At 67.4% G+C, this 48,124-nt stretch carries 41 protein-coding genes, 2 tRNA genes and 1 pseudogene; 27 read left to right on the top strand and 17 right to left on the bottom strand.

Features of this window, described 5'->3' with window-relative positions; all coding sequences use genetic code 11:
* On the top strand, positions 1-816 hold an 816-nt coding region (locus AC3IFE_RS05325), incomplete at its 5' end, for an aldehyde dehydrogenase family protein (RefSeq protein ID WP_489189806.1).
* A pseudogene (locus AC3IFE_RS05320) lies at positions 817-1,122 on the top strand (ATP-binding cassette domain-containing protein); the annotation flags it as partial.
* A gap of 30 nt (positions 1,123-1,152) precedes the next feature.
* Here the strand turns inward: AC3IFE_RS05320 and AC3IFE_RS05315 are convergent.
* Entirely contained in the window at positions 1,153-1,968 is an 816-nt protein-coding gene (locus tag AC3IFE_RS05315; RefSeq protein WP_489189805.1) for an alpha/beta fold hydrolase, read from the bottom strand.
* 82 nt (positions 1,969-2,050) lie between these two features.
* Here AC3IFE_RS05315 and AC3IFE_RS05310 point away from each other — a divergent pair, with 82 nt between their 5' ends.
* A complete protein-coding gene (locus AC3IFE_RS05310) occupies positions 2,051-2,665 on the top strand; it encodes a CGNR zinc finger domain-containing protein (RefSeq protein WP_489189804.1) in 615 nt (204 codons plus the stop codon).
* A 36-nt stretch (positions 2,666-2,701) separates the two neighbouring features.
* On the opposite strand, the gene AC3IFE_RS05305 is transcribed toward AC3IFE_RS05310, so the two are convergent.
* A complete protein-coding gene (locus tag AC3IFE_RS05305; protein WP_489189803.1) occupies positions 2,702-3,601 on the bottom strand; it encodes a DUF3592 domain-containing protein in 900 nt (299 codons plus the stop codon).
* A 331-nt stretch (positions 3,602-3,932) separates the two neighbouring features.
* Positions 3,933-4,008, bottom strand: a tRNA-Lys gene (locus AC3IFE_RS05300).
* A gap of 190 nt (positions 4,009-4,198) precedes the next feature.
* Between AC3IFE_RS05300 and AC3IFE_RS05295 the strand changes: the two genes are divergently transcribed.
* Together AC3IFE_RS05295 and AC3IFE_RS05290 are read left to right on the top strand one after the other, a co-directional pair.
* Complete coding sequence (locus AC3IFE_RS05295; protein WP_031399646.1) at positions 4,199-4,603, top strand: PaaI family thioesterase; 405 nt, start codon at positions 4,199-4,201, stop codon at positions 4,601-4,603.
* A gap of 8 nt (positions 4,604-4,611) precedes the next feature.
* Complete coding sequence (locus AC3IFE_RS05290; RefSeq protein ID WP_489189802.1) at positions 4,612-5,478, top strand: patatin-like phospholipase family protein; 867 nt, start codon at positions 4,612-4,614, stop codon at positions 5,476-5,478.
* Positions 5,479-5,528: 50 nt separating this feature from the next.
* Here the strand turns inward: AC3IFE_RS05290 and AC3IFE_RS05285 are convergent, their stop codons facing one another.
* Positions 5,529-6,542, bottom strand: a complete 1,014-nt coding sequence (locus AC3IFE_RS05285) for a D-2-hydroxyacid dehydrogenase family protein (RefSeq protein ID WP_489189801.1) — start codon at positions 6,540-6,542, stop codon at positions 5,529-5,531.
* Positions 6,543-6,967: 425 nt separating this feature from the next.
* On the opposite strand from AC3IFE_RS05285, the gene AC3IFE_RS05280 reads away from it, so the two are divergent.
* Positions 6,968-8,017 (top strand): LysR family transcriptional regulator, encoded by a 1,050-nt coding sequence (locus AC3IFE_RS05280; protein WP_089468754.1) that lies wholly within the window; start codon positions 6,968-6,970, stop codon positions 8,015-8,017.
* A gap of 123 nt (positions 8,018-8,140) precedes the next feature.
* Here AC3IFE_RS05280 and AC3IFE_RS05275 read toward each other — a convergent pair whose 3' ends face one another.
* The 3 genes from AC3IFE_RS05275 to dprA all read right to left on the bottom strand — a co-directional run bounded on the left by AC3IFE_RS05275 (position 8,141) and on the right by dprA (position 12,661).
* Complete coding sequence (locus AC3IFE_RS05275) at positions 8,141-10,738, bottom strand: DNA topoisomerase III (RefSeq protein WP_089468753.1); 2,598 nt, start codon at positions 10,736-10,738, stop codon at positions 8,141-8,143.
* Between the two features lie 192 nt (positions 10,739-10,930).
* Positions 10,931-11,311, bottom strand: a complete 381-nt coding sequence (locus tag AC3IFE_RS05270) for a thioredoxin family protein (RefSeq protein ID WP_050011119.1) — start codon at positions 11,309-11,311, stop codon at positions 10,931-10,933.
* 36 nt (positions 11,312-11,347) lie between these two features.
* Entirely contained in the window at positions 11,348-12,661 is a 1,314-nt protein-coding gene (gene dprA, locus AC3IFE_RS05265; RefSeq protein ID WP_489189800.1) for a DNA-processing protein DprA, read from the bottom strand.
* 185 nt (positions 12,662-12,846) lie between these two features.
* Between dprA and def the strand changes: the two genes are divergently transcribed.
* From def to AC3IFE_RS05195, 14 genes are all read left to right on the top strand, one after another.
* On the top strand, positions 12,847-13,350 hold the full coding sequence (def, locus tag AC3IFE_RS05260) for a peptide deformylase (protein WP_006485794.1): 504 nt from the start codon (positions 12,847-12,849) through the stop codon (positions 13,348-13,350).
* A 34-nt stretch (positions 13,351-13,384) separates the two neighbouring features.
* The gene (fmt, locus tag AC3IFE_RS05255; protein WP_489189799.1) at positions 13,385-14,377 is read left to right on the top strand and encodes a methionyl-tRNA formyltransferase; all 993 of its coding nucleotides are present in this window, start codon (positions 13,385-13,387) and stop codon (positions 14,375-14,377) included.
* Between the two features lie 120 nt (positions 14,378-14,497).
* Complete coding sequence (locus AC3IFE_RS05250; protein WP_089468750.1) at positions 14,498-15,139, top strand: LysE family translocator; 642 nt, start codon at positions 14,498-14,500, stop codon at positions 15,137-15,139.
* A 100-nt stretch (positions 15,140-15,239) separates the two neighbouring features.
* Positions 15,240-16,097 (top strand): zinc metalloprotease HtpX, encoded by an 858-nt coding sequence (gene htpX / locus AC3IFE_RS05245; RefSeq protein WP_011546484.1) that lies wholly within the window; start codon positions 15,240-15,242, stop codon positions 16,095-16,097.
* A gap of 244 nt (positions 16,098-16,341) precedes the next feature.
* Positions 16,342-17,733 carry a 16S rRNA (cytosine(967)-C(5))-methyltransferase RsmB gene (gene rsmB, locus AC3IFE_RS05240; protein WP_489189798.1) on the top strand — a complete coding sequence of 464 codons (1,392 nt, stop codon included), beginning with the start codon at positions 16,342-16,344 and terminating at the stop codon, positions 17,731-17,733.
* Positions 17,730-18,320: a DUF4390 domain-containing protein gene (locus tag AC3IFE_RS05235; protein ID WP_089468749.1), complete on the top strand. Its 591-nt coding sequence runs from the start codon at positions 17,730-17,732 to the stop codon at positions 18,318-18,320. The genes rsmB and AC3IFE_RS05235 overlap by 4 nt, the downstream gene beginning before the upstream one ends.
* Positions 18,310-20,724, top strand: a complete 2,415-nt coding sequence (gene esaS, locus AC3IFE_RS05230; protein WP_301740181.1) for a sensor histidine kinase EsaS — start codon at positions 18,310-18,312, stop codon at positions 20,722-20,724. The genes AC3IFE_RS05235 and esaS overlap by 11 nt, the downstream gene beginning before the upstream one ends.
* Positions 20,725-21,426 (top strand): response regulator transcription factor EsaR, encoded by a 702-nt coding sequence (gene esaR, locus AC3IFE_RS05225; protein WP_489189797.1) that lies wholly within the window; start codon positions 20,725-20,727, stop codon positions 21,424-21,426. It begins immediately after the preceding gene.
* A gap of 60 nt (positions 21,427-21,486) precedes the next feature.
* Positions 21,487-21,562 (top strand) — tRNA-Phe (locus AC3IFE_RS05220).
* Positions 21,563-21,909: 347 nt separating this feature from the next.
* On the top strand, positions 21,910-22,644 hold the full coding sequence (queC, locus tag AC3IFE_RS05215) for a 7-cyano-7-deazaguanine synthase QueC (RefSeq protein WP_069618229.1): 735 nt from the start codon (positions 21,910-21,912) through the stop codon (positions 22,642-22,644).
* Positions 22,645-22,715: 71 nt separating this feature from the next.
* On the top strand, positions 22,716-23,348 hold the full coding sequence (gene queE, locus AC3IFE_RS05210; RefSeq protein ID WP_050011126.1) for a 7-carboxy-7-deazaguanine synthase: 633 nt from the start codon (positions 22,716-22,718) through the stop codon (positions 23,346-23,348).
* 18 nt (positions 23,349-23,366) lie between these two features.
* Complete coding sequence (gene queD / locus AC3IFE_RS05205; RefSeq protein ID WP_006482561.1) at positions 23,367-23,819, top strand: 6-carboxytetrahydropterin synthase QueD; 453 nt, start codon at positions 23,367-23,369, stop codon at positions 23,817-23,819.
* Positions 23,820-24,147: 328 nt separating this feature from the next.
* Positions 24,148-24,933: an HpcH/HpaI aldolase family protein gene (locus AC3IFE_RS05200; RefSeq protein WP_489189796.1), complete on the top strand. Its 786-nt coding sequence runs from the start codon at positions 24,148-24,150 to the stop codon at positions 24,931-24,933.
* On the top strand, positions 24,930-25,682 hold the full coding sequence (locus tag AC3IFE_RS05195; protein ID WP_089468745.1) for a tetratricopeptide repeat protein: 753 nt from the start codon (positions 24,930-24,932) through the stop codon (positions 25,680-25,682). Before AC3IFE_RS05200 ends, AC3IFE_RS05195 begins: the two co-directional genes overlap by 4 nt.
* 68 nt (positions 25,683-25,750) lie before the next feature.
* Here AC3IFE_RS05195 and rodA read toward each other — a convergent pair whose 3' ends face one another.
* The 5 genes from rodA to AC3IFE_RS05170 all read right to left on the bottom strand — a co-directional run bounded on the left by rodA (position 25,751) and on the right by AC3IFE_RS05170 (position 32,058).
* Positions 25,751-26,899, bottom strand: a complete 1,149-nt coding sequence (gene rodA, locus AC3IFE_RS05190) for a rod shape-determining protein RodA (protein WP_089468744.1) — start codon at positions 26,897-26,899, stop codon at positions 25,751-25,753.
* Between the two features lie 11 nt (positions 26,900-26,910).
* Positions 26,911-29,190 (bottom strand): penicillin-binding protein 2, encoded by a 2,280-nt coding sequence (gene mrdA / locus AC3IFE_RS05185; RefSeq protein ID WP_089468743.1) that lies wholly within the window; start codon positions 29,188-29,190, stop codon positions 26,911-26,913.
* A gap of 101 nt (positions 29,191-29,291) precedes the next feature.
* Entirely contained in the window at positions 29,292-29,804 is a 513-nt protein-coding gene (gene mreD, locus AC3IFE_RS05180) for a rod shape-determining protein MreD (RefSeq protein ID WP_006477476.1), read from the bottom strand.
* Positions 29,801-30,877 carry a rod shape-determining protein MreC gene (gene mreC, locus AC3IFE_RS05175; RefSeq protein WP_489189795.1) on the bottom strand — a complete coding sequence of 359 codons (1,077 nt, stop codon included), beginning with the start codon at positions 30,875-30,877 and terminating at the stop codon, positions 29,801-29,803. Before mreC ends, mreD begins: the two co-directional genes overlap by 4 nt.
* A gap of 137 nt (positions 30,878-31,014) precedes the next feature.
* Entirely contained in the window at positions 31,015-32,058 is a 1,044-nt protein-coding gene (locus AC3IFE_RS05170; RefSeq protein ID WP_004189550.1) for a rod shape-determining protein, read from the bottom strand.
* A 366-nt stretch (positions 32,059-32,424) separates the two neighbouring features.
* Between AC3IFE_RS05170 and gatC the strand changes: the two genes are divergently transcribed.
* The 5 genes from gatC to AC3IFE_RS05145 all read left to right on the top strand — a co-directional run bounded on the left by gatC (position 32,425) and on the right by AC3IFE_RS05145 (position 37,532).
* Entirely contained in the window at positions 32,425-32,724 is a 300-nt protein-coding gene (gene gatC, locus AC3IFE_RS05165) for an Asp-tRNA(Asn)/Glu-tRNA(Gln) amidotransferase subunit GatC (protein ID WP_006485929.1), read from the top strand.
* Positions 32,725-32,793: 69 nt separating this feature from the next.
* A complete protein-coding gene (gatA, locus tag AC3IFE_RS05160) occupies positions 32,794-34,284 on the top strand; it encodes an Asp-tRNA(Asn)/Glu-tRNA(Gln) amidotransferase subunit GatA (protein WP_489189794.1) in 1,491 nt (496 codons plus the stop codon).
* Between the two features lie 2 nt (positions 34,285-34,286).
* The gene (gene gatB / locus AC3IFE_RS05155) at positions 34,287-35,759 is read left to right on the top strand and encodes an Asp-tRNA(Asn)/Glu-tRNA(Gln) amidotransferase subunit GatB (protein ID WP_489189793.1); all 1,473 of its coding nucleotides are present in this window, start codon (positions 34,287-34,289) and stop codon (positions 35,757-35,759) included.
* A gap of 118 nt (positions 35,760-35,877) precedes the next feature.
* Positions 35,878-36,717 carry a polyphosphate kinase 2 family protein gene (locus tag AC3IFE_RS05150; protein WP_089468738.1) on the top strand — a complete coding sequence of 280 codons (840 nt, stop codon included), beginning with the start codon at positions 35,878-35,880 and terminating at the stop codon, positions 36,715-36,717.
* A 41-nt stretch (positions 36,718-36,758) separates the two neighbouring features.
* Complete coding sequence (locus AC3IFE_RS05145; RefSeq protein WP_089468737.1) at positions 36,759-37,532, top strand: exodeoxyribonuclease III; 774 nt, start codon at positions 36,759-36,761, stop codon at positions 37,530-37,532.
* Positions 37,533-37,626: 94 nt separating this feature from the next.
* Here the strand turns inward: AC3IFE_RS05145 and AC3IFE_RS05140 are convergent, their stop codons facing one another.
* Positions 37,627-38,679 carry an NAD(P)-dependent alcohol dehydrogenase gene (locus AC3IFE_RS05140; protein WP_089468736.1) on the bottom strand — a complete coding sequence of 351 codons (1,053 nt, stop codon included), beginning with the start codon at positions 38,677-38,679 and terminating at the stop codon, positions 37,627-37,629.
* Positions 38,680-38,906: 227 nt separating this feature from the next.
* On the opposite strand from AC3IFE_RS05140, the gene AC3IFE_RS05135 reads away from it, so the two are divergent.
* Positions 38,907-39,851 carry an AraC family transcriptional regulator gene (locus AC3IFE_RS05135; RefSeq protein ID WP_089468735.1) on the top strand — a complete coding sequence of 315 codons (945 nt, stop codon included), beginning with the start codon at positions 38,907-38,909 and terminating at the stop codon, positions 39,849-39,851.
* Between the two features lie 21 nt (positions 39,852-39,872).
* Here the strand turns inward: AC3IFE_RS05135 and AC3IFE_RS05130 are convergent, their stop codons facing one another.
* The 4 genes from AC3IFE_RS05130 to metX form a co-directional block, all read right to left on the bottom strand.
* Positions 39,873-40,925: a M48 family metallopeptidase gene (locus AC3IFE_RS05130; RefSeq protein WP_489189792.1), complete on the bottom strand. Its 1,053-nt coding sequence runs from the start codon at positions 40,923-40,925 to the stop codon at positions 39,873-39,875.
* Positions 40,915-42,336, bottom strand: a complete 1,422-nt coding sequence (locus AC3IFE_RS05125; RefSeq protein ID WP_489189791.1) for an AmpG family muropeptide MFS transporter — start codon at positions 42,334-42,336, stop codon at positions 40,915-40,917. Before AC3IFE_RS05125 ends, AC3IFE_RS05130 begins: the two co-directional genes overlap by 11 nt.
* A gap of 116 nt (positions 42,337-42,452) precedes the next feature.
* Positions 42,453-43,061: a methionine biosynthesis protein MetW gene (gene metW / locus AC3IFE_RS05120; protein WP_006755281.1), complete on the bottom strand. Its 609-nt coding sequence runs from the start codon at positions 43,059-43,061 to the stop codon at positions 42,453-42,455.
* On the bottom strand, positions 43,058-44,203 hold the full coding sequence (gene metX / locus AC3IFE_RS05115; protein WP_089468732.1) for a homoserine O-succinyltransferase MetX: 1,146 nt from the start codon (positions 44,201-44,203) through the stop codon (positions 43,058-43,060). The genes metW and metX overlap by 4 nt, the downstream gene beginning before the upstream one ends.
* A gap of 718 nt (positions 44,204-44,921) precedes the next feature.
* Between metX and AC3IFE_RS05110 the strand changes: the two genes are divergently transcribed.
* The coding region (locus tag AC3IFE_RS05110; protein WP_489189790.1) for an ESPR-type extended signal peptide-containing protein at positions 44,922-48,124 on the top strand (3,203 nt) is incomplete at its 3' end.

Raw genomic sequence — 48,124 nt, 5'->3', positions numbered from 1 at the left:
ATCACCGGCGACCCGAAGGAAATTGCCGACGAGCTGATCACGAACGCGGCGATCGACATGATCACGTTCACCGGCGGCGTGTCGATCGGCAAGTCGATCGCCGCGCGAATGGGCTACCGGCGCGCGGTGCTCGAACTCGGCGGCAACGATCCGATCATCGTGATGGAAGATGCCGATCTCGACGAAGCGAGCACGCTCGCGGTGTCGGGCTCGTACAGGAATTCGGGGCAGCGCTGCACGGCGATCAAGCGGATGCTCGTGCACGAGGCGGTGGCCGATCGCTTCACGGAACTCGTCGTCGAGAAGACGCGCGCGTGGTCGTACGGCAATCCGTCCGATCCGTCGGTCGACATGGGCACGGTGATCGACGAAGCGGCCGCGAAGTTCTGCGAGCGGCAGGTGAACGACGCGATCGCGCGCGGGGCGCGGCTGCTGGTCGGCAACGTGCGCGACGGCGCGCTGTATTCGCCGACCGTCGTCGATCGCGTGACGCCCGACATGCCGCTGGTGAAGCATGAAACCTTCGGCCCGGTGTCGCCGATCATGCGCTTTCGCGACATCGACGAAGCGATCCGGATGTCGAACAGCACCGACTACGCGCTGTCGTCGTCGGTGTGCACGAACCGCTTCGACCACATCACGCGCTTCATCACCGAGCTGGAAGTCGGCAGCGTGAACGTACGCGAGGTGCCCGGCTATCGGCTCGAACTGACGCCGTTCGGCGGCGTGAAGGATTCGGGGCTCGGATACAAGGAAGGCGTGCAGGAAGCGATGAAGAGCTTCACGAATACGAAGACGTATTCGCTGCCGTGGTAAGCGATGTGCAGGACGTTTGCGCCGTCTTCGCAGGTGCGGCTGAGCGACGAGCCGACGTCGGCGCCTGATCCGGCGTTGTCCGTCGAAGTGGTCGAGGTGTTGCGCCAGCTCGCGCGCGAAGGCACGACGATGCTGATGGCCACGCGCGACCTGCGTCTGGCCGCGTCGATCGCGCACGATGCGGGGTTCCTTGCCGACGGCCGCATCGTCGAGGCCGGCGCATCGCGCGACGTGTTCTGCCGACCGCGCGACCCGCGCACCGCGAAGTTCGTCGCGACGCTCGCGCAACGCGTGCCGGGGTTCTGACGCGGCACGCGTTGCGCGATACGGTCATGCTCAGCCGGGCATGTACCCATCGAGCACGGCGGCGACGATCGCTTCCGGCGCATCCTCCTGAACCAGATGGCCCGCGTTCGGGACCCGGATCAACTGGCCGTTCGCGATGCGGTCGGCGAGCGCCTGCCCTTGCTCCAGCGGAATCCACACGTCGTCCTCGCCCCAGACGATGCGTACCGGAAAATCCGGCGGCGCGTAGCGGGCCTCCGCTTCCTCGATGTAGCGCTGGCGCATCTGCGCGATCTGGCGATAGAACGCGGCCTGCCCGGCCGGCGGGAGCCACGGTTCACGGTAGACCGACAGCGCGTCGTCGCTCAACGGTCGCGCGACGGCCTGGCTGATATAAGCCGACAGGAGCGCATGGTGCGCATACGCGGGCAAGCCCGTGAACGCGGCTTCGTGCTGCGCGACGTGGCGCACGAACGGCGAGCCTTGCGGCGCGATCGCGACCGGATTCACGAGCGTGAGATCCGCATACGCGATGCCGTCGAGAAAGTGCGCGCGCAGCACGGTGGCGCCGCCGTAGTCGTGCGCGAGCACGCGCGGCCGCGCGAGTTTCCATTCGTTCAGCAGTGCGCCGAACAGCGCGTTCTGGCGGCCCAGCGATACGTCGGCGTCCGGCATGTCGGACTGCCCGTAGCCGAGCAGGTCGTAGAAATACACGCGGTGGCGCCGCGCGAGCCACGGCGCGATCCGGCGCCATACCTGCGACGAAAACGGCGTGCCGTGCACGAGCACGAGCGGCGGGCCTTCGCCGAGCGTGCCCCATGCAATCCGGTGGCCTTCGAAAGTGAAGCGGTTCGGGAGTTCGAGCATCGGCTTCTCCGTGATAACCTGTTTTGGTTGTTAACAGGTTACGCCGGATTGTCCGGATATGAAACTGAATAGGTGAGAATAAATGGTTACTCGATCCGACCCGGCACGACAAGGGCATGACTGGCGCGCGGCCGATTTCGTCGGCGGCCATCCGGCGCTCGACTTTCTCAACACGGTGGCCGACACGGGCAAGACACGCGATGAAGACAAGCTCGTCGACTGGCCAGCCGTGCGTGCATGGGCCGGGAAGGCGGGGTTGCTGGCGCCGGACGATCTGGCGCGGCTGCTGCGCCATCCTCGGCAGGACGGCTCCGAGGAACTGGCGGCGCTGCACCGCTTTCGCGACGACGCGTACGCGGCGATCGCGTATCTGACGGCCGAAGGCGGCGGCAGCGCGGGCGCGCGCGCGGCGGACCGGCTCGCGGTGGCGATCCGCGACGCGATCGGGCGCAGCGCGTTCGACGCCATCGGCGGCCGCTTCGCGTGGCGGCCCGATGCGCGTGCCGCGTCGCGCTGGATCGATGCGGTCGCGCTCGGCTTCGAGGATCTGATGCGCAGCGACGATTTCGCGCGCGTGCGGCAGTGTGGCCGGTGTACGTGGTTCTTCGTCGATCGCGGCCGCGGTGTCGGGCGGCGCTGGTGCGACATGCGCACGTGCGGAAATCGCGCGAAGGTGGAGGCGTTCAGGGAGCGCTGACGCGCACGTCGTGCCGCGTGCCGCGCCGCGCGTGCGTCATTGAGCGGCTTCGTGCGGACGGTGGTGGTCGGGCCATAACGTCGCGGCGATGAACAACCCCGCTGCAAGGAACGGCGCACCGATCGCGAACAGGATGGCCGTGAGGCCCCAGCGATCCCAGAAGCGGTCGACGAGCGCACGCTCGGGGGTGACGGGATCGTACAGCACGTTGACCGCATCGCCTTCGTGCAGGCCCGGGTGCGACGACGCCGGGCCCTGGGCGAACGTGATCAGCTGCCCGCTGTCGGTGGTGAACGCGACGACGGCCGAATATAGCGTCGTGCGTGACCGCCCGTTTTTCGCGCTCTCGACCACGTGGCCGGTCGAGCGCGCATAGTGGTGGACGATCTGCCACTGATGCAGGCCGGCCGCGCCGGCGCCGGCGAGGAAGCCCGTGCCGATCGCGATCGGAATCAGCACGATCGCGACATCCCAGCGGCGTCGTGCCCGCTTGCGTGCGGCGCGCGGCGGCGCCGGGTCCGATTGCCGGCGACGACGCTCGCCGGCAATCAGCAGGCCGCCGATCGCGAACGACGCGACGGCGAGCAGCGCCGGCACGGCCACCGGAAACCAGCGTTGCGTGAAATCGTCGATCAGCGCGGGGCGCTCGGGGTGGTCGGGGTCGAGCAGGACGTCGACGTTCTCGCCGATGTCGTAGGCGGGGACCGTCGACGCGGTATTGCCGGCGACTTCGCGGCGCTGGCCGTCGTTCGCGAGGTACGCGACGATCGGCCGATATGCGCGCATCGCATCGCTGTCCTGGACGATGCGCACGACCGTGCCCGGCGCGCGGACCAGGTGGCCGGGTTCCCGGCTGGCGGTGATGGCCAGTACGCCGGCCAGCACGAACAGGACGACACCGATCGTCAGCGCGACCAGCGCGTCCTTACCCGGCATGACGCGATCCGGTTCGTGCATCGCACGGATTCGGGTGTGCCCGGGTGCGCGGCCCATCGCGACGGACGGACCGATATTGGCGCAACCATGCCCTCTGAATGGTCGCGCGTCGTTCACATGCTTCCATGTCTGACGTCCCATGCTCTCTCAGTGCCGGCGGGCCAACGACGATGCGTGGCGCCGGTCGTGTGATATTTGTCGGACGATTCTAGCGGAAACGATGCGCAACGGGCGTGCGCTCGCGTACCGGCGCGGAAGATATGCGTCGCGAGTGGGGCCGCCAAAACGGAAAAAGGCCGGTCAGCTTTCGCTGACCGGCCTTTGGAATTCCTGGTGGGGCGTGAGTGACTCGAACACTCGACCTACGGATTAAGAGTCCGCTGCTCTACCAACTGAGCTAACGCCCCCAACAGAAGAAAGATTATGCCGGGGTTTTCAGGGCATGGCAAGCCCTTTCTGCGAATTTCCCGAAAATATTTCGTCGAGGCAACGACGGCTGTCGGCGCGGTAACGAGCGGTCGCAGTTCGCGCGCTCCCGGTATGATGACGCCACACGCGTTGCGCGGCGGTCGCGCAACGCTTTCTGGACACTCGAAGATGGACGAAAACGCAGTCCGCGAATTGCTGGATCGCCTGCTGGCCCCGTGGGTCCGCTCGCTGGGTCTGGTCCCCGTGTCGATCGGCGACGACAGCGTCACGCTGCGCCTGCCGTTTTCCGGCGAGTTCCGTCATTCGGGCGGCGTGATCTGCGGCCAGGTGTTCACGGCGGCGGCCGACACCGCGATGGTGGTCGCGATTTCGGCCGCGCTCGGCGAATTCCGCCCGATGACGACCGTGTCGCTGAACACGAACTTCATGCGTCCCGTGCGCAAGGGCGACGTGCTGGTCACCGCGCGCGTGCTGCGGATGGGCCGCAATCTCGTGTTCGGCGAAGTCGAGCTGTTCGACGAGGACGGCAAGATGGCCGTCCACGCGACGTCGACCTACGCGCTCGTCGGCTGAGCGGCGCGATGTTCGACCAGATCGTCTTTGCGGGCGGCGGCAATCGCTGCTGGTGGCAGGCCGGCTTCTGGGACGTCGCGCAGCCGGCCCTCGGCCTGCGCCCGCGCGTGATCACCGGCATCTCGGCCGGCGCGGCCACCGCCTGCATGCTGTATACGCGCGATGCCGCGTGGGTGATGCGCTATTACGAAGAGGCGCTGCGCCACAACCGGAAGAACGCGTACTGGGGCAACCTGTTCGGGCGGGAGCCCGTATTTCCGCATTACCGGATCTACCGCCAGGCGCTGCTCGACATCTACGGCGAGCCGTTCGCGAAGCTCGCCGCGGCGCCGGAGATCCGCATCGGCGTGTCGCACGTGCCGCGCTGGCTCGGCGCGCGCAGCGCGGTCGCGGCCGGCCTCGTCGCATACAACATCGAAAAGTACGTGCGCAAGACGCTGCACCCGACGCTCGGGCGCACGCTCGGCTTTCGGCCGGAATTCGTGCGCGCGCAGGCCTGCGCACACGTCGACGAACTCGCCGACCTGATCCTGCAGTCGTCCTGCACGCCGCCGTTCACGCCGGTGCTGCGGCGCGGCGGCCGGCCGGTGCTCGACGGCGGGATGGTCGACAACGTGCCGGTCGATGCGCTCGATCCGTCGCCGGGCGACGTGCTGGTGCTCGTCACCCGGCTGTATCCGCGTCCGCGGATGTTCACGGTCGCGCATGGCGACCAGCGGCGGCTGTATGTGCAGCCGTCGAGCAAGGTGCCGATTTCGAGCTGGGATTACACGAGCCCGTCGCAGATGCGGCATGCGTACGATCTCGGGCGGCGCGACGGCGAGCACTTCCTCACGCGCGTCGGCGCGATGACGGGCGGCCGCGTGGCCGCCTGACGATCACTCGGGAGAGCCACGGGCCGCGCGACGCGCGCAGCCCGTGGCGATCAGCGCTTGCGGATCGGCGTCAGCGCTTCCGGGTTGGCGACGCTCGACATGTCGCCGTCGTCGAACGCGAGAATGTTGCGGAATGCGGCACTGAAATACAGCTCGTAGCTTTCGCGTTCGACGTAGCCGATGTGCGGCGTGCAGATCACGTTTTCCATCCGCAGCAGGCTGTAGCCCTGCAGGATCGGCTCGCTTTCGAACACGTCGATCGCGACCATTCCCGGACGGTTGTGCGACAGCGCGTTGACGAGTGCGTTTTCCTCGAGCAGCTCGGCGCGGCTCGTATTGACGAGCAGCGACGTCGGCTTCATCCGCATCAGGTCTTCCTGCTTCACGATCCCGTGCGTGTCGTCGTGCAGGCGCAGGTGCAGCGACAGCACGTCGCTCTGCTCGAACAGCGCCTCGCGGCTCCCGGCGGCCGTATAGCCGTCGGCGCGCGCGGCTTCGAGCGAATGCTCGCGGCCCCAGATCAGCACGTTCATCCCGAACGCCTTGCCGTAACCGGCGACGAGCCGGCCGATCTTGCCGTAGCCCCAGATGCCGAGCGTCTGGCCGCGCAGCACCTGGCCGAGGCCGAAGTTCGGCGGCAGCGCCGACGTCTTCAGGCCCGACTGCTGCCAAGCACCCTGTTTCAGGTTCGCGACGTATTGCGGAATGCGGCGCTGGGCGGCCATCACGAGCGCCCAGGTCAGCTCGGCCGGCGCGACCGGCGAACCGGTGCCTTCGAGCACCGCGATGCCGCGGTCGGTACACGCGTCGAGATCGATGTGGCTCGACACGCGGCCGGTCTGGCTGATCATGCGCAGATTCGGCAGCTTGGCGAGCAACTGCGACGTAATCGGGGTTCGTTCACGAATCAGCACGAGCGCCTCGACTTCCGCCAGACGGCTGGCGAGCTGTCCGAGGCCGCGCACCGTATTGTTGAAGACCTTTACGTCGTGGCCGGCGAGCATCTCGAAGCAGTTCAGCTTGCGGACGGCGTCCTGGTAGTCGTCGAGGATGGCAATTTTCATGGTGAACGGGGTGTCGCGCGTTGAAAGCGGCAGGGCGGCGGCGCAGCTTGCGCGCCCGTCTCGCCCGGCCGGGGCCGACATGATGCAACGTCGGCCGCCTTCATGGTGTCTTTTTAACAGGTTGTTACGCTCCGCCGCAATCGGCTTCCGCCGCCCCGGGCGCCGCTCCCGCGCCGTGCAAAGGGGTGCGCTGTTGTGTCGCATCGAACACGTCCTTCCTGATTCGGCCGCTTACTCGACGAGGTTCACCCAATTGTTGCTTCAAGCAGAATAATTGGATCAAGTATCCGCAGAAGGCGAGGATTTTTGACTATTTTTATCGTCAACCGGCCCCTTGTTGAGCAACTCTGCATCATTTCCGCTGTCGTAGGAGAATTACGCATTTGCATCATCTTTTTGAAGTTGTAACAGCGGCAGGAGTCGTTATGGATCATTTGCAGTCGATGCGCGTGTTCGTCAAGGTTGCAGATCTCGGCAGTTTCGCGCGGGCCGCGAGCGCAATGGATATCTCCAACGCGGTCGCGACGCGCCACGTCGCCGATCTGGAAGGCCGGCTCGGCACGCGTTTGCTTAACCGCACCACGCGCAGCCTCTCCCTGACGGAGTCGGGTCAGGTCTATCTGGAGCGTGCCCGCCAGATCCTCGACGAGCTCGAGGACGTCGAGCAGATGGTCGTCGCCCGCAATCACGAGCCGGTCGGCACGCTGCGCATCGTCGCGCCGGTCGTGTTCGGCCTGCACAACCTCGCCCCCGTGCTGCAGTCGTACACGGAGAATTTCCCGAAGGTGGTGCCCGATCTCACGCTGGTCGACCGGCAGGTCGATCTCGTCGAGGAAGGCTTCGACGTCGGCATCGTGGTCACGCGCCAGATGCGTAGCGCGAGCATCGTCACGCGGCGCCTGACCACCGGTTGCATGACCGTGTGCGCGACGCCCAGCTATCTGGAGAAGCACGGCGTGCCGATTCATCCGGAACAGCTCGCCGAGCACCCGGCCCTGAGCCTGCCGACCGAATACTGGGGCGACGAGCGTGTGTTCACCGGGCCGGACGGCGAAGTGCGCGTGCGCCCGACCAACGTGATCGTCGCGAACAACACCGCGATGCTGCGCCAGTTCGCGCTGCTCGGGATGGGCGTCGCGATCCTGCCGAGCTACCTGATCGGCAGCGACATCGCGCGCGGCGCGCTCGTGCGGCTGCTGCCGGATTTTCGGCTGCCGCAGGTCGAGATCAACATCGCCTACCCGAGCCGGCGCCATCTGCCGGCGAAGGTGCGCACGTTCATCGACCACCTCGTCGAGCATTTCAGCCACTCCACCGACGCGACGATGGGCGAACAATGGGCCGCGCAGAGCGCGACGGTGCCGCCGATCGGCGTCGAGATGCGTGCCGAGCAGCCCGAATCGACCGATCCGAACCTGCAGCCGCGGATGGCGCGCTCGCCGCGCGCGCGCGTGGCGGTGCCGTCGCCGCTGTAACGGCTCGGCGCCCGGTAGCGCTACGCCGGCGCAAATAAAAAACGCGGATCGATCGATCCGCGTTTTTTTATGGCTGCGTGCCGGCGCCGGGCGCGCCCGAAGCGGCGCCCGGCGGCCGGGCCGTCACGAACCCGTCTTGCGCGCCGTCGTCTTGCGGGCGGCGGTCTTGCGTGCCGGCGCCGGTTTCTCTTCGACGCCTTCGGTCACGGTTTCGGCATCCTTCGTCGCCGATTTGGCCGTCTTCTTCGCCGCGGCCGCCTTCGGTTCCTTCTTCTCGAACTCGAAGCCGATCTTGCCGTCCGGCTGCTTCACGAGGAACGCCTTGAAGTTGCGGCCGGTACGCGACGACTTGAAGCCCGGCAGCAGATCCGTGCGGCCGTCGGCCAGCAGCTTGCCCATCTGCTCGCGCGTGATTTCCTGCTGCAGGATCACCTTGCCCGAGCGGAAGTCGCAGGTCTTCGGGTTAGCGACCGAGTGCTCGCACACGTAGCTCATCCCGTGCTCGAACACGCGGCCCTTGCATTTCGGGCACGCGCCGACCGGTTCCTGCGCGGAGAAGTCGGGCGCTTCGCCTTCCTCGCCGCCCTGGTCCTGGCCGAAATCGAACTCGAGCTTGTAGTTCTTCGTCTCGTCGTCGAAGGACAGCTTGAGGATCGCCGAGAACGGGCGGCCCATCTTGCTGCGGAACCCGGACAGCGGCCCGATTTCCTTCTTCTGCAGCAGCTCCTCGACTTCCGGGATCTCGAACTGCCGGCTGCCCGGGATCTTCGAGATCGAGAAGTCGCACTTCGTGCACGCGAAGCGGCGGTAGTTTTCCTTCACCTGGCCGCCGCAATTCGGGCACGGCGTCTGAAGGGTCGCGTAGTCGCCGGGGATCGTGTCGGAATCGTATTCCTTCGCGCGCTTGACGATCTGCTGCGTCATGCGGGCGATTTCCTGCATGAACGCGTCGCGGCCGAGATTGCCGCGCTCCATCTGCGACAGCTTGTATTCCCATTCGCCGGTGAGCTCGGGCGCGGTGAGTTCCTTCACGCCGAGGCCGCGCAGCAGCGTCATCAGCTGGAACGCCTTCGCGGTGGGGATCAGTTCGCGGCCCTCGCGCAGCAGGTACTTCTCGCCGAGCAGACCTTCGATGATCGCCGCCCGGGTGGCCGGCGTGCCGAGGCCCTTCGCGGCCATCGCCTCGCGCAGCTCGTCGTCCTCGACCAGCTTGCCGGCGCCTTCCATCGCGGACAGCAGCGTCGCTTCCGAGTAGCGTGCGGGCGGCTTGGTCACGAGCGCGACGGCGGCGATTTCGTCCGTCTTCACCTTCTCGTCCTTCTGCACCGGCACGAGGTTCGCGTCCGCGCCTTCGGCATCGCGGCCGTACACCTGCAGCCAGCCCGGTTCGACGAGCACCTTGCCTTCGGTCTTGAAGTGATGGCCGGCGACTTCGGTGATGCGCGTCGTCACGCGGAATTCGGCTGCCGGGAAGAACACCGCGAGGAAGCGCTTCACGACCATGTCGTACAGCTTCTGCTCCGGCTCGGACAGCGATTTCGGCGCCTGCAGCGTCGGGATGATGGCAAAGTGGTCGCTGATCTTCGAGTTGTCGAAGATCCGCTTGTTCGGCTTCACCCAGCCCTTGTCGAGCACCTGCTTCGCGTGCGGCAGATAGTTGTTGCTTTCCTTGAGCATCTCCAGCGTGGACTGGACCGTGGACAGGTAGTCTTCCGGCAGCGCGCGCGCGTCGGTACGCGGGTAGGTCAGCACCTTGTGCTTTTCATACAGCGCCTGCGCGAGGCCGAGCGTGTTCTTCGCCGAGAAGCCGAAGCGGCTGTTCGCCTCGCGCTGCAGGCTCGTCAGGTCGAACAGCAGCGGCGACAGTTGGGTCGACGGCTTCGATTCCTCGGACACCGTGCCGACCTGGTCGCGGCAGGCGGCAACGATCGTTTCGGCGGCCGGCAGGCTCCACAGACGGGAGTCGCGCTTTTCCGGATCGAATTCGTCGCGCTTGAATTTCGGGTCGTACCACTTGCCTTCGTAGAAGCCGCCCGCGCACGCGAATTCGGCCTTCACTTCCCAGTAGTCGCGCGGGACGAAGCGGCGGATTTTCTCTTCCCGTTCGACGACGATCGACAACGTTGGCGTCTGAACGCGGCCGACGGTGGTCAGGAAAAAGCCACCGCCCTTGCTGTTGAACGCGGTCATCGCACGCGTGCCGTTGATCCCGACGAGCCAGTCGGCTTCCGAGCGGCAGCGCGCGGCGTCGGCGAGCGGCTGCATGTCCGAGTCGCTGCGCAGGTTCGCGAAACCGTCGCGGATCGCCTGCGGCGTCATCGATTGCAGCCACAGGCGCTGGACCGGCTGCTTCGCCTTCGCGTGCTGCGCGATCAGGCGGAAAATCAGCTCGCCTTCGCGCCCCGCGTCGCATGCGTTGATCAGGCGGTCGACGTCCTTGCGCTTCATCAGCTTCGTGAGCACCTTGAGGCGCGACTCGCTTTTTGCGATCGGGTTCAGGTCGAAATGCGGGGGAATGACGGGCAGATGCGCGAAGCTCCATTTCCCGCGCTTGACCTCGTACTCCTCCGGGGCGGCGATTTCCAGCAGGTGGCCGACAGCGGACGAAAGGACGAAATCGTCGCTCTCGTAATACTCGTCATGCTTGGTAAAGCCGCCCAAAGCGCGTGCGATGTCGTTCGCGACAGAAGGCTTTTCCGCAATGATCAGTGCTTTGGACATGACAGGTGTGTGTTGGTAGACCGGGTTCGCCGGTGTGGGTCCCTTTTACGACCGCTTTATAGCACACGCCGCAGCGACGGCGGCTCAGCGTGTAAAAAGCGGCTCATCATAGAGGGGGGCCGCAACGGCGGCAAGCGCCGGGCGCGGTGGGGCGCGCAAACCTGCGCCAAACCGCCGCGCCGGCCCGCGGATTCAGGCTTCGACGTTCAGGACGTCGCGCAATTTCGGTGCGTGCGGCGCACCGGGCACCGCGCTCAGGTCGGACAGCATGCGCTCGACGATCGCCGCGTGCGGCAGCACCGTGCCGAAGAAGCGCGCGGTGTGGGCATCCTCGATCAGGATGGTCGGGAAGTTCTCGACGTCGAGATCGTCGAGCCGGTCGGCATGGGTTTCGATGTCGATCCACGCGAAGCAGGCGTCCGGATGCGCATCGGCGAGCTGGTCGAAGGCGGTCCGGTAGTCGCGGCACGTGCCGCACCAGTCGGCGCACAGGCACGCGACCAGCAACGTGCCGGGATCGGCGAGGCGCTCGGCGATCCGATCTGCGTCGGTGTCGAGATTCAGCGCGGGCATGGCATTCCTTGGGTTGCGTCGGCGGCCGGGCCGCCCCTATGCCGGGGAATGTAGCACGCCCCGCGCGGACGGGGTGGGCGCCGGGTCAAGCCGCGTGAAGCGTCCGCCGGCGACGCTCGCGACGCGGCCGGCCAGTTCCAGCGCGAGCAGCGCACCGTGCAGCACGTCGTCGGACAGGCCGCTGTGCTCGGCGAGCCATTCGTACGTCACGGGGCCGTATCCCAGCGCGGCGAGCACGACCTGTTCCGACGGGTTGCCCGGTGGCGGGGCTTCGATGCGGGGCGGCGCGGCGGATGCGGCGGCGCGATCCGGTTGCGCGACGCCGTCAGCTTCGGGCTCGCGAATTTCGCCCCCGTTCGGGCCCGGGTTGCCGGCCCGCGCCGCGCCGACCGTCGCGCGCGCGGCCGGCTCGCCGAGCCCGTATTCCTCGAGCACGTCGAGCGGCGCCGCGGTGAGCTTTGCGCCGTCGCGGATCAGCGCGTGGCAGCCCTGCGCGAGCGGGGCGTGGATCGAACCGGGCATCGCGAACACATCGCGCCCCAGTTCGTTCGCGAGCCGCGCGGTGATCAGCGAGCCCGAGCGCGGGGCGGCCTCGACGACGAGCACGCCGATCGCGAGCGCGGCGATCAGCCGGTTGCGCTGCGGGAAATGCGCGGCGCGGGCCGGCGTGCCGAGCGGCCATTCCGACACGATCGCGCCGTGCGCGGCGATCTCGTGGGCGAGCGCGCGGTGCCGCGCCGGATAGACGAGATCGGCGCCCGTCGCGATCACCGCGACGGTGCCCGAGCGGCCGTCGAGCCCGCCACGATGCGCGGCGCCGTCGATCCCGAGCGCCAGGCCCGAGACGATCGTGAGGCCCGCGTCGGACAACGCGTGGGCGAAATGCGTGGCGTCGGCGAGCCCCTGCGGCGTCGCATGGCGGCTGCCGACGATGGCGAGGCCGCGTGCGTGCAGCAGGTCGAGCCGCCCCTTTACATATAGCAGCGGCGGCGGATCGTGCAGGTCGCGCAGCCGCGGCGGGTAGGCCGGGTCGCTCAGCGTGACGAGCACGTTGCCCGGGCCGTCGAGCCATGCGAGCGCGGCGCGCGTGCGCGTATCGAGATCGGCGCGCTCGCTCGTGCGCACGGCCTGCGCGGCGGCGGGGCTGCTCACGGCGGCGATGGCTTCGTCGGACGCGCACAGTAACGCCTCCGGCGAGCCGAATACCTCGAGCAGCACCTGCAGCACGGCGGGCGGGAGACCGGGCGCATGCGCGAGCTGCAGCCAGGCGCGCAGCGCGGCGGGCGTCAGCGCTTGCGGGGACATGAGGCTGTCCTCCAATGCGGCAGCCAGCGGAGCGCGTGGCGCCATGATAAAATTTTCATCATCCGAAATACTCGACAGGGCCGTGCGCGCAGGCGCCCGGCCGATTGCAGGAGGCGCGATCCGCGGCATTGATATGCCACGCATCCGCCTCATCTTCATTGCATCCCGGCGGCGGCGCCAGCCGGCCGGATGGCCGATGCGGCGCGCCGCTCCACCGAATACCGAACACCATGGCTTTGCTCAATATTCTTCATTACCCCGACAAGCGGCTGCACAAGGTCGCGAAGCCCGTCGACAAGGTCGACGACCGGATCCGCAAGCTCGTCGCCGACATGGCCGAGACCATGTACGCGGCGCCCGGCATCGGCCTGGCGGCCACGCAGGTCGACGTGCACGAGCGCGTGATCGTGATCGACGTCTCCGAGGAGAAGAACGAGCTGCGCGCGTTCATCAACCCGGAAATCGTGTGGTCGAGCGACGCGAAGCAGACCTATGAAGAAGGCTGCCTGTCGGTGCCCGGCATTTACGACGAAGTCGAGCGCCCCGACCACGTGCGCGTGCGCGCGCTCAACGAGCAGGGCGAGACGTTCGAGCTCGACTGCGAAGGGCTGCTCGCGGTGTGCGTGCAGCACGAGATGGATCACCTGATGGGCCGCGTGTTCGTCGAATACCTGTCGCCGCTCAAGCAGACGCGTATCAAGACGAAGATGAAGAAACTCGAACGCGCGATGTGATGCGCGTGCGCCCAGCCCGACCCCGAACGCTGTCATGACCCATACGTTGCGCGTGATTTTTGCCGGCACGCCGGAATTCGCCGCGGCTGCCCTTGCCGCGATCCACGAGGCCGGTTTCCCGGTGCCGCTCGTGCTCACCCAGCCCGATCGCCCGGCCGGGCGCGGGATGAAACTCCAGGCGAGCGCCGTGAAGCGCTACGCCGTCGAGCACGGGATGACCGTCGCGCAGCCGCCGTCGCTGCGCCGCGCGGGCAAGTACCCGGCGGAGGCGGCCGACGCGATCGAGCTGCTGCGCACGACGCCGCACGACGTGATGGTGGTGGCCGCGTACGGCCTGCTGCTGCCGCAGGAAGTGCTCGACATCCCGCGCGCCGGCTGCATCAACATCCATGCGTCGCTGCTGCCGCGCTGGCGCGGCGCCGCGCCGATCCATCGTGCGATCGAGGCCGGCGACCCCGAGACGGGCGTCACGCTGATGCAGATGGATGCCGGCCTCGACACCGGCGCGATGATCGAGGAGGCGCGCCTCGCGATCGCGCCCGACGATACGACCGCGACGCTGCACGATCGCCTCGCCGCCGACGGCGCGCGGCTGATCGTCGACGCGCTCGTGCGGCTCGAGCGCGACGGCACGCTGCCGGCGACGCCCCAGCCGGCCGACGGCGTGACCTACGCGGAAAAGATCGGCAAGCACGAAGCGGCGCTCGACTGGCGCAAGCCGGCCGACGTGCTCGCGCGCCAGGTGCGTGCGTTCGATCCGTTCCCGGGCGGCGTCGCGACGCTCGATGGCGCGGCCATCAAGCTGTGGGCGGCGGAGCCCGTGGCGGCGCGCGGCCCGAGTGCCGACGCGGCGCCCGGCACGATCGTCGAAGCCGCGCCGGAAGGCGTGGTGGTCGCGTGCGGCAGCGGTGCGCTGCGCGTGACCCAGTTGCAGAAGCCGGGCGGCAAGCGGCTGCCCGCTCGGGAATTTCTCGCCGGTTCGCCGCTCGTCGCCGGCCAGCGTTTCGCGCTGCCAGACGCCGACTGACAGGACCTGAGCGCCATTCGACCCGATCCGCCGGCCCGGCGCAACTAGCCGGACGGCCGAGTCGCGTGGGGCGGCAGGCGCGCGTAGAATTTCCCTGCGCTCTCCGGTTTCGAGGTTTTCATGTTCGGCATCACCCATTTCGGCTTCTTCGTGTTCGCGGTTTTCCTGCTGAACATCACGCCTGGTCCCGATACGGCCTACATCGTCGGCCGCAGCGTCGCGCAGGGGCGCGGCGCGGGGCTGATGTCGGCGTTCGGCATTTCGGCCGGCTGCTGCGTGCACGCGCTCGCCTGCGCGTTCGGCCTGACCGCGCTGCTGGCCGCGTCGGCAACCGCGTTCACGGTGATCAAGCTGGTCGGCGCCGCGTACCTGATCTATCTCGGCGTGCGGATGATCGTCGCGAAGCAGGCCGCCGCGCCATCGGGCGCCGAAGCCGCGCGGGTAGCGGCCGCCAAGCCGCTGCGCCAGTTGTTCATGCAGGGTTTCTGGACCAACGTGCTGAATCCGAAGGTCGTGCTGTTCTTCGTGTCGTTCTTTCCGCAGTTCGTGTCGGCCGACAGTCCGCACAAGGCCTGGGCGTTTCTGACCCTCGGGGCGGTGTTCGTCGCGATGAGCACGGTCTGGACGAGCGGGGTCGCGTGGGTGGCGGGCAGCGTCACGCAGCGCTTTTCCGGCAAGCCGGGCGTCAGGAAGTGGCTCGACCGCACGGTCGGCAGCGCTTTCGTCGGCCTCGGCCTTCGTCTTGCAGCTTCGCAACGCTGAGATTGAATTTTTCCGGCAAGACCTTATCTAACAAATCGCTTACAATTTTCCGCCGTGCGCTGTGATGCGCGGCGGGTCCCCTGACGGATAAGGAGTGGGTATGTTCAATTGGGTCAAAACGGCGATGCTGATGGCCGCGATCACGGCCCTGTTCATCGTGATCGGCGGGATGATCGGCGGCTCGCGCGGCATGACGATCGCGCTGCTGTTCGCGCTCGGCATGAATTTCTTCTCGTACTGGTTCTCGGACAAGATGGTGCTGCGCATGTACAACGCGCAGGAAGTCGACGAGAACACGGCGCCGCAGTTCTACCGGATGGTGCGCGAGCTGGCCACGCGCGCGAACCTGCCGATGCCGCGCGTCTATCTGATCAACGAGGACGCACCGAACGCGTTCGCGACGGGCCGCAACCCCGAGCACGCGGCGGTCGCCGCGACGACGGGCATCCTGCGCGTGCTGTCGGAGCGCGAGATGCGCGGCGTGATGGCGCACGAGCTCGCGCACGTGAAGCACCGCGACATCCTGATCTCGACGATCACCGCGACGATGGCGGGCGCGATCTCGGCGCTCGCCAACTTCGCGATGTTCTTTGGCGGGCGCGACGAGAACGGGCGGCCGGCCAACCCGATCGCGGGGATCGCGGTCGCGCTGCTCGCGCCGATCGCCGGCGCCTTGATCCAGATGGCGATTTCACGGGCGCGCGAGTTCGAGGCCGACCGCGGCGGCGCGCAGATTTCCGGCGATCCGCAGTCGCTCGCCACCGCGCTCGACAAGATCCACCGCTATGCGGCGGGCATCCCGTTCCAGGCGGCCGAGGCGCATCCGGCCACCGCGCAGATGATGATCATGAACCCGCTGCACGGCGGCGGTCTGCAGAACCTGTTCTCGACACACCCGGCCACCGAGGAGCGCATCGCGCGCCTGATGGAGATGGCGCGCACCGGCCGCTTCGAGTGACCCGTCGGCGGACCCGTGCGGCAACGGCCGCGCGGGGTCGCCCCGCCACCCCGCATGCTTCGCGCTGCGGGGTGTTTCATTTGTGCGCGCCGTAAACGGGCCAAAGGGGCGGCATGGCCGCGCGCTACAATGCGCGGTTTGGGATCGCGGGCCGTCTGGCGGTTGCGATTCCGCCGTTTGCCGCATGTGTTTGCCGCACCGATTGCCGCACCGATTGCCGCGCCTGTTTGCCGATTCCGCACCGATGACACGACCTCGTTCTTTCGCTCCCACTACTTCCGGCCGCCCGGCGCGCCTGGCTGCGCTGCACCTGGCGCCCGATTCGCTCGGCTTCGCGCTCGACGCTGCCGCGCAGGCGGTCGATGCGGTGCGACGCGGCACCGCGTTGCCGGCGGCGCTGTCGGCGGTGTTCGCGCAGATGCCGTCCGGTGCGCAGGCGCTCGCGCGCGGCGCGACGCAGGATGTCGCCTACCGGACGATGCGCCGCCTCGGCAGCGCGGACTGGCTGATCGGCAAGTTCGTCAGCAAGGCGCCGCCCGCGCACGTGCACGCGGTGCTCGCCGGCGCGTTCGCGCTGCTGCTCGATCCGGCGGACGAGGCCGCGTACCCGGCGTTCACGGTGGTCGACCAGGCCGTCACCGTCATCGGGGCGCGGCGCGAATTCGCGTTCGCGAAAGGAATGGTCAACGCGGTGCTGCGCCGGTTCCTGCGCGAGCGCGACGCGCTCGTCGCGGCGATGCAGGACGACCCGGTCGCCCGCTGGAACTACCGCGCATGGTGGGTCGATGCGGTGAAGCGCGCATGGCCCGACGCGTGGCAGGCGATCCTCGCGGCCGGCGAGCATCAGGGGCCGCTGACGCTGCGCGTGAATGCGCGCCGCGCGAGTGTCGATGGGTATCTCGACACGCTGCGCGCGAACGGAATCGACGCGACCGCGATCGGCCGGCACGCGGTGCGGCTCGCGTCGGCGCTGCCGGTGGATCGCATTCCGGGATTCGCCGACGGCGTGGTGTCGGTGCAGGACGCGGGCGCGCAGCTCGCGGCCGAATGGCTCGGCGCGCGCGACGGCATGCGCGTGCTCGACGCGTGCGCGGCGCCCGGCGGCAAGACGGGCCATATTCTCGAACTCGCCGATGCGGAGGTCGTGGCGCTCGAAAGCGACGCGACGCGCGCCGCGCGGATCGGCGAGAACCTCGTGCGCCTGTCGCTCGCCGCGAACGTGTGCGTCGGCGACGCCGGCGCGCCGGAAGCGTGGTACGACGGGCGTCCGTTCGATCGCATCCTGGCCGACGTGCCGTGCTCGGCGTCCGGCATCGTGCGGCGCCACCCCGACATCCGCTGGCTGCGCCGCGAGGCCGACATTCCGGCGCTGGTCGCGGAGCAGCGGCGCATCCTGTCGGCGCTGTGGCCGCTCGTGAAACCGGGCGGCGAACTGCTTTACGTGACCTGCTCGATCTTCCCCGAGGAAGGCGAAGGGCAGGCCCGCTGGTTTGAAGCGGCCTGTGAAGATGCGGTACGATTGGACGCCCCCGGCCAACTGCTGCCGGGCGGCGTGCAGGGACGGGCGGCCGCCGGCGCACTCGACCAGAACACCGATCACGACGGATTTTTCTACGCGCGGTTTCAGAAACGGTGACGATCAAACACCTTTTTCCCTTTCGGCTCGCGGCCGTCTTGCTGGTCGCGTTGACGCTGTGTCTGGCCGTCGTCCGGCCGGCGCATGCCGAATCGATCGCCGTGCAGCGCGCATCGCTCCAGTCCGACGGAAGCGGCTGGAGCCTCGACGCACGGTTCGACTTCGAGCTGAATCCGAACCTCGAGGATGCCGTCAACAAGGGCATCCCGCTTTACTTCACGACCGACTTCGAGCTGAGCCGCGCGCGCTGGTACTGGTTCGACGAGCAGCCGGTGTCGGTCACGCAGACGATCCGCCTGTCGTTCCAGCCGCTCACGCGCGAGTACCGCGTGTCGACGGGCGGCCTGCAGCTCGGCTTCCCGTCGCTGAAGGATGCGCTCGCGGTGGTCCGGCACATCACGTCGTGGCACGTGATCGACCGCAACCAGGTGCGCGTCGGCGAAACCTACACGGCGTCGGTGCGGATGCAGCTCGACACGGCGCTGATGCCGAAGCCGTTCCAGGTCGATGCCGTGAACAACCGCGACTGGACGCTCGGGTCGGACTGGAAGCGCTTCAACTTCACGGTGACCGAACGTGCTAAATAAAGTGCGCCGCGCGGCCAGCGGGAAGAGCCTCCTCATTCGCGTGATCGTGTCGACGGTCGCGCTGACCGCGCTGCTGCTGCTCGTGCTGCTCGCGGCCGCGAGCGCGAACACCGAATTCTTCGACCGCTACTACTCGTGGCTGTACGCGACGAACATCGTCGTCGCGCTCGTGTTCCTGCTCGTGGTGCTCGGGCTGATCGGGATGATCGTCGCGCGCCTGCGGAAGGGCAAGTTCGGCACGCGGCTGCTCGCGAAGCTCGCGGTGTTCTTCGCGCTCGTCGGCGTGGTGCCGGGCGGGATCATCTACATCGTGTCGTACCAGTTCGTGTCGCGCAGTATCGAGTCGTGGTTCGACGTGAACGTCGAGACGGCGCTGACGGCCGGCCTGAACCTCGGCCGCGGGATGCTCGATGCATCGCTGTCCGATCTGCAGACGAAGGCGCGGCTGATGTCCGACCAGCTCGCGAGCGTCGATGCGAACACGAACGGCACGACGCTCACGCTGCTGCGGCTGCGCGACCAGTTCGGCGTGCAGGACGCGACGATCGTCGAGCCGAGCCGCGGCGGCTCGGGCGCGGCGCCCGACCTGCACATCGTCGCGCAGGCGTCGGGCAATTTCGCGGCGCTGATTCCGGACGACCTGCCGACACCGCTGATGCTGAGCCAGGCGCGCGAACACGGCGCGTACGCGGCGATCGAGGGCGAGGTCGACGGCGACCCGCGCGCGCACGGCGCGAAGGGCGCGCTGCGGCTGCGCGTCGTGCGGCCGATTCCCGATGCGACCACGTCGCTGCTGCAGCCGGCGGAGCGGTTCCTGCAGCTCACGCAGCCGGTGCCGCCCGGGCTCGCGCACAACGCGGACGCCGTGCAGCGTGCGTATCGCGAATACCAGGAAAAGTCGCTCGGCCGCACGGGCCTGCGCAAGATGTACATCGGCACGCTGACGCTCGCGCTGTTCCTCGCGACCTTCATCGCGATGATGCTCGCGCTCGCGCTCGGCCAGCAGCTCGCGCGGCCGCTGTTCCTGCTCGCGCAGGGCACGAAGGAGATCACGGAAGGCGACTACACGCCGAAGCGCGAGATCAAGACGCGCGACGAGCTCGGCTTCCTCACGCAGTCGTTCAACGCGATGACGCGCCAGTTGTCCGAGGCGCGGCTCGCGGTCGAGAAGAACCGCATCGCGCTCGAGCATTCGAAGACGTATCTCGAGAGCATCCTCGCGAACCTGACGGCCGGCGTGTTCGTGCTCGATCGCCAGTTCCGGCTGACGACGGCCAATCGCGGCGCCGAGCGAATCTTCCGGCAGCCGTTCAATTCGCTGATCGGCACGACGCTCGACCGGATCGGCGTGGCCGCCGGGTTCGGCGCGATGGTGCGCAAGGCGTTCGCCGATCGCGAGGCGGCGTCCGACGGCGGCAGCGGCGATCGCGGCCACTGGCAGCAGCAGTTCGCGATCGAGGTGCCGGGCGAAACCGATCCGCTGACGCTGCTCGTGCGCGGCACGCGGCTCGTGTCGACGGTCGAGGGGCAGGCCGACGACCCGCAGACGTCCGGCTACGTCGTCGTGTTCGACGACATCTCCGACGTGATTTCCGCGCAGCGTTCGGTCGCGTGGGGCGAGGTCGCGCGGCGGCTCGCGCACGAGATCAAGAATCCGCTGACGCCGATCCAGCTGTCGGCCGAGCGGCTGCAGATGAAGCTGTCCGACAAGCTCGCGCCGCCCGACGCGGACGTGCTCAAGCGCGGTGCGACGATGATCGTGAACCAGGTGGCCGCGATGAAGCGGATGGTCGACGATTTCCGCGAATACGCGCGCACGCCGCCGGCGGTGCTCGCGAACCTGCAGTTGAACGAACTGGCGAGCGAGGTGCTCGGGCTGTACGGCGTCGGCGAAGGCAAGAGCCCGATCGTCGCCGAACTCGCGCCGTCGCTGCCGGTGATTCGCGGCGACGCGACGCAATTGCGCCAGGTGATTCACAACCTGCTGCAGAATGCGCAGGATTCGGTTGCGGAGTCCGCGCATCCGCGTGTGTTGATCGAAACCAAGACAGTAGAATATGGCGACCCCGACGCCGAGGGCAAAACGCGCGTCGCGGTGCGTCTGACGGTGTCCGACAACGGGCCCGGTTTTCCGGCACGCATCCTGACCCGCGCGTTCGAGCCTTACGTGACGACGAAGGCGAAGGGCACGGGGCTCGGGCTGGCCACGGTCAAGAAAATCGTTGACGAGCACGGCGCGCGGATCGATCTGCGCAATCGCATGCACGGCGAGACCGTCGAGGGTGCGCAGGTGTCGATCCTGTTCCTGCAGATGGCGAGCGATACGCCAGGCGCCGTACCGGGTGCGCAGGACGGGGCGACTCCCGCCAAGACAAAAGCAAGTGAGCAGACAAAGGCAGCGTAAATGGCAACCATCCTGGTGGTAGATGATGAAATGGGCATCCGGGAATTGCTCTCGGAGATCCTCAGCGATGAAGGACATGTCGTCGAGGCGGCGGAGAACGCGCAGGCTGCGCGGGAATACCGGCTGAATCAGGCGCCCGATCTCGTGCTGCTCGATATCTGGATGCCCGATACCGACGGCGTCACGCTGCTCAAGGAATGGGCGGCGCAGGGGCTGCTGACGATGCCCGTGATCATGATGTCCGGGCACGCGACGATCGATACGGCCGTCGAGGCGACCAAGATCGGCGCGCTCGATTTTCTCGAGAAACCGATCGCGCTGCAGAAGCTGCTGAAGTCGGTCGAGCACGGGCTTGCGCGCGGCGCGGCGCCGGTGTCCGCGAACGCGGCGGCGAAGGCGGGTGGCGGGCAGGCCGCGGGGCCGGCGGCGGTGGCGTCCGCGGCGGCGCTGCCGACGCTCGGCGACGACATGGCGTCGGCGCTCGGCGTCGCGGGCCAGACGGCCGCGATCCCGTTCGACATCCCGTTGCGCGAGGCGCGCGATGCGTTCGAGCGCGCGTACTTCGAATATCACCTCGCGCGCGAGAACGGCAGCATGACGCGCGTCGCGGAGAAGACGGGCCTCGAGCGCACGCACCTGTATCGCAAGCTCAAGCAGCTCGGCGTCGAGCTCGGCAAGAAGCCGTCGGAAGGCGCGCTGTAAAATATTTCGCGAAAGCACTTGCTCAGGGGCGGATAGCTCGATATACTTTCATTCTTCGTTGGCCCGGTAGCTCAGTTGGTAGAGCAGCGGATTGAAAATCCGCGTGTCGATGGTTCGATTCCGTCCCAGGCCACCAGCATTTAAAACCCCAAGAATCGGAAGGTTCTTGGGGTTTTTCGTTTGTGGTGGATATCGCGGGTCGTGGGCGGCAGGCCCGGCAGCATTCGTCGGGGCATGATAAAATCCGTGCCCGCTCAATGACTTAGCGCATCGCTTCATGCGCATGGCAGGCTGCCCGCGGCTCGCCTGCCGTGGCGCGCGGCAACGATGCCGCGATGAGCGGTATAAGCGCGCCGCCGCATTCGCGGCCCACCGCGCTGCCTATACTGGTCGGGCCGGCGCAGGCCGGCCGCGTCGGCCGCCCGGCGGCAGCCGGCCTCGGGCGCAGTGCGACGCGAGCCTATACATTCACGGAGTATCACGGTGATTCGGACAGACGCTAAAGACGGCGCGCTCGTGTTGTTTTCCGGCGGGCAGGATTCCGCCACGTGCGTGGCATGGGCCCTCGAACGCTACCAGACGGTCGAGACGCTCGGCTTCGATTACGGCCAGCGTCATCGCGTCGAACTCGAGTGCCGGGAAGGCGTGCGCGAAGCGCTGAAGCACAAGTTTCCGGCGTGGTCGGATCGGCTCGGCGACGATCACATGATCGACTTGTCGGTGCTCGGCGCGATCAGCGATACCGCGATGACGCGCACGATCGAGATCGAGACGACGGCCAACGGCCTGCCGAACACGTTCGTGCCGGGCCGCAACCTGATGTTCATGACGATCGCCGCGGCGATCGCCTATCGCCGCGGGCTGCGCGTGCTGGTCGGCGGGATGTGCGAAACCGATTTTTCGGGCTATCCGGACTGCCGCGACGACACGATGAAGGCGCTGCAGGTCGCGCTGAATCTCGGGATGGATACGCGCATGGTGCTCGAGACGCCGCTGATGTGGCTCGACAAGGCGCAGACCTGGCAGCTCGCCGAACAGCTCGGCGGCGACGCGCTCGTCGAACTGATCCGCGTCGAGACGCACACGTGCTACGTGGGCGAGCGCGCGGAGCTGCACGACTGGGGCTTCGGCTGCGGCGAATGCCCGGCCTGCAAGCTGCGCAAGCGCGGCTACGAGGCCTACCTGAAGGGCGAGCGGGTGACCGAAGCGCCGCTGTAACGCGGCTGCGCGGGCAGCGCTTGACAACGGATTCTGATCGACAACGAGCGGCGCGAGCCGGACGAAGCACGATGACTTACGCGGTCAAGGAAATTTTCTACACGTTGCAGGGCGAGGGCGCGAATGCGGGCCGGCCGGCCGTGTTCTGCCGGTTCGCCGGCTGCAACCTGTGGTCGGGCCGCGAAGAGGATCGTGCGGAGGCCGTGTGCCGCTTCTGCGATACGGATTTCGTCGGTACCGACGGCGAGAACGGCGGCAAGTTCAAGGACGCCGCCGCGCTCGTCGCGACGATCGCCGGCCTGTGGCCGGACGGCGAAGCGCACCGCTTCGTCGTCTGCACGGGCGGCGAGCCGATGCTGCAGCTCGATCAGCCGCTCGTCGACGCGCTGCATGCGGCCGGCTTCGAGATCGCGATCGAGACCAACGGTTCGCTGCCGGTGCTCGACACGATCGACTGGATCTGCGTGAGCCCGAAGGCCGATGCGCCGCTCGTCGTCACGAAGGGCAACGAACTGAAAGTCGTCGTGCCGCAGGACAACCAGCGGCTGGCCGATTACGCGAAGCTCGATTTCGAGTATTTTCTCGTGCAGCCGATGGACGGCCCGTCGCGCGACCTCAACACGAAGCTCGCGATCGACTGGTGCAAGCGTCATCCGCAGTGGCGGCTGTCGATGCAGACCCACAAATATCTGAACATTCCCTGAGCCACGGCTTTTGACATCGTGCTGATTACCCGAAAACTCGAATTCGACGCGGGCCACCGCATTCCCGATCACCGCAGCCAGTGCAGGAACCTGCACGGCCATCGCTACGTGCTCGAAATCACGCTGCGCGGCGATCTCGTCGATACCGAGGGCGCGCCCGACCGCGGCATGGTGATGGATTTCGCCGACGTGAAGGCGCTCGCGATGGAGCACCTCGTCAGCAAGTGGGACCACGCGTTCCTGGTCTATGCGCGCGACGAGGTCGTGCGCTCGTTCCTCGAGCAGATGGCCGACCACAAGACCGTCGTGATCGACCGGATCCCGACCGTCGAGAATCTCGCGGCGATCGCGTTCGACCTCCTCGCGAACGTGTACGACGCGCATTACGGCGTGAATCTGCGCCTCGAGCGCGTGCGTCTGTACGAAACGCCGAACTGCTGGGCCGACGTCGAGCGCCAGCCCGGCCGCTGAGCCTGCCTACCCCGGCAGCCCCGCCGTCCGGCGCGGACTGCCCGTCGCCGCGCCTGGCGGTCGCCCCTTCCGTCCCGCGCCGGGACGGCTTCCCCCGTCTGTTCCCGCATCGAGCACCCGCCGCGCTATGATCGTCGTGCGGCACCGAAAAACGCTCGCATGAGTCATCGCGCGGCCCGCGCTGTCAGATCGGCGGCCCCGGCCCGACTCACGTTCTCCGGCGCGCGATCTGCCGCCGCCGCCATGCTTCGATTGCGTGGCGGTGCGCGTTTCGCTTCGCCTGTTGCTTGTCCCGTTCGATTGCCGTTCCGTTCCGGAGGCCGTATCGATGAGCACCTTCACCAATTCCCTCAAACACCGCCTGCGCGACGGTGACGAGCCGCTGTACGGCCTGTGGCTGTCGCTCGGCAGCGATTCGGCCGCGGAAGCGCTCGCGCATGCCGGTTACGACTGGCTCTGCATCGACATGGAGCATGCGCCGAACGACAGTCGCGACGTGGCGTCGCAACTGCGCGCGATCGCCGCGGCGCACCTGCCGAGCGAGCCGGTCGTGCGCGTGCCGGCGCGCGAGCCGTGGCTGGTGAAGCGCGCGCTCGACGCCGGCGCGCGCACGCTGATGTTCCCGTGTATCGAGACGCCCGACGACGCCGCGCACGCGGTGCGGCTCACGCGCTTCCCGTCGCCGGAATCGCCCGACGGGCTGCGCGGCGTGGCGGGCATGGTGCGCGCGGCGGCGTTCGGCATGCGCCGCGACTACCTGCAGACGGCGAATGCGCAAGTCGCGGTGATCGTGCAGGTCGAATCGGCGCGCGGCATCGACGAGGTCGAGCGGATTGCGGCGACGCCCGGCGTCGATTGCCTGTTCGTCGGCCCGGCCGATCTCGCGGCGAGCCTCGGGCATCTCGGCGATATCCGCCACCCGGACGTCGAAACCGCGATGGCGCGCGTGCTCGCGGCCGGCAGGCACGCGGGCGTCGCGGTCGGCATCTTCGCAGGCGATACGGCGGCCGCGCGCCAGTATCGCGACGCCGGTTACCGGATGATCACGGTGTCGGCCGACGTGAGCTGGCTGTTGCGGGCGACGCGGCAGGCGTTGCAGGAGGTACGGTCATGAACGACGCAGATGCAGTGTGCCGCAGGCGCGCGCGGATCGCGGTGATGGTCGGCCTGTGGGCCGTGTGTGTGGCCGCCGCCGCGCAGGGCGCGCCGCAAGTGAAGCCCGACCCGTCGCACGAGACGCAATCGGCGGTCGCCGACTACAACGCCGGCGACTATCGCGCGGCGCTCGTGCAATTCCACGATGCGGCCGAGCGCGGCGATCGCCTCGCGCAGTTCAACTACGCGATGATGCTGCTGACGGGCGAAGGCGTGACGGCGAACGTCGACGAAGGGGTGCGCTGGCTGAAGCGCGCGGCGGAAGCGAACATGTCGCACGCGCAGTACGTGTACGGCCGGATGTTCGACGACGGCGAGTTCGTCGCGCGCAATCCGGCTGAAGCGCATCGCTGGTTCCTGCGGGCCGCGAAACAGGGACACGTGCAGGCCGCGCTGTCGCTCGCGAACCAGTTCCTCGACGGGCGCGGCACGCCGCGCGACAACCGGCAGGCGTTCGTATGGTACAAGCAGGCCGCCGACGCGGGCGAGCCCACCGCGCAGTACGTGACCGCGTCGTTCTACGAGCGCGGCGGCGACGGCGTCGCGCAGAACCTGAACATCGCGCGCGCGTATTACGCGGCGGCGGCCGCGCAAGGCGACGAAACGGCCGGGCTGAAATTCAAGGAGCTGAGCGCGCGGCTGAAGGCGCCGATGCCGGCCTCGGGCGCCGGTGCGGAGCCAGGCAAGCCGCACGCGCCGCCGCAGTAAGCGACCCTCGCCCAATGAAAAACGGCGCCGGGGCGCCGTTTTCGTGCGTCGCGGTGCAGATCGCGCGGTCAGCTCTTCATCAGCCGCCGCTGCCGCCCGACGCTCATGATCATCCCGATCGCGATGCCGAGCGTCGTGAGCGCGGTGCCGCCGTAGCTCATGAACGGCAGCGGCACGCCGACGACCGGCAGCACGCCGCTCACCATCCCGATGTTGACGAACGCGTAGACGAAGAACGCGAGCGTGAGCGAGCCCGCGAGCAGCCGGCCGAACTGCGTCGCGCCTTGCGCGGCGATGTAGAGGCCGCGCGCGATCAACGCCATGTACAGCGTCAGCAGCACGAGCCCGCCGGCGAGCCCCCATTCCTCCGAGAACACCGCGAAGATGAAGTCGGTGTGTTTTTCCGGAATGAATTCGAGGTGCGCCTGCGTGCCTTTCAGATAGCCCTTGCCGAGCACGCCGCCCGAGCCGATCGCGATCACGGCCTGGATCGTGTGGAAGCCCTTGCCGAGCGGGTCGGACGTCGGGTCGAGCAGCGTGCATACGCGGTGCTTCTGGTAGTCGTGCATCAGCGGCCACTGCACGTCGGGCTGGCAGATGCGTTCCTCGAACACGGCGATCGAGCCGACCGCGATCACGCCCGCGACGAGCACGGGCACGATCAGCTTGAACGACAGGCCGGCGAGGTAGATCACGAAGAAGCCGGCCGCGAACACGAGCAGGCCTGTGCCGAGGTCGGGCTGCTTCGCGATCAGCCCGACCGGCACCATCAGGATCCCGAACGCGGCGACGAAGTCGTACCAGCGCAGCCCGCCTTCGCGGCGCTGGTAGTACCACGCGAGCATCAGCGGCGTCGCGATCTTGAGGATTTCCGACGGCTGGATCACGACGCCGACGTTCAGCCAGCGCTTCGCGCCCTTCTTGGTCATCCCGAACAGCGCGACGGCAATCAGCAGCGCGACCCCGAACGTGTAGAGCGGGACCGCGAAGCGCATCAGCGTGGTCGGCGGGATGTTGGCGATCACCCACATCAGCACGAACGTCAGCAGGATGTTGCGCAACTGGTCCTCGACGCGGCCCGGCATGTCGATCGACGCGCTGTACAGCGTGACGATGCCGACGCACAGCAGCAGGAACACGATGAGGGCGAGCGGGCGGTCGAAGCCCGCGAACATCTGCTTGATCTTGTCGAGCCAGGCGCGCTTGTCGAATTGCATGCCTTTCTCCGTTAATGAGCGGTGCCGGCGTCCGCCGCTTTCGCGGGGGCCGTCGCACGGTGGTTGTCGTCCCGCGGCGTGCCGACGACCGGCTGCGCGTCGCTGGCGGGCCGGCGCGGCCGGTGCGGGCGCCGGATCGGCGGCAGGCTCGCGGCCGTCGGCGCTGCGGCGCTCGCGTCGGTCGGCGCGGCGGCACTGGCGCTCGCCGCCCCCGAGGCGCCGGACGCGGCCGATGCCGCGTCGGCCGCGCTGGCCGCCGACGGCACGACCGGCTGCGGCAGCGCGGTGAAGCCGGCCGCGATCGTGGCCGGCTTCGACGTGTCGCCGACCACCGGCGTGCTCACCGGCTCGGTGGCCGACGCCGCGGCGGCCACGGCCGCGGCCTCGTTCTTCGGGTTCTGGCGCTCGACCAGGTAATAGTCGAGCACGCGGCGTGCGATCGGGCCGGCGGCCTGCGCGCCCCAGCCGCCGTTCTCGACGACCAGCGCGATGGCGATCTGCGGATGGTCGACCGGCGCGTACGCGATGAACAGCGCGTGGTCGCGCAGGTGCTCGGCGAGCAGGTGGCCCTTGTAGTTCGAGCCCTGCAGCGAGAACACCTGCGCGGTACCGGTCTTGCCGGCCGCGAGGTACGGTGCGCCGCGGAACACCTTGTACGCGGTACCGGACGGGTTCTCGATCACGTTCTCCATCCCGCGCTTCACGACGTCGATGTCGGCCTGCTTGAGCGGGATCACGTCGCTTTCCTTCGGCACGGTCAGGTGGCGCGCGCGCGTGATCGGATCCTCGACTTCCTTCACGAGGTGCGGCTTCATCACGACGCCGTTGTTCGCGAGCGTCGCCGTGGCGTGCGCGAGCTGCAGGATCGTGAACGAGTTGTAGCCCTGGCCGATTCCGAGGCTGATCGTCTCGCCGTCGAACCATTTCTGCTGCGCGGCCTTCTTGAACGCCTTCTTCTTCCAGTCGGTCGACGGCAGGATCCCGCGCGCCTCGCCCTGGATGTCGATCCCGGTGATCTGGCCGAAGCCGAACGGCTTCATGAAGTTGGCGATCGCGTTCACGCCGAGGTCGCGCGCGAGCATGTAGAAGTAGGTGTCGTTCGACACCATGATCGCCTTGTTCATGTCGACCCAGCCCTGGCCCGAGCGCACGTCGTTGCGGAACGTGTGGCCGCCGAACGTGAAGTAACCGGGATCCTGGAAGCCCCAGCCCGGCGTGCGCTTGCCGAGCGTCAGGCCCGCGAGCGCCATGAACGGCTTGTACGTCGAGCCGGGCGGGTAGGTGCCGTGCAGCGGGCGATTCAGGAGCGGCTTGTCGGGCGAGTTGTTCAGCTCGTCCCAGGTCTGCTGGTCGATGCCGTCGACGAACGAGTTCGGGTCGAAGCTCGGCGACGACACGAACGCGAGCACGTCGCCCGTCTTCGGCTCGATCGCGACGAGCGCGCCGCGCTTGCCGGCGAACGCCTGCTCGGCGACCTGCTGCAGCCCGATGTCGAGCGACAGCACGAGGTTGTTGCCGGGCGTCGCCTGCGTGCGCGACAGCGTGCGCACCGGCCGGCCGCCGGCCGTCACCTCGACTTCCTCGAAGCCCGTCAGCCCGTGCAGCTCGGTCTCGTAGCTCTGCTCGACGCCGATCTTGCCGATGTAGTCGGTGCCCTTGTAGTTGTTCGCGTCGCGGCGCGGATCGTAGTGCTCCTGGTCGCTGTCGTTGTCGTCGCTCATCGCGTCGATGCGATCCTGATCGCGCTTCGAGATCCGGCCGATATAGCCGATCACGTGCGCGGCCGTCATGCCGAGCGGGTACTGACGGAACAGCCGCGCGCGCACCTCGACGCCGGGGAAGCGGAAACGCTGCGCGGTGAAGCGCGCGACTTCGGCGTCGGTGAGCCGCGTGCGAATCGGCAGGCTCTCGAAGTTCTTCGAATCTTCCTGCAGCTTCTTGAAGCGGCGGCGGTCGCGTGCGTCGATCGGGATGATCTCGGACAGCTTGTCGATCGTGTTGTCGAGCGTGTCGTCGAGCTTCGACGGCGTGATCTCGAGCGTGTACGCCGAGTAGTTCTTCGCGAGGATCACGCCGTTGCGGTCGGTGATGATCCCGCGGTTCGGCACGATCGGCGCGACGGAGATGCGGTTTTCCTCGGCCTGCAGCGCGTATTTGCCGTGCTGCATCAATTGCAGGTAGAAGAAGCGGCTCGCGAGCAGCCCGAAGCAGACGAACACGAACACGCCCGCCGCCGCGACGCGCAGGCGGAACCTCGAGAGCTGCTGTTGGGTGTCGTTGAATTCGGTCATTTAAGGGCAATCTGGCCCGCGCGCGGGCGCGGGCGAGGTGCCGCCCCGGAGCGCGGCGCGCGGCGGGCGTGGGGGCGGCGGGTGTTCAAGGTCGGTCCGGCTCAGATCGGGCGCGTATCGTCCGGGTCGACCGGGCGGCGTTGCGGCATCAGCAGCAGGTGGCTCGCGATCGGCCACAGCGCGGCTTCGACGAAACCGTCGACCAGATAGCGCCAGCCGGGGAACGCGGCGCCCATCAGCAGGCGAATCACGAACGGTACGAGCTGCGCGGCGACGAGCAGCGGCGTGACGTACAGCACCTGCACGCCGATCGGCATCCACAGCACGCGGCGGTGGATCGTGATCGCGCCGTACGACAGCAGCGTATAGGCGAGCGCGTGCTCGCCGAGCAGCCCCGCGTCATGCACGTCCATCAGGATGCCGAGCGCGAACGCGACACCCATCCCGACCTTGCGCGGCTGATGGATGTTCCAGAACAGCAGCACGAGCGCGACGAAATCGGGCACGCCGGGGAGGCGCCCCCACGGCATCAGGTTCAGCAGGAACGCGGCGGCGAGGCTGAAGACGATGAAGTACGGATTGACCGGCTGCAGGATGTATTGCGGGCGGTTCATCGCTGGGCTCCTGATTGCCCGGCGGCAGGCCTCGCGGGCGCGGCGGCGGGCTTGGCCGGCGCGGCGGGGGCCGCCGGCGCCGGTTGCGCGCCGGGCTGGGCCGCGGCGGCCGGCTTCGCGTTCGCGTCGGCCTTGTCGGTTTTCTCCGCTTTCTCGCCCTTCGCGGCGGCTTTCGCGCCCTTCTTGCCCTTCGCGATCTTCTCGGCCGCCGGATCGGGCTCGGCCGGGCGCGGCGGGATGTCGTTGCGGTAATGCAGCACGAGCATCTGGCGCGCGCCGCGCACGGCCGCGACCGGTGCGCAGGTCACGCGGGCGAACGCGGTGTCGGCGAGCTTGTCGACGCGCACGACCTTCGCGACCGGCAGGCCGGGCGGATAGACGCCGTCGAGGCCGCTCGTGACGAGTTCGTCGCCGGCGACGAGATCCGCGCTCGTCGGCACGAAACGCAGGTCGAGCGAATCGCCCTTCGGCGTGCCGTAGATCACGCTGCGCAGGCCGGTGCGCAGCACCTGCACGGGAATCGCGAGATCGCGGTCGGTGACCAGCGTGACTTCGGATTGCAGCGGGAACACGCGCGTGACCTGACCGATCACGCCGTCCTCGCTGACGACGGGCGAGCCGTCCTGGATGCCTTGCTGCGAGCCTTGCCCGATCACGATCTTCTGCGTGAACGGATCGCTCGTGTCGTACTGGATCTCGACCGGCGTCGATTGCGTCGCGATGTGCTGGCGCAGCTCGAGCACCGCGCGCAGATGGATGTTCTCCTGCGCAAGCACCGCGGCCTGGTTGGCCTGCGTGGACAGCTGCAGGTTGCGTTTGCGGAGGTCGTCGTTCTCGTGGCGCAGCGATGCGCCGGTGACGGCGATGTCGGCCGCGCCCATGAACAGGTCGCGCGGCACGAGCGCCGCGCGTTGCAGCGGATAAAGCACGGTGCCGAGCACGCCGCGCACGATTTCGAGCGTGCTGAAGCGCGCGTCCGACACGAGGAGCGCGATGGCGAGGGCGACGAAGAAGATGAGCCGCGCGAGCGCGGGCGGACCTTGCTTGAAGAGGGGCGGCGGACTGTATTCCATGGTCGGCGCCGGGCGCGTGTGATCGGTTAAATAATGCTCAGACGCGCAAACGGCGCGGCGGTTCGTTCTGAACGAGCGATCCGGCCACGCCGCGGGTGCGTCATATCAAACGGGACTGCTTAGGCGATCACTCGCGATCACTCGTACGAGAAGATGCTGCCCAGCTTGTCCATGCGCTCGAGCGCCATGCCCGACCCGCGTACGACGCAGGTGAGCGGATCTTCGGCGACGAGCACCGGCAGGCCGGTTTCTTCCGCGAGCAGGCGATCGAGATCGCGCAGCAGCGCGCCGCCGCCCGTCAGCATCATCCCGCGTTCGGCGATGTCGGCGCCGAGTTCCGGCGGCGTCTGTTCGAGCGCGATCTTCACCGACGACACGATCTGGTTCAGCGGATCGGTCAGCGCTTCGAGGATTTCGTTGCTGGAGATCGTGAAGCTGCGCGGGATGCCTTCCGACAGGTTGCGGCCCTTCACTTCCATTTCCTTGACTTCGGAGCCCGGGAACGCGGAGCCGATTTCCTTCTTGATCGCCTCGGCGGTCTGCTCGCCGATCAGCATCCCGTAGTTGCGGCGGATGTAGTTGACGATCGCCTCGTCGAACTTGTCGCCGCCGACGCGCACCGAGCCCTTGTAGACGATGCCGCCGAGCGAGATCACGCCGACTTCGGTCGTGCCGCCGCCGATGTCGACGACCATCGAGCCGGTGGCTTCCGACACCGGCAGGCCCGCGCCGATCGCGGCCGCCATCGGCTCCTCGATCAGGTAGACCTGCGACGCGCCGGCGCCGTGCGCCGCTTCCTTGATCGCGCGGCGCTCGACCTGGGTCGAGCCGCACGGCACGCAGATGATGATGCGCGGCGACGGCGAGAACATGCGCGACTCGTGGGCCGTCTTGATGAACTGCTTGATCATCTGCTCGGTGACGGTGAAGTCGGCGATCACGCCGTCCTTCATCGGGCGGATCGCCTCGATGTTGCCCGGCACCTTGCCGAGCATCTGCTTGGCTTCCTTGCCGACCGCCTGGATCGTCTTCTTGCCGTTGGGGCCGCCTTCCTGGCGGATCGACACGACGGACGGCTCATCGAGGACGATGCCCTTGCCGCGCATGTAGATCAGGGTGTTTGCGGTGCCGAGGTCGATCGCGAGATCGTTGGAGAAGTAGCTGCGCAAAAAACCGAACATTCAGAATCCTGTTTCGCTCTGGGCCGGCCCTGCATAGCGAGCGCTGAGGGCGGCAGCGGAAAAAATAACAGCCTCGGGAAGCGTGGCGGAAGCGGCCGCCGCGGCGCACGAAGCTGCGAGTGATGTCTACCGGGGATCGCACGAAGCACGCACGGCTTGCCGAAACAAGGCGAAACGGTGCGGGAAAAGGCAGCCGGGTTTGGGTCGAACGCGTAATGATACCTTATAATTTCACGGTATTTGAATCGAAACGGGCGGTATTTTTGCCGCTTCGGCCCCGATTTTTGAGGGTGGGATCGCACCCTCCAACCCCCGCCGCAGTGCTGCCGTCGATGCACTGCGCAGCCTTGTTTTTCCGGTGATCGCATGGCCCTGACCCTGACCGATGTGAAACGCATCGCGCACCTGGCGCGACTCGAAATGGCCGACGCCGACGCCGAGCACATGCTCGGCCAGCTCAACGAATTCTTCGGCCTCGTCGAACAGATGCAGGCGGTCGACACCGCCGGCATCGCGCCGCTCGCCCACCCGATCGAACAGATCCAGGAAGTCGCGCAGCGCCTGCGCGACGACGCCGTGACGGAAGTCGTCGATCGCGACGACAACCAGCGTCCGGCGCCGGCCGTCCAGGACGGCCTCTATCTCGTGCCGAAGGTGATCGAGTAAGCATTCGATGACAAGCGCGCCGGCCGTCCAGCGCCGCGCGCCACCCAGAATTCCCAGGAAAACCACTCAATGCACGCAAAAAGCCTGACCGAACTACGCGCCGCGCTCGCCGCCAAGGAATGCTCGGCCGTCGAGCTCGCGCGGCACTACCTGAAACGGATCGACGCCGCGCGCGACCTGAACGCGTTCGTTCAAGTCGACGCCGATCTCACCCTCGCGCAGGCGAAAGCCGCCGACGCCGAACTCGCGCGCGGCGCGGGCGGCGCGCTGACCGGCCTGCCGATCGCGCACAAGGACGTCTTCGTCACGCGCGGCTGGCGCTCGACCGCCGGCTCGAAGATGCTCGCGAACTACGAGAGCCCGTTCGACGCGACCGTCGTCGCCCGCCTGCAGGCGGCCGGCATGGTCACGCTCGGCAAGACCAACATGGACGAGTTCGCGATGGGCTCGTCCAACGAGAATTCGGCGTTCGGCGCGGTGAAGAACCCGTGGGACACGAACGCGGTGCCGGGCGGCAGCTCGGGCGGCAGCTCGGCGGCCGTCGCCGCGCGCCTCGCGCCGGCCGCGACCGGCACCGACACCGGCGGCTCGATCCGCCAGCCCGCGTCGTTCGCGGGCGTGACGGGCATCAAGCCGACCTACGGCCGCGTGTCGCGCTACGGGATGATCGCGTTCGCGTCGTCGCTCGACCAGGGCGGCCCGATGGCGCAGAGCGCGTCCGACTGCGCGCTGCTGCTGAACGCGATGGCCGGCTTCGACGAGCGCGATTCGACGAGCCTGGAGCGCGACGATGAAGACTTCACGCGCCACCTCGGCCAGCCGTGGGCGGCCGGCAACGATGCGGGCAAGCCGCTCGCCGGCCTGCGCATCGGCTTGCCGAACGAGTATTTCGGCGCGGGCCTCGCCGACGACGTGCGCGCGTCGATCGACGCGGCGCTCAAGCAATACGAAGCGCTCGGCGCGACGCTCGTGCCGGTGTCGCTGCCGAAGACGGAGCTGTCGATCCCCGTGTACTACGTGATCGCGCCGGCGGAAGCGTCGTCGAACCTGTCGCGTTTCGACGGCGTGCGCTTCGGCCACCGCGCCGCGCAGTACGGCGACCTGCTCGACATGTACAAGAAGTCGCGCGCCGAAGGCTTCGGGCCTGAAGTGAAGCGCCGGATTCTCGTCGGCACCTACGTGCTGTCGCACGGCTACTACGACGCGTACTACCTGCAGGCGCAGAAGATCCGCCGCATCATCGCGAACGATTTCCAGGAAGCGTTCAAGTCCTGCGACGTGATCATGGGCCCGGCGTCGCCGACGGTCGCATGGGATCTCGGCGCGAAGGGCGACGATCCGGTGCAGATGTATCTCGCGGATATCTACACGCTGTCGGTGAGCCTCGCGGGCCTGCCCGGCATGAGCGTGCCGTGCGGCTTCGGCGCGGGCGCGAACGCGAAGCGCCCGGTCGGCCTGCAGATCATCGGCAACTATTTCAACGAAGCCCGGATGCTGCAGGTCGCCGACGCGTTCCAGCGTGCGACCGACTGGCACAAGCAAGTTCCGGCGGGGGTATAAGCATGACTCAATGGGAAGTCGTCATCGGTCTCGAGACGCACGCGCAACTGTCGACCGTCTCGAAGATTTTCTCGGGCGCATCGACGCAGTTCGGCGCGGAGCCGAACACACAGGCGTGCCCGGTCGACCTGGCGCTGCCGGGCGTGCTGCCGGTGCTGAACCGCGGCGCGGTCGAGCGGGCGATCCGCTTCGGCCTCGCGATCGGCTCGACCATCGCGCCGCGCAGCATCTTCGCGCGCAAGAATTATTTCTACCCCGATCTGCCGAAGGGCTATCAGATCAGCCAGTACGAGATTCCGGTCGTGCAGGGCGGCCAGATCACGATCCAGGTGCCGGCCAACGAGAAGGCCGGCAAGGCCGCGTACGAGAAGACCGTCAACCTGACCCGCGCGCACCTCGAGGAAGACGCGGGCAAGTCGCTGCATGAAGACTTCGCCGGGATGACCGGGATCGACCTGAACCGCGCGGGCACGCCGCTGCTCGAAATCGTCACCGAGCCGGAAATGCGCAGCGCGGCCGAGGCCGTGGCCTATGCGAAGGCGCTGCACGCGCTCGTCGTGTGGCTCGGCATCTGCGACGGCAACATGCAGGAAGGCTCGTTCCGCTGCGACGCGAACGTGTCGGTGCGACCGGTCGGCCAGGAGAAGTTCGGCACGCGCGCGGAAATCAAGAACCTGAACTCGTTCCGGTTTCTCGAGGAAGCGATCAACTACGAAGTGCGTCGTCAGATCGAGCTGATCGAGGACGGCGGCGAGGTCGTGCAGGAAACGCGCCTGTACGACCCGGACAAGCGCGAGACGCGCTCGATGCGCAGCAAGGAAGACGCGCACGATTACCGCTACTTCCCCGATCCCGACCTGATGCCGCTCGTGATCGGCCAGGACTGGATCGAGCGCGTGCAGTCGGGCATGCCCGAGCTGCCGGCCGCGATGCAGCAGCGCTTCGTCGACGAGTACGGCGTGTCCGCGTACGACGCGGGCGTGCTGACGTCGAGCAAGGCGATGGCCGCGTACTTCGAGTCGGTGGTCGCGAAGGCCGGCGCGGCGAACGCGAAGCTCGTCGCGAACTGGCTGATGGGCGACGTGTCGTCGCAACTGAACCGCGACGGCATCGAGATCGACGCGATTCCGGTGTCGGCCGCGCAGCTCGCGCTGTTGCTGCAGCGCATCGCCGACGGCACGATCTCGAACAAGATCGCGAAGGAAATCTTCGCGACGATCTGGGACGAGAAGGCGACCGACGAAGGCGCGGCCGACCGCATCATCGACGCGAAGGGCCTGAAGCAGATCTCCGACACCGGCGCGCTGGAAGCGATCATCGACGAAGTGCTCGCGGCGAACGCGAAATCGGTCGAGGAATTCCGCGCGGGCAAGGAAAAGGCGTTCAACGCGCTGATCGGCCAGGCGATGAAGGCGACCAAGGGCAAGGCCAATCCGCAGCAGGTCAACGAGCTGCTGAAGAAGAAGCTCGGCTGAGCATGCGCGCGCGCCTGAACCGCGCTTGACGACGGGCCGCTCCGAACCAGTTCGGGGCGGCCCGTCGCGTTTGGTGGATGCGTTATCGTATGCATCGCACCGTCCAACGGAGGAACGAATGGCGAAACAACCGTCGCTCGACGATTTCCGCGTGCCCTACAGCACGCGCGAGAAGGAAACCGCCGCATTCAAGCTCGACGCGTTCGACCCGGCCGCGAAGCCGTTTTCGTCCGGCTCGAAGGAAGCCGACCGCGAACGGCTGTCGGCCGTGTCGACCGAGCTCGACGTCCAGCAGGAGCGCCTGCACACGCAGCAGAAGAAGCGCGTGCTGCTCGTGCTGCAGGGGATGGACACCAGCGGCAAGGACGGCACCGTGCGCGCGGTGTTTCGCGAGGTCGATCCGCTCGGCCTGCGCATCGTGCCGTTCAAGGCGCCGACGCCGATCGAGGCCGCGCACGACTTCCTGTGGCGCGTGCATGCGCAGGTGCCGGCGGCCGGCGAACTCGCGATCTTCAACCGCAGCCACTACGAAGACGTCCTCGTGCCGCGCGTGCTCGGCGCGATCGACGACAAGGAATGCGAGCGCCGCTACCGGCAGATCCGCGATTTCGAGACGATGCTGTTCGAGAACGGCACGACCATTGTCAAGTGCTTCCTGCACATCTCGAAGGACGAGCAGCGCGCGCGGCTGCAGGCGCGCATCGACGACCCGACCAAGCACTGGAAATTCGACATCTCCGATCTCGACGCGCGCAAGCACTGGGACGCCTACCAGTCCGCATACCGCGACGCGCTCGCCGCGACGTCGGCCGAGCATGCGCCGTGGTACGTGATCCCCGCGAATTCGAAGACGCATCGCAACGTGATGATCGCCGAGCTGCTGCTGCGCACGATGACCGACATGAAGCTGGAATTCCCGCCGCCGAAGCCCGAGCTCGAAGGCGTGAAGATCCGTTAAGCTGCGACCCTGTAAAAACATCGAACTGAACGGAACCCGACATGATGCGAGTGATTACCGCCAACCTGAACGGCATCCGCTCCGCCGCGAAGAAGGGCTTCTTCGACTGGCTCGGCGAACAGAACGCCGATTGCGTGTGCGTGCAGGAAATCAAGGTGTCGGCCGACGACCTGCCGGCCGAATTCGTCGAGCCGCACGGCTTCAAGAGCTATTTCCACCACGCCGAGAAGAAGGGTTACAGCGGCGCGGGCGTGTACAGCCGCCGCGAACCCGACGACGTGATCATCGGCTTCGGCAGCAGCGAATTCGATCCCGAAGGACGCTACGTCGAGGCGCGCTACGGCAAGCTGTCGGTCGTGTCGGTGTACGTGCCGTCCGGTTCCAGCGGCGAAGAACGCCAGCAGGCGAAGTACCGCTTCATGGCCGAATTCATGCCGCACCTCGCCGCGCTGAAGAAGAAGCGCGAGGTGATCCTGTGCGGCGACGTGAACATCGTCCACAAGGAAATCGACATCAAGAACTGGAAGAGCAACCAGAAGAACTCGGGCTGCCTGCCGGAAGAGCGCGAATGGCTCACGAAGCTGTTCGACGACGTCGGCTACGTCGACGTGTTCCGCACGCTCGATCAGCGCCCCGAGCAGTACACGTGGTGGAGCAACCGCGGCCAGGCGTACGCGAAGAACGTCGGGTGGCGGATCGATTACCAGATCGCGACCCCGGGCGTGGCCGGCACCGCGAAAAGCACGTCGATCTTCAAGGACATCAAGTTCAGCGATCACGCACCGCTGACGATCGATTACGACTACGCGAAGTGATTCGTCAGGCTACGCCTCGCGCGTGGCCGGATAGCGCGATGACGCAAAACGGGCCGCATGTCCAACATGCGGCCCGTTTCGTTTGATGCCGCGCTTACTGCTTCAGCGACGCCATATCCACCACGAACCGGTATTTCACGTCGCTCTTCAGCATCCGTTCGTAAGCGGCGTTGATCTGCTGCATCGGAATCGTTTCGATATCGGACGTGATCCCGTGCTCCGCGCAGAAATCGAGCATTTCCTGCGTTTCCGCGATCCCGCCGATCAGCGAGCCCGCGAGGCGGCGGCGCTTGAAGATCAGGTTGAACACCTGCGGCGACGGGTGGTCGTGCTCCGGCGCGCCGACGAGCGTCATCGTGCCGTCGCGCTTCAGCAGGTTCAGGAACGGGTTCAGGTCGTGCTGCGCGGCGACCGTGTTCAGGATGAAGTCGAAGCTGTTCAGGTGCGCGTTCATCTGCGCTTCGTCCTTCGAGATCACGACTTCATGCGCGCCGAGCCGCTTGCCGTCCTCGATCTTCGACGGCGACGTCGTGAACAGCACGACGTGCGCGCCCATCGCGTGCGCCAGCTTCACGCCCATGTGGCCGAGGCCGCCGAGCCCGACGATGCCGACCTTCTTGCCGGGGCCGACGTTCCACTGCCGCAGCGGCGAGTAGGTCGTGATCCCCGCGCACAGGAGCGGCGCGGCGCCGGCCGGGTCGAGCGTGTCCGGCACGCGCAGCACGAACGCCTCGTCGACGACGAGCTGCGTCGAATAGCCGCCGTACGTGATGTCGCCCGTCACGCGATCCTGGCCGTTGTAGGTGCCGACGAAGCCGTTCTCGCAGTATTGCTCCAGGCCCTCGGCGCAGCTCGCGCAGGTGCGGCACGAATCGACGAGGCAGCCGACGCCGACCAGCTCGCCGACCTTGAAGCGCGACACCTGCGGGCCGGTCGCGGTCACGCGGCCGACGATTTCATGGCCCGGCACGACCGGGTAGACCGTGTTGCGCCATTCGTTGCGCGCCTGGTGAAGATCCGAGTGGCAGACGCCGCAGTAGAGGACGTCGATCTGGACGTCGAGGTCGCGCAGCGCGCGACGCTGGAATTCGAACGGGGCGAGCGGCGACTGCGAATCGGTCGCCGCGTAGGCATAGGTTGTGCTCATGCAATGGGCTCCTTGTCCGGAAAACGTCCGGTGAAACGGACTGCCGCCGCACCATGTGGCGATGCGGCGAGACAGGACCTCATCGTAAGGAGCGCGGCGCCGCCGCGAAATACATGAAGGTCTTGAAGGTTTGCCTATTCCTCTCGAATTGCGCGCGAACGCCCGTCAAAACACGTTCAAGGTGCTAAATTGCCAGCCAGATTCTCTTGCCGGACAGGACCACGCAGATGAGCTTCCAGCCCCTTTTTGCCGACTCGGGCGACCACGTGCGGCGGCGCATGATCGAGCTGCACACGCGCCTCGCGCCGAACGAGGGCGACACGCTCGCGGCGCTCGACGGCGTGCGCTTTTTTCGCGTCAGCCGTCCCGCGCCGCGCATGCCCGTGCTGTACGAGCCGAGCATCATCGTCGTGTGCCAGGGGCGCAAGCTCGGCTATCTCGGCGACCGTTCGTTCGTCTACGACGCGCAACAGTATCTGGTGCTCTCGGTGCCGCTGCCGTTCGAATGCGAGACGTTCGCGAGCATGGAGGAGCCGTTTCTCGCGATCTCGATCCGCGTCGATCTCGCGGTGATCGCCGAGCTCGCGATCCTGCTCGACGAGACGCTCGGCGCGGCGGTCAGCGAGCCGCTCGGCGTCTATTCGACGCCGCTCGATGCGCCGCTGGCCGATGCGGTCGTGCGGCTGCTCGAAGCGCTCGCGTCGCCGTACGACACGCGCGTGCTGGGGCCGGCGATCATGCGCGAGATCGCGTATCGCGTGCTGACCGGCGAGCAGGGCGACGCGATGCGCGCGGCGCTCGTGCAGCAGCATCATTTCGGCCGCATCGCGAAGGCGTTGCGGCGCATCCATGCGGAGCTGAAGGCCGATCTCGACGTCGAGACGCTCGCCCGCGAAGCCGGGATGAGCCTCGCGGTGTTCCACGCGCAGTTCAAGCACGTGACGGCGACGTCGCCGATGCAGTACGTGAAGGCCGCGCGGCTGCACCAGGCGCGGCTGATGATGGTGCGCGACGGGCTGGGGGCCGGCGCGGCGGCCGCGCGGGTCGGCTATGCGAGCGCGTCGCAGTTCAGCCGCGAGTTCAAACGGCTGTTCGGCCGCAGCCCCGCCGATGAAGTGCGCTCGATGCGTGACAGCGGGCTGCGCCCGGCGATGGCCGACGCGCACGCGTAGCGTCCGGCGTTGCGCGGCGGCTCAGCGCCGCACGATCTTGCGCCGCTGCGCGCTGATGCCCGCGTAGTCCGGCAGCGATTCGACGCGCTTGCCCGTTGCCTTCGCGTACAGCGGCATCAGGTCCGGCAGCCGGTTCAGCAGATCCTGGCGGCGCGCGGTGCTGTACGGATGCGTGTAGATGAAGCCCGACGCCTTGTTCGCGCGCGTCGCGGCCGCGAGTTTGTCCCACAGCGTGATCGCCGCGCGCGGGTCGAAGCCCGCGCGGGCGGCGATGTCGCCGCCGATCACGTCGGCTTCGGTCTCGTCGGTCGGATCGTAGTGGAGCGACTGCAGGCGCTCGCCGAGGTTCAGCGCCTGCGGCAGCGGATCGCCGACGCCGAACAGCGGCGGCAGCGCGGCCGCGCGCAGCGACGTTTGCGAGGCCGTGCTGAAGTTGCTGCGCGCGTGTTCGCGCAGCGCATGCGCGATGCCGTGCGCGAGCAGCACGCCGAACTCGTCGTCGTTCAGGCGTACGCGGTCGAGCATGCCGCCGTACACGAGCACCTTGCCGCCGGGCAGGCAGGTCAGGCGGATGTCGCGCGAGCGGATCGCGTTCACGTCCCACGCCCAGCTTTTCACGCGGTCGTTCCATTTCACCGAATACGGCGCGAGCTTCGCGACGATCGCGCGCAGGCGCTTCACGCGCGGCTGGTTCGCGCTCAGCAGGCGGTTGCTGTCGGCGGCCGTCTGCACGATCTGCGCGTATTCGTTCGCGGTCAGTTGTTCGAGCAGCGGCGACGGGATCAGCGTGCGGAACGCGATCGCGTTGCCGTAGCGCACCTGCTGCGGCGTCGGCGTATAGGCCTTCGCCGGCACCGCGGCGCCGGTCGGCTGCGCGCCTTCGGCGGCGGACGGCGGGACGGGCGCGGCAGAGGTTGCAGCGGCGGGCGGCGCGGCCTGCGCGGCGGCCGGGTTGGAGCCTGCCGCGGTCGCGCCGGTGTCGGCCGCGTACGTGCTCGTCGCGGCGAGCACCGCGGCGCCGACGCCCAACGCCGCCGCCGCGTGTGCGAGACGATGCGGGCGGTTACCGCGCACGGCTCGCCTCGCCGTTGCGCGTGGCGCCGTTCCACGGCGCGATCCTGAACAGCAGCAGCATGCCCGGAATCGCGAGCACGGTACATACGATGAAATAGTCGTACCAGCCGATCTTCGCGACGACGAAGCCGCTCGCGGCCGACGCGAGCGTGCGCGGCACCGACGCGAGGCTCGTGAACAGCGCGAACTGCGTGGCCGTATAGCGCGGGTCGGTCGTGCTCGCGATATACGCGACGAACGCGGCCATCGTCAGGCCGGTCGTGAAAGTTTCGAAGCCGTAGACGATCGCGAGCGCGACCGTCATCGGGCTCAGCGTGGGCGTGATCTCGATACCGAACACCGACATGAACGACGCGAGCGCGTGGCTGGCCGCGACCGTGAAGTCGTAAAGCATCGCGAGCACCGGCGAGCCGGGGCCGAGCTGCGCGAGCCACGCGAAGCCGAGCGTCGACACCATCTGCAGCGCGCCGAAGATCCACAGGCCGCGGCCGATGCCGATCTTCACGAGCCAGATGCCGCCGATGATGCCGCCGGCGACGCTCGCGACGAGCGCGGTGGTTTTCGCGACGATGCCGATCTCGGTGCGCGAGAAGCCGATGTCGAGGAAGAACGACGTCGACAGCGTGGTGGCCATCGTGTCGCCGATCTTGAACAGGAAGATGAACGCGATGACGAGCAGCGCGCCGGCCCAACCGTCGCGCTGGATGAATTCGCGGAACGGCAGCACGATCGCGTCGCGCAGGTTGCGCGGCGGCGCACCGACCACTTCCGGCTCGCGCACGACGAGCGTCATCAGGATGCCCGGCAGCATGAACGCGCCGGTGATCGCGAACACGGCGTTCCACGGCAGGTGATCCGACAGGATCAGCGCGAGCGAACCGGGGATCAACGCGGCGAGCTTGTACGCGTTCACGTGCACCGCGTTGCCGAGGCCCTGCTCGGTGTCGCGCAGCAGCTCGCGGCGGTATGCGTCTATCACGATGTCGGCGCTCGCGCCGAAGAACGCGACGAGCGTCGTGAGCGCGGCGACCGTCCAGATCGAGTCGCGCGGCGACACGAAGCCGAGCGCGGCGATCGCGCCGGCGACCAGCAACTGCGTGAGCAGCAGCCAGCCGCGCCGGCGGCCCGGCCGCCAGCCGGGCAGGCGCGGGATGTAGCGGTCCATCAGCGGCGCCCACAGGAACTTCCACGTATACGGGAACTGGATCAGCGCGAACAGGCCGATTTCCTTCAGGTTCACGCCCTCGGAGCGCAGCCATGCCTGCACGAGGTAGACGAGCGTGAAGAGCGGCAGCCCCGACGTGAAGCCCAGGAACACGCAGATCAGCATGTGCGTGTTCAGATAGGCGCGCCAGCCGGGGTGATCCTCGTGAGCGTTGAGTGCGGGCGCCTCGTGTGGCGTTTTCGACATGGACTGGAACTGGGTAGCGTTGACTGATGGCGGCGGCAGCGCAGGCGGCGCGCACGGCGCTGCAGGGGCGGCGGCGCGCGCGGGCGGGCCGGATCTTCCGTCAACGGCTCCCCGGCTCAGCTGCGCTTGACGCGATAGACAGCAAGACTACCACGCCAGTTCGCTCCCCATCGAATCGGCTGGCCTTCGTGCAGCACGACGCGGTCGAGAATCGTGACGCCTACTTCGGGCGCCAGTGCCTCGAAATCCTCGATCGTCAGCACCCGGACGTTCGGCGTGTTGTGCCACTGGTAAGGCAGCGACTTCGACACCGGCATCCGGCCGTTCAGCACCGACAGCCGGTGCGGCCAGTAGCCGAAGTTCGGGAACGACACGATGCACTCGCGGCCGACGCGCGCCGTTTCGCGCAGGATCGCGGCCGTCTGGTGGATCGTTTGCAGCGTTTGCGACAGGATCGCGATGTCGAAGCTGTGGTCCTCGAACAGGCGCAGGCCATCCTCGAGGTTCTGCTGGATCACGTTGATGCCGTTCTTCGCGCTCGCGAGCACGCCCGCGTCGTTCAGTTCGATCCCGTAGCCGGTGACATCCAGCTCCTCCATCAGCAGCGCGAGCAGCGAGCCGTCGCCGCAGCCGAGGTCGAGCACGGTCGAGCGCGGCTCGACCCAGCGCGCGATCGTACGGAAGTCCGCGCGCGCGGACAGGGAATTCAGCGCTTGCTGGTTCATGCGCCCACCTCGTTGGCGATTCGTTCGTAATACGCGCGGATCAGGTTGTGATAGCGCGCGTCGTCGAGCAGGAATGCGTCGTGACCGTGCGGCGCATCGATTTCCGCATAGCTGACCGTGCGCTTGTTGTCGAGCAGCGCCTTCACGATCTCGCGCGAACGCGCCGGCGCGAAACGCCAGTCGGTCGAGAAGCTCGCGATCAGGTACTTCGCCTGCGTGTGCGCGAGCGCGGCCGTCAGGTTGCCGTCGAATGCCTTCGCCGGATCGAAGTAGTCGAGCGCGCGGGTGATCAGCAGGTAGGTGTTCGCGTCGAAGTAGTCGGCGAACTTGTCGCCCTGGTAGCGCAGGTACGACTCGACCTCGAATTCGACGTCGAAGCTGAAGTTGTACGCGTCGAGCGCGCCGTCCGCGCGGCGCAGTGCGCGGCCGAATTTCTCGGCCATGTCGTCGTCGGACAGGTACGTGATGTGGCCGATCATCCGCGCGACGCGCAGGCCGCGCTTGGGTTTCACGCCGTGCGCGTAGTAGTCGCCGCCGTGGAAATCGGGATCGGACAGGATCGCCGAGCGCGCGACCTCGTTGAACGCGATGTTCTGCGCGGACAGCTTCGGCGTCGACGCGATGTCGATACAGTGCGCGACGCGTTCCGGATACATCAGGCTCCATGCGAGCGCCTGCATGCCGCCGAGGCTGCCGCCCATCACCGCGGCGAAGCGCTCGATGCCGAACGCGTCGGCGACGCGCGCCTGCGCGTGCACCCAATCCTCGACGGTCACGACCGGGAACTTCGCGCCGTACGGCTTGCCGGTCGACGGATCGATGCTCATCGGGCCGGTCGAGCCGAAGCACGAGCCGAGGTTGTTCACGCCGATCACGAAGAAGCGGTTGGTGTCGAGCGGCTTGCCCGGGCCGACCATGTTGTCCCACCAGCCGGTGCTGCGCGGATCGTCCGCGTAGACGCCGGCGACGTGGTGCGACGCGTTCAGCGCGTGGCACACGAGCACCGCGTTCGAGCGCGCGGCGTTGAGTTCGCCGTACGTCTCGACGACGAGCTGATAGTTGCCGAGCACGCTGCCGCTTTGCAAGCGCAGCGGTTCGGCGAAGTGCATGGTCTGTGGAGCGACGATGCCGATCGATTCCATTCGTTCCGCCTTATGACTGGGCGGCTAAACGGTGTCGGCGAGGCGCGGAGGCGAAGGTGCGCGGCTGACGACCTCTTTAGCCGCATTTGTAGTGAACCGCCGGGGAACGACGCATGACGCATCAAAGACCCCGGCCGGTTCGCGCGCCCGCAATCGAGTCAGCAAATCGGCGCGCTTCCGACCTGCCGCCAAGCGGGCGGCAAGTCGGCAAAGTATAGCGGATTTTTCCCGGCGGGCGCGTGCGCGATCGGAGGGGCCCGATCGTGCCCGGTATCGACGCGTGCGGCCGTGCCTGATTCGCGTTCCGCGAGACCGATGCTCCGATTTTCAATACAAAAAATATCAAATTATTCAGTCGGCAGCATGACGCGCTGAATCCTTCAAATCTTGTAAAAATTCATGGACATCAAAAATAAATAGTACGAGTTCTAGTTTCATGCGGACTGATTTAGTAACAGTCCCGTTTTCGAGATGGGTGCCCGCCCATAGAGTTCCAACCAGCTTTCACTATCCGGTTGAAACGCGTGATTCGGCGGCCTTGTCGGCATGATCTTCCACCCCCGCGCGGGGATTTCTCCGCACGCACGTTTCGCATTTCTTTCCGGAAAGCCGTAAGCGTTGAGCTTATTTGTCATCGCTCTCGCCGAGTCGTCGTATCGATATCGCTGTACAGGACCGATGCGCATCGTGGAGAGGTTTACCAAAGGAAAACGTTCGTATGAACAAGTCGTATCGTGTCGTGTGGAACGCATCGACCAGCACCTGGTGCGCGGCATCGGAAATTGCCCGAGGGCGCTCGAAATCGTCGCGCTCCGCGAAATCGAAGATCGCGGCCGCCGCCGCGCTCGTCGTTGCTTCCATGGGGTCCGCGTACGCGGACGAGGTCGACGCGGCAGATCCGTCGACCGACGATCGCGTTCCGCTGACGGAAGTGAAGCTCGAGAATCCGGAGAACCTCAAGCGGGGCGCGCCCAACACGCGGGCCGTCGTGACCGACAACAGCGCATACGTGAAGGTCGACGCGAAGGGCGACGGCTCGGACAACGCATCGGCGATGGGCCAGAATTCGATCGCGATCGGCGCCAAGGCGAGCACGCGCCCGTCGGCGACGGGCCTCGGCGGTGCGGTGGCGATCGGCAATGCGGCGATGGCGTCGGGCAACAACGTCGCGTTCGGCGCGAATGCGGCGGCACTGGGCGAAGAAGGGGCGATCGCGCTGGGGGCGGGCGCGAACGCGAGCGGCAAGTCGTCGATCGCGCTGGGCAACGACTCGCAGGCGACCGGTTGGGGCGCCTACGCACTCGGCCGGAAGGCAAAGGCGACCGGGGAGTCCGCGCTGGCGATCGGCGATTCGTCGATGGCGACGCGCCAGGGCACGATGGCGATCGGCTCGCAGGCTGCAGCTGCCGCGGAAAACGCGATCGCGATCGGTCAGAGCGCGGCGGCGCGCGGTGCCGAATCCCTCGCACTCGGCTCGTACTCGGAAGCCGACCGGGATCAGACGGTATCGGTCGGTACGGTCGGCTTCGAGCGTCAGATCGTCAACGTCGGCCGCGGCACGCAGGCGACCGACGCCGTCAACGTCGCGCAGCTCAAGGGCGTGACCGACGCGCTGGGCGGCAACGCCGGCGTCGACACCACCGGGAACATCAAGAAGCCGACCTACACGATCGACAACAAGACCTACGACAACGTCGGCGATGCGCTGCTGGCCGCCTCCAAGTCGGGTGGCGGGGCGGCGAACGCGGTCGAGTACGACACCGACGCGAAGGCTTCGGTGACCCTCGGCGATACGGGCGCGCCCGCGGTCAAGCTCACCAACGTGCGCGCGGCCACGCTGTCGGCGAACAGCACGGACGCCGTCAACGGCGCGCAACTGTTCGCGACCAACAACCGCGTGACCAAGGTCGAGCAATCGCTGAACGACAGCGGGCTGATCGATCCGTCGACCGGTGAGTCGCTCGCGGTTGTCTACAAAGATGCCACGAAGAGCGCCGTCGCACTGGGTGGCACGGGCGGCACGGTCGTGACGAACGTGAAGGCCGGCAAGGTCGAGTCGGCCAGCAAGGACGCCGTGAACGGCGGCCAACTGTACGACGTGTCGTCGAGCGTCGCGTCCGCACTCGGTGGCCAGACGACCGTCAATACGGACGGCACCCTTTCGAAGCCGACCTACAAGATCGGCGACAAGACCTACAACAACGTCGGCGATGCGCTGCAGGCCGCAGCCTCGTCGGCCGGTGCCGGCGGCGAGGATCCGAACGCCGTGCACTATGACGGCACGAACAAGTCGAGCGTGACGCTGGCCGGCACGACTGCGACGAAGCCGGTCGCGCTGAAGAACGTCGCGACGGGCACGGCCGCGACCGATGCCGTCAACGTCGCTCAGCTTCAAAGCGGCATGAGCGACGTCAGGGACGAGATCAAGAAGGATCTCGGCGACGGCACGCTGGACATGAAGTACATCAAGGTCAATGCCACGGGCATGCAGGCCAATGCGCTGGGCAAGAACAGCGTGGCGATCGGCTCGCAGGCGATGGCGACGAACGCCGATACGCTGGCGATCGGTTCGGGTGCCCGGGCGTCGGGCAGGAACTCCGTCGCGATCGGGATCAACTCGGTCGCGTCGGGCGCCAATACCGTGTCGGTCGGTGACACCGCGGCGACGCGCCGGATCGTCAACGTCAGCGATGGTGTCGACGAAACCGATGCCGTCACGATGAAGCAGTTGACCGATGCGATGCAAACCACCAACAAGCGCATGATGCGGATGACGCGTGACGTCGAATCGAAGCCGGGTACCTTCGTGGCAATCGAAGGGATGGGTGCGGACGGCACCATGCCGAACGTGGCATCGATCAACGGCGCTGATCCGACGCTGGGAACGGCTGCGGCCATCGGTGTAGGGAGCGCTGCGGGCGGCCTCGACACGGTCGCGATCGGCCTGCAGGCGGCTGCCCTTTCTGAGGGTTCGGTCGCGCTCGGCAGCATTGCGCAGACGGGCGTCGAACAACCGTTCTCGGTCGCGATCGGCAGCATGGTCACGACGAACGGCGCGGGTGCGCTGGCCATCGGTTCCCACGTGAAGGCCAACGGGGAAAACGCGGTGGCGGTCGGTAACAACGGCGCGATGGCCATCGGCAAGAGCTCGATTGCCATGGGCGACAAGGCGACGACGCTGGGCGGCAGCACGAACAGTGTGGCGCTCGGCACGTCTGCGAAGATCGCCCAAAACGTAACCGACGCCATGGCGTTGGGTGCCAACGCAAGCGTGGCGTCGGGCAATAACGGCGGCGTTGCGCTCGGCGCCAATTCCGTCGCCGATCGCGGCAATGCGCTTTCCGTCGGGTCGAACTCGATGCAGCGCCAGATCGTCAATGTCGCGAAGGGCACGAAAAACAACGACGCGGTGAACGTAAGCCAGTTGACGGGCGTGACCAACGCGCTCGGCGGCGGCGCGCTCGTCGATACGGATGGCACCATCAAGGCACCGACGTACAAGGTCGGTGACACGACGTACAACAATGTCGGCGATGCGCTGGACGCCATGGCGAAGAACAGCGGCGGCTCGGATCCGAACGCGGTCGCGTACGACACCGATACGAAGGACAAGGTGACGCTCGCGGGCAAGACTGGCACGACGCTGACGAACGTGAAGGCCGGCGAACTGTCGGCGACGAGCACGGACGCGGTGAACGGCTCGCAACTGTTCGCGACGAACGAGAGCCTGGGCAAGCTGAACGACGCGTTGAAGGACGGTGGCGTCATCGACGGCACGACGGGCGAATCGCTGGCGGTGGTGTACGACAGCACGTCGAAGGACAAGGTGACGCTGGCCGGCGGCAAGACGGGCACGATCCTGTCGAATGTTGCGGCCGGCAAGGCCGACCTGGACGCGGTGAACGTGTCGCAGCTGAAGTC

This window comes from Burkholderia sp. APQ4-4ca, from assembly GCF_057837105.1.
The sequence above is the reverse complement of the archived record's forward strand: the minus strand, read 5'-3'. Positions and strand labels throughout refer to the sequence as shown.

What these genes read in the sequence shown, in the direction of transcription:
- AC3IFE_RS05315 (WP_489189805.1), bottom strand. Translation starts at nt 1,968, where the DNA reads ATGCTCGAACTCCCGAACCGCTTCACTTTCGAAGGCCACCGGATTGCA.
- AC3IFE_RS05310 (WP_489189804.1), top strand. Translation starts at nt 2,051, where the DNA reads ATGGTTACTCGATCCGACCCGGCACGACAAGGGCATGACTGGCGCGCG.
- AC3IFE_RS05305 (WP_489189803.1), bottom strand. Translation starts at nt 3,601, where the DNA reads ATGCCGGGTAAGGACGCGCTGGTCGCGCTGACGATCGGTGTCGTCCTG.
- AC3IFE_RS05295 (WP_031399646.1), top strand. Translation starts at nt 4,199, where the DNA reads ATGGACGAAAACGCAGTCCGCGAATTGCTGGATCGCCTGCTGGCCCCG.
- AC3IFE_RS05290 (WP_489189802.1), top strand. Translation starts at nt 4,612, where the DNA reads ATGTTCGACCAGATCGTCTTTGCGGGCGGCGGCAATCGCTGCTGGTGG.
- AC3IFE_RS05285 (WP_489189801.1), bottom strand. Translation starts at nt 6,542, where the DNA reads ATGAAAATTGCCATCCTCGACGACTACCAGGACGCCGTCCGCAAGCTG.
- AC3IFE_RS05280 (WP_089468754.1), top strand. Translation starts at nt 6,968, where the DNA reads ATGGATCATTTGCAGTCGATGCGCGTGTTCGTCAAGGTTGCAGATCTC.
- AC3IFE_RS05275 (WP_089468753.1), bottom strand. Translation starts at nt 10,738, where the DNA reads ATGTCCAAAGCACTGATCATTGCGGAAAAGCCTTCTGTCGCGAACGAC.
- AC3IFE_RS05270 (WP_050011119.1), bottom strand. Translation starts at nt 11,311, where the DNA reads ATGCCCGCGCTGAATCTCGACACCGACGCAGATCGGATCGCCGAGCGC.
- dprA (WP_489189800.1), bottom strand. Translation starts at nt 12,661, where the DNA reads ATGGCGCCACGCGCTCCGCTGGCTGCCGCATTGGAGGACAGCCTCATG.
- def (WP_006485794.1), top strand. Translation starts at nt 12,847, where the DNA reads ATGGCTTTGCTCAATATTCTTCATTACCCCGACAAGCGGCTGCACAAG.
- fmt (WP_489189799.1), top strand. Translation starts at nt 13,385, where the DNA reads ATGACCCATACGTTGCGCGTGATTTTTGCCGGCACGCCGGAATTCGCC.
- AC3IFE_RS05250 (WP_089468750.1), top strand. Translation starts at nt 14,498, where the DNA reads ATGTTCGGCATCACCCATTTCGGCTTCTTCGTGTTCGCGGTTTTCCTG.
- htpX (WP_011546484.1), top strand. Translation starts at nt 15,240, where the DNA reads ATGTTCAATTGGGTCAAAACGGCGATGCTGATGGCCGCGATCACGGCC.
- rsmB (WP_489189798.1), top strand. Translation starts at nt 16,342, where the DNA reads ATGACACGACCTCGTTCTTTCGCTCCCACTACTTCCGGCCGCCCGGCG.
- esaR (WP_489189797.1), top strand. Translation starts at nt 20,725, where the DNA reads ATGGCAACCATCCTGGTGGTAGATGATGAAATGGGCATCCGGGAATTG.
- queE (WP_050011126.1), top strand. Translation starts at nt 22,716, where the DNA reads ATGACTTACGCGGTCAAGGAAATTTTCTACACGTTGCAGGGCGAGGGC.
- AC3IFE_RS05200 (WP_489189796.1), top strand. Translation starts at nt 24,148, where the DNA reads ATGAGCACCTTCACCAATTCCCTCAAACACCGCCTGCGCGACGGTGAC.
- AC3IFE_RS05195 (WP_089468745.1), top strand. Translation starts at nt 24,930, where the DNA reads ATGAACGACGCAGATGCAGTGTGCCGCAGGCGCGCGCGGATCGCGGTG.
- rodA (WP_089468744.1), bottom strand. Translation starts at nt 26,899, where the DNA reads ATGCAATTCGACAAGCGCGCCTGGCTCGACAAGATCAAGCAGATGTTC.
- mrdA (WP_089468743.1), bottom strand. Translation starts at nt 29,190, where the DNA reads ATGACCGAATTCAACGACACCCAACAGCAGCTCTCGAGGTTCCGCCTG.
- mreD (WP_006477476.1), bottom strand. Translation starts at nt 29,804, where the DNA reads ATGAACCGCCCGCAATACATCCTGCAGCCGGTCAATCCGTACTTCATC.
- mreC (WP_489189795.1), bottom strand. Translation starts at nt 30,877, where the DNA reads ATGGAATACAGTCCGCCGCCCCTCTTCAAGCAAGGTCCGCCCGCGCTC.
- AC3IFE_RS05170 (WP_004189550.1), bottom strand. Translation starts at nt 32,058, where the DNA reads ATGTTCGGTTTTTTGCGCAGCTACTTCTCCAACGATCTCGCGATCGAC.
- gatC (WP_006485929.1), top strand. Translation starts at nt 32,425, where the DNA reads ATGGCCCTGACCCTGACCGATGTGAAACGCATCGCGCACCTGGCGCGA.
- gatA (WP_489189794.1), top strand. Translation starts at nt 32,794, where the DNA reads ATGCACGCAAAAAGCCTGACCGAACTACGCGCCGCGCTCGCCGCCAAG.
- gatB (WP_489189793.1), top strand. Translation starts at nt 34,287, where the DNA reads ATGACTCAATGGGAAGTCGTCATCGGTCTCGAGACGCACGCGCAACTG.
- AC3IFE_RS05150 (WP_089468738.1), top strand. Translation starts at nt 35,878, where the DNA reads ATGGCGAAACAACCGTCGCTCGACGATTTCCGCGTGCCCTACAGCACG.
- AC3IFE_RS05145 (WP_089468737.1), top strand. Translation starts at nt 36,759, where the DNA reads ATGATGCGAGTGATTACCGCCAACCTGAACGGCATCCGCTCCGCCGCG.
- AC3IFE_RS05140 (WP_089468736.1), bottom strand. Translation starts at nt 38,679, where the DNA reads ATGAGCACAACCTATGCCTACGCGGCGACCGATTCGCAGTCGCCGCTC.
- AC3IFE_RS05135 (WP_089468735.1), top strand. Translation starts at nt 38,907, where the DNA reads ATGAGCTTCCAGCCCCTTTTTGCCGACTCGGGCGACCACGTGCGGCGG.
- AC3IFE_RS05125 (WP_489189791.1), bottom strand. Translation starts at nt 42,336, where the DNA reads ATGTCGAAAACGCCACACGAGGCGCCCGCACTCAACGCTCACGAGGAT.
- metW (WP_006755281.1), bottom strand. Translation starts at nt 43,061, where the DNA reads ATGAACCAGCAAGCGCTGAATTCCCTGTCCGCGCGCGCGGACTTCCGT.
- metX (WP_089468732.1), bottom strand. Translation starts at nt 44,203, where the DNA reads ATGGAATCGATCGGCATCGTCGCTCCACAGACCATGCACTTCGCCGAA.